Raw genomic sequence first — 57,030 nt, forward strand, 5'->3', positions numbered from 1 at the left:
TAGAGCACCATGACCACCCCGACGACGTTGAACAGCCAGGCCATCCGGCTCTCCCCTCTCCAGCACACGGCCGCCCCAGCTTCCCCCACAAGAACACCCGCCCGCAGGCACCCGGCCGCTGACCTCCACTGCGGACGTCAGTCCGGTGGTTCGCGTCCGCCGATGGTGAAGGAGACCAGGGCCCCCGCCAGCACGGCCCACGGCAAGGCCGGCAGTCCTCCCGATCGCCAGCCGGCCAGGGCAAGGACGAGCGTCACGCAAGCACCGGCTGCGAGTGCGCGTGGGTCTCGCAGGAAGCGCCACTGCCGGCGCCCGGCGCCGGGGTCGCGCAGTTCCGCGACCGCCGTCCTGATCACCAGGGCTGCGATGACGACGGCCATCGCCAGGAGCGTCGCGCCCACCCTCGCTCCTCTCCCGCTGTGTCAGTGGCCGGCGCCGGGCTGGGCGGTGCGCTGGTAGATGTCGGGGATGCCGTCGGCGTCGGCGTCGAGTGTCTCCTCCTCGTACAGGCGCCGGTAGATCCCGTTGCGGCGCCGGAGCAGGACGGCGGCGAGCACGGCGGCGAGGACGGAGCCGACCAGGACGGCGGCCTTGGCGTGTTCACCGGCTTCGGTGCCGGGGAAGGCAAGTTCGCCGATGAGGAGGGCGACGGTGAAGCCGATCCCGGCGAGGACGGACAGTCCGAAGACGTCGGCCCAGGCCAGATCGGGGTTGAGGCGGGCACGGGTGTAACGGGCGGCGAGGTAGGTCCCGCCGAACACGCCGAGGATCTTTCCGGCAACCAGTCCGACGACCACGCCGAGGGGTTCGGGCCTGGTGAAGACCTCGGCCAGAGCACCGCCGGAGACGGAGACCCCGGCGGCGAAGAGGGCGAAGAGGGGGACGGCCACGCCGGCGGAGAAGGGGTGGAGGAGGTGGGAGGTGCGGGCACCGGGCGACGCGTCCTCGCCCTTGTCGGTGGTGGTGCGCAGGATCAGGCCCATGGCGACTCCGGCGGCGGTGGCGTGGACACCGCTGTTGTACATCAGCGCCCAGATGGCGATGCCGAGGGGGACGTACCACCACCAGCCGCGCACCCGGAAGCGCTGGAGGGCGTAGAAGACGACCAGGCCGGCGACGGCGCCGCCCAGGGCCCAGAAGTTCAGGTCGCTGGTGAAGAAGATGGCGATGATCAGGATGGCACCGAGGTCGTCGACGACGGCGAGGGTGAGGAGGAAGGCCCGCAGGGCGGCCGGCAGGTGGGTGGAGATCACCGCCAGCACCGCGAGGGCGAAGGCGATGTCGGTGGCCATGGGCACGGCCCAGCCGTCGAGGCTGCCGCCGCCGAGTCCGGCGGTGAGGGCATACAGGGCGGCGGGTACGGCCATGCCGCACAGCGCGGCCACGACCGGAAGCGCGGCCGTGGCAGGGGTGCGGAGCTCGCCGACGACGAGTTCCCGTTTGAGCTCGATGCCCGCGACGAGGAAGAACACGGCGAGGAGGCCGTCGGCGGTCCAGTGGCCGACGGAGAGGTCCAGGCCGAGGTCTGGTATGCCGAAATGGAAGTCGCGTATCTGCTGGTACACGTCCCCGAGCGGGCTGTTCGCCCAGATGAGCGCGATGACCGCGGCCGCCAGGAGGACGAGTCCGCCGATGGTCTCCGTGCGCAGGGCGTCGGCGATGGCGCGGCGCTCGGGCCAGGGGAGCAGGCCGAGGAAGGGGGAGCGCGGTGGGGGCGGGGCAGCGGTCATGGCGGGGTACCTCCGGGGGCGTCGGCAGCATTCGGGCACACGGCCCCAAGGACGCCGACCAGACTTCCCGGCACACCCCGCGTCCGCTCTCGTTCGATGCGATGAGCGTTTTGACGCGTTCTTTACACCCTATCGGCAGGGGCGGGATGTGGCCAGGGGGGCTTTGACGTGCGATGACGAGGTTCGGACGGGAGAGAGGGCCCGTATCCACCCAAGGCGCGAGGGTGGATACGGGCCCTCTCGAAGGAGCCGGGCCGCGGGGATGCGGTCAGACGGTGGTCTTCACCGGCTCCTGGTCGGTCGACCAGCGGGTCGCCGTCATCGGGCTGGGCCGGTTCGGCAGTTCCCTGGCGAACGAGCTGACCCGACGCGGCTGGGACGTCCTGGGTATCGATACCGACTCCACGCTCGTCCAGAAGCACAGCGACATCCTGACCCACTCGGCCGTCGCCGACTGCACCGACCCCGTCGTCATGCGCCAGCTCGGCGTCGGGGACTTCCCCAGCGTCGTCGTCGGCATCGGCACGGACATCGAGGCCAGCATCCTGATCGCCTCCAACCTGCTGGACGAGCACGTGCCCAACATCTGGGCCAAGGCCATCAGCCGACAGCACGGCCAGATCCTCGAACGGCTCGGGGTCCACCACGTCGTCCTGCCCGAGCACGAGATGGGCGAACGGGTCGCCCACCTCGTCACCGGACGGATGCTCGACTTCATCGAGTTCGACGACGACTACGCGCTCGTCAAAACAATCACCCCGACGACGATCACCGGCGTGCCGCTCGCCGAAAGCGCCGTGCGCACCCGCTACGGCATCACGGTCGTCGGCATCAAGCGGCCGGGACAGGACTTCACCCACGCCACCGCCGACACCGTCGTCGAGAAGGGCGACGTCATCATCGTCACCGGCAAGACGCGGGCCGTCGAAACCTTCGCCGAGCTCAGCTGACCCGCCGCCCGGGCCGCAACGTCGCCACGCCGAGCACCAGGGCGCCCGCCACCGCCAGTACACCGCCCGCCGCCGTGCACACCAGTGTCGTGTCCGGCGATGCGCCCGCCAGCCGGGGCACGGCGTTGACCGGCGCGGTCGCGTATATCAGCAGAAACGACACTCCCCGGGCCCGGACCGGTGCCAGTCGGGCCCGCAGACGGGACGGAACCCGGTCGGTGACCATCGCCAGACCGACGGGAAGCAGGGTGAGGGAGAACAGGATCAGGGCAGTCCAGTGCCATTTCATGGAGGTCGGTCCTTCTGCGGGTACGCGAGGTGCGGGTGGGTGGTCAGCCGCGGCGAGAGCCCGTGGCGACCATGACGAGACCTGTGGCCAGGAGCGACAGCCCGATCACCAGGAGAGGGAAGCCGGGTCCGGGGAGCACGTAGAAGGCGGCACCGACCAGGCTGATCGGCACGCCGAGGACGGTCAGGAACGTCCCGATCCGCCTTTCGGACGGCATGTTCGGGCGTCGTCGCATCGCAGCGTTCCTCCGGGTATCGGGCTGTTCGAGGGCACAAGGGTCCCCAAGACGCCGACCAGACTTCCCGGCACACCACGCGCCGGATTCCGGCGCGCCGGCTGCACGTTACAGGTGCCTGCAGGTCGGGGCCAGGGACCCCGTCGGCAGCGGGCGGTACGAAATTCTGCCGACAAGACCTCGTCAACACACCGTAAGGAACGTGTAAAGTCCGCGGTGGCGTGCCGGGAAGTCTGGTCGGCGATCAGGGGACAACTCTCTTCGCAGATCGGGGCCTTTCGCCATGGTGCTCGTCGCCGTCTTCGGTGTCGCACTGCTCATCGCGGTGCTGCTGTCCGGGCTCGCCGCCCGGACCGTGCTCTCCACGTCCCTGCTGTTCCTGCTCGGCGGAGCACTGGTCAGCGACGGCTTCCTCGGTCTGATCCACATCACGGCCGACAGCGAGATCGTCGCCGTGACCGCCGATCTCGCCCTGTTCGCGGTGCTGTTCACCGACGGCATGCACGTCTCGTTCCCCAAGCTCCGGGAGAACTGGAAGAACCCGGCCCGCGCGCTGGGGCTGGGGATGCCGCTCGCCATGGTCGGCATGGCGCTGGTCACCCACTACCTGGTGGGCCTGGACTGGACGACGTCCTTCCTCGTCGGTGCCGTCCTGGCTCCCACCGACCCCGTCTTCGCCTCCGCCATCGTCGGACGCAAGGAGGTCCCGGCGAAGCTGCGGCAGTTGCTGAACGTCGAGAGCGGCATCAACGACGGCCTCGCCCTGCCCGTGGTACTGCTCCTCATCGCCGCCGCCGGACCCTCGTCGGCCCAGGCGGAGGCCTCGCTCGGCACGATCAGCCTGGAACTGGCCCTGGGCCTGGTCTTCGGGATCGCGCTGCCGCTGGCGGTCACCGCCCTGGTCCGGTTCCGGCTGCTGGGCGCCGAGCCGAAACTCCAGCCGCTGCTGCCGCTGGCCACCGGGATCATCCTGTACGGGCTGTGCCACCTCACCCACGCCAACCCCTACCTCGCCGCCTTCTCCGCCGGAGCGGTCTTCACCGCGGTCTCCCCGCAGGCCAAGACCGCCTTCGAGCCCCTGGGAGAGGCCCTGGCGGAACTGGCCAAGTTCGCCGCGCTGCTGGTGTTCGGCGCGCTCCTCACCCCGCAGCTGTTCGGCGACCTCTCCCCCGGTGGGTACGTGGCGGTGGTACTGGCGATCGTGCTCATCCGCCCCGCATCGCTGCTCCTGTCGCTGATCGGCACCGGGTTCGAGCGGCGGCAGAAGCTGGTGGCCGCCTGGTTCGGCCCCAAGGGCGTCGCCTCGGTGGTCTACGGACTGCTGGTCCTCCAGGCCGGAATCCCCCAGGGCCGGCAGGCATACACGCTGATCGCGGTGTGCATCGCTTTCTCGATCATCGCCCACAGCAGCACCGACGTGCCCATCGCCCGCCTCTTCCACGTCGACGAGGACCCCGTACCCGCGGCGAAGCGGCCGGCACCGCTGGGGCAGGCGCTGTGAGGGGAATCGGTCGCAGGCGCGAGATGAACGCCGGGGTACCGCGCAGGGCGTGCGGCCGCGAGATGCCACCCGCCCGGCAGGAACGGGTGCAACTCCTCGCCGCCGCCATGGAACGGCCGGTGGAACCACTGGTCTGGCGGTCGGGGAGCACCGCACGAGTGGCCGCGGCCCTGTGGTGTGTGGTGTTCGTCGTGTCGACGGTCCCGCCGGCCGGGGGAAGCCTGGCGGGCCCGAGCGCGGGCGGGCTCGTCGTGGCGGCATGGACCTCGCTGGTGGCGGGCTGGGCCGCCTGCCGACTGGCCCTGTGGCGGATCACGGCGGACGGGGACGGCGTCCGGTTCCACCGGATGTGGTCCACGACCTTCATGCCCTGGTCGGCCATCAGCCACGCCGAGGCCCGCCGGGACGGCCTGCTGGAGTTCGTCGGGCCCGCGAGCGAACCCATGGGCGGGCTGTTCCGGCCGCCATGGCTGAGCAGGCTGCTCGGTCGCCCGGACGGTGCCGGCGAGGCCGCCGACACCTTGACCGCCCTGGTCCTCCACCCCCGGCTGCGCCCCCCGGCCCGAGCCGGACGCGTGCTGACGGACACGCCGTACGCCAGGTGGGCGGTCCCTCTGGGGACCCTGCTCTGCGTCGCCCGCGATCTCGTCCACCGCTGACCCGGGACACGGTGTCCGACGCACCCGTACGCCCGTCAGTCCATGACCGCGGTCGCTTCGATCTCGACCAGGTGCTCGGGTACGTCCAGTGCCGCGACGCCCAGCAGCGTGGCCGGCGGGACGGGCGTGACCCCCGGCTTGGCGGCTGCCCGGGTGATGCCCTCCAACAGCACGGGCATCTTGTCCGGGGTCCAGTCGACGACGTGAACGGTCAGTTCCACCACGCCGTCGAACGAACCTCCGACCTCAGCCAGGGCGGCGGCGGCATTGAGGTAGCGCTCCTCGACCTGGGCGGCCACGTCGCAGCGAACTCCGGAACGACGTCGAGGGCATGAGCCACAAGATACTGACCCAGAACCTGCGCATGCTGGAGCGCAACGGCCTGATCGACAGGACCGTCCACCCCGTCGTGCCGCCACGGGTCGACTACGCCCTCACCGAGCCGGGCCGGGCGCTGCGGGTGACGATCGACGGACTGTGCGACTGGACTCCCCGGCACCTCGGGCACATCGAGACCTCGCGACACCGCTCCGACACCTGACCAAGGGAGCCGGCGCCTGCGCCGCCCCGGGGTCACGGGCCGCCCCGTCGGATGTTCTCCGCAGACCGGTCCTGTCAGTCCCCCCGTTCTCCGGGCACCGCCGGCGCCCGGCCGGCCGGCCGCTGCGGACGGCCGAGGAGTTCCGCCAGGCCGCGGCGGGTGGCGGCCAGTACGACGCGGTCCTCGGGCCGCAGGACGTAGCCGGGGTGCAGCTTCCACACCAGCCCGGGGTGTTGGCCCGGTGTTGCGGTGTCGGGGGCCGAGGCCAGGTCGGGGCGGCGTTCTTCCGGGGCGGCCGTGTCGAGGGCGATCACGCGCCAGGCGCCGGGCCGGAAGGAGGCGGCGATGGTTTTGCCCTCCAGCTGCGGATGGCCGGCGACCTCGATGGCGGCGAAGAGCAGGACCCGCCGTTCCACCGGAATCGCACCGAGGATCTGGCGGCCCATCATCGCTCCGGCGAAGGCGGGAGCGGCGAGGTGGGTGACGCTGCGGCTGCGGGTGAGGGCCTCCGGGTGGGCAGCCCGCAGAGTGCGGTACACGGCGGTGGCGAAGTCGTCGTCGTACAGGCGCAGCACGGCCCGCAGGTCCGCCTTCAACGACCGTGCGTACAGGGCTGCTTCGAGGTTCGTGGTGTCCGAGCTGGTCAGCGCGAGAAGGGTGTCCGCGCGGTGGATCCGGGCCGTCTCCAGAACGCCTTCCTCGGTGACGTCGCCCAGCACCACCGGGACCCGCAGGCTGCGGGCGAGGGTCAGCCCCCGGGCCTCGGGGTCGGACTCCACGCACACCACCGGGATCTCCAGCTCCCGCAGCCTGGCCAGGACCCGCGTACCGATCTTGCCCAGCCCGAGCAGGACGACGTGACCGGAGAGGGTGCGGGGCGGGCGGCGCAGCACCGTGGCCGTCCGGAGCGCGCCCAGCCCCTCCAGGGCCGCGGTCACCAGTACGGGCAGGATGAGCAGGCCGACCACGCCGGCGAGGATCTGGAGCAGCTGGCGGCCGGCCGGCTCCCCGACGGCCGGATCATTGATCGCGAAGATGTCGAGGAGGGTCATGTAGGCCGCATGCAGCGGGTGCTCCCCCGTCGTGACCCAGCCGGCCAACGCCAGCGCCCCCACCGCGGCCACCAGGCCGAACAGCGCCCAGCGCAGGCGCCGGGAGAACAGCGAGCCCATGGGCAGCGCCGCCGCCGCGAGCCTGCTGCCGGACTGCTGCGGGCCGGCGTGGGACACCGCTTCCAGGGCGACGACGCCCCGGCCCGTCGCGGCCGCGACCGCCCGGTCGTCCGGCAGTAGCTGCGGCCCCCGCTCCCCGCTGTGCTCGGCTCCCTCGGTGCCGGCCGGGTCGGCCGTCGTCGCGGACAGCAGTGCCAGGGTGCACAGCCCGGGATCCGCTACTTCCCCCCGTCCGGGCGGGGTGCGCTCCACGGCCCGCAGCAGCAGCCCGTCCGCCTGGACGACCTTGCCCGTGCCCGCGACCGCGGTGGCCGCCAGCGCGGGCGCCGCCGTGTCGGCGTCCGAGAGCACGGTGGTCGAGGAATCCAGATCGCGCAGGTCGATGCCGGGGTCGGCGACGACGGCCGCCTGGTCCAGCAGCTCCTCCAGGTGCAGGCCCAGCTTGCGGTTGTAGAGCCGGATCACCAGCCGCAGTCTCGGGTTCAGCCGCCGGGCCACCAGCGCGGCCCGCAGGTTGGTCTCGTCGTCCTCGTAGACCAGGGCCAGCGCCGAAGCGCCGGCCACCCCGGCGGCGGCCAGCACCTCCTCGGTGGGCTCGACCGCCGCCACCCACCACCCCTCCCGTACCGTCTGCCGCTCGGCGGAACCCGGCCGACGAGACCTCGCGGAAGGCACCCGGGCCCACAGGCCGACACCGAGCCCGGCGCCGCCTCCGGGGCGACGATCCGTCCCGGTCAGGCCGTCCGGGGGTGCGGGCACCACGAGGGTCACCCGCTCCCGGTAGACATCCCGCAGCTCGGCTGCCAGACGATGCGCCAGTCCATCGTCCCCGCAGACGACCATCCGGCCACCTGCGTCGGCGTGTTGGCGTGGTGAAGACGTCGACGACACGATCCCGGGACGCACCGAACCCCCCGCTGTCCCGAGGGCCATGTCCCGAACGGGCCCGGACGCGCTCACGCGTTGCGCTCGCACGCACCCGGCAGGCGGGGGGCGGCAGGGCTGTCCGCCCCGCCGCCCTCGCCCCTCCCCCGCCGCCGGGGCCCCCGACTCCCCCGGCAAGCGCGTGCCCCACTCCTGCTGCCGCACGCGAGCGCGGAGGACAGGAGCGGTTCACGCCGTCATCCTGCACGAGACCGCCCGGTCTCCGCACTGCCGGTGGCCGGCAGTCTTCAAACCGCTCCGATGCCGGTGCCGGCAGTGTCCTTGCCGCATGTCACCCTGGTCCGGCGTCAAGAACATGTCAGGGGCGCGTCGGGATCGGGGAGAAATCATGGCGGAACACACCGTGGCGGAGGAGTATCTGGCGGGGTACGCCCAGATGTTGCTGGATGCCTGCAGCACCGGCCGACGCCTCACCCGGGCCGAGCTGGATGCCCGCCGGACCGAGGGCGAACGGGCGGCCGAGGCAAACCTGGGCCTGCGCACGCTCGTACGCGCACACCTGGCCGACGCGCGCAGGGTCCAGGAATCCCTGACCGCGCCTCAGGCCGCCGGCCTGCTCACCGTCGTCGAGCACGCCGTGGACGCCTTCGCCGAGGGCTTCGAACGTGCCCCACAGCTGGCTGTCCGTCAGGAGGAGGCGGCGCGAAGGGAGTTCATTGACGACCTCCTTTACGGGGGCAGCGATCTCGGCCGCCTCGCCGAGCGCGCCGAGCGTTTCGGGATGCGTCTGTCCGGGGCCCACGCGGTGGCCGTCGCCATCGGGCCCGAGCCGTACGGGGACGGCTATCCGGTCGCCCGAGGCGTCGAAGCGGCCGTTCACGCCCGCTTCGGGAACCGGCACACCCTGCTGGCCACGAAGGACGGCCGCCTGATCTGCGTCGCACCGGGGGATCAGCCCGAGGTCCTGGTGTTCTTCGCCAAGCAGGCGTACGCGGCGACCAACGGCGGCAGGGTGGCCGTGGGCCGCGCCCATCCCGGGCCGGGCGGTGTCGTCCACTCCTACGAAGAGGCCCTCAACGCCCTGGAACTCGCCGACCGGATGGACCTGGAAGGACCCGTGCTGCACGCCGCCGACCTGCTCGTCTACCCGGTCCTCGCCCGGGACCGCCAGGCAATGGCCGACCTCGTGGAAACCACCCTCGGCCCGCTCCGAGAAGCCCGCGGCGGCGCGCAGCCGCTCATCGACACGCTGTCCGCCTACTTCGACAGCGGCTGTGTCGCAGTCGAGGCCGCTCGCCGCCTCTCGCTCAGCGTGCGCGCGCTGACCTACCGGCTGGAACGCATACGCTCGCTCACCCAGACCGACCCGGGTGACCCCCGGCACCGCTACACCCTCCAGACGGCAGTCATCGGGGCGCGCCTGCTGGGCTGGCCGGACGCCTCGTCCTGACCCGGCGGCATCACCTCTGAGGTCGCCCGGGAGCCGACGTCAGAGGTGAGCCGGCCCCGAAGGGCTCCCGCCGGCAACCTCGCGGCACAGGAAGTGGGGCTGCCGGCATACAGCCCCACCTCGGCTGCGGCAACACGGCCAAGGGGTGGGACCGCGCCTGCTGCAACCCCTCAAGAAAGTCCTGAGAACCGGCGTCTGCCCGATATCCACCGGAAACACTCCCTCTCGTCCCGCTCCCTACGGCCGGGGACGGCGGCCGGCACCGCCACGAAAAGACCAGTGCTTGAGGATCCGGGGTCCGTGTCGGGCGGGCGACAGCCCACCACCCGCCCACCCCTCGTCTGCCACCGGTCCGCAGGTCAGGTGCCACCGTCGGCCACCGCCCGAGCCAGTACATCGTTCGGCTCCGTCTGGCGTTGTCCGCCGCAGACGGCCCAGCGCTGAATCAGGAGGTGTGAAACACGCCCGCCCCGGCCGCCGCGTTCCTACTCGGGGTGGTGCGGTTTCACACGGTGGGCGGGCCGAAGCACCCCATCCACGAGGTCCTGCGGCGGGCCGCGGCGTATCTGTCGCAGGACCTCGTTCTCCTGCTCCAGCAGCTTGATCCGCCGACGAGCCTCCCGCAGCTCCGCGTTCTCCTGACTGCTCACTCCGGGCTTGGCCCCGTCGTCGATGTCCGCCCGGCGCATCCACTTCCACAGCGTCATGGGATGGACCCCGAAGTCGGTGGCGACCTGCTCGACCGTCACGCCCGGGCCGCAGTTCCCCGCGACGCGCACGACGTCCTGGCGGAACTCTTCCGGACAAGGCTTGGGCACAGCAACATTCTTCCCACCTGCCTACAGCGCAAGCCAGTTCAGATGTCACCCGATCGTGCGGCAGACCCACCAGACCCACCAGACCCACCCTACGAATGGCTGGGGTCTCCCATGAAGAACATAGAGCGGACCGGCCCCGTCATCGGCGCCCTGGCCGCCGCCGAAGGAACGCGCGGCGGCCTTGACCGGGCGGTCATGCACGCCGGCCACGGGGGCCCAGTACACCAGCCGGGCATGCGCCGACGCCTGCCGCAGGGCCGGCGTCCGCCAGTCCATGAGCGCGATCGGCTTCAGCGCGGACAGCGCGCTCGCCGAGTCCTTCAAGGCGACGGTCGTGACCGCGCCTGAGTCGCGGCCGTTCGCCCGGCTGGCGGCCTGGGCGGCAGCCGTGCCCGTGGGGGGCGCGGTCCACACCTGCGAGCTGGTCGACGTCGCCCCGCTCGCCGGGCGGCGGGTGCTCGTCGTCGGCGGTCGGCAGAGCGCGTTCGAGTCCGCCGCGCACCTGGCCGACCACGGGGCGGCTCGCGTCCACGTCGTCTACCGGCACAACCCTCCGCAGTTCGCGGCGGTCAGTTGGTCGTTCTTCGAGCGACCGCCGACACTGACGGAACGGTCAGTTGACTTTGCTGCCGACGACATTGGTGGAACCGGGGCTCAACACGTTGTTGTTGATGGGGATGTTGTTGAACATCGTGAGCACACCACTGAGGTTGATGGGCAGGATGGATCCGCCCCCACCACCACCCGCATTGTTGATGGTGACGCTGAAGGCCTTGCTCACGGTCTGCGCCGGGTTGGCGCTGTCCGTCGCGGTCACCGTGAAGGCGTACGTCCCGGCCGTGGTGGGGGTACCGGAGAGCAGTCCGTCGGAGGAGAGGGTCAGACCCGGCGGCAGCGTCCCGCTGACCGAGTACGTGACGGGCGGAGTACCCCCCGTCGCGGGGCCCGTCACGACGGGGACGCTGTACGCGTTCCCTGCCGTGCCAGAGGGCAGCGGGGTGTCGGCCCAGGGCACGGTGAGCGGCGCAGCGGGGATCGTGTAGCGGAGCCGGATGGTGGGGGCGTCGGTCGTACTGATGGCGGTGGCTCCCGCCGGATTCCGGATGTAGGAGGAGCCGGCACCGCCGCCGCTGGCCGATACCCCTGGCATCGGGTTGGTGGACGCGCCGGATCCGCCTCCGAAGTAGCCCCCGCCACCGGCTCCGCCCGCACCGGCTGCGGCACCCTGACCTGCCTGACCATCTGAGCCATTGGGTTCGCCCCCACCGCCGGAGGAGCTGCCTCCCCCACCGCCACCACCGTTTCCAGGGGGAGGCACAGGAAGGTCCTCTCCACTGCCACCGCCACCGCCTGCCGTAAAGGGACTCGCAGTTCCTCCGATACCGCCGGGATTCGTGGCAGGAGACGGGCTCGTTCCCCGGCCGCCGTTGCCTCCGGGCGCACCGAATCCGCCGCCGGCACCACCCACGTTCAGCGGGAACGGGCCAGCGCCGCCCGGGCCGTTCCCACTGCCGCCGCCAAAGGGACCGACCCCTGCTCCCCCACCACCCGAGGCAGCGAGGAGATAGGTGTTCAGTCCCTGGCTGCAAACGCCGTCGCAGATCGTCGTGGCGCCACCGCCTGCACCCCCGAAGCTTGCGTTCCCACCGCCGTTGAACCCGCCCTGGGCCGGAGCCCCTTGATAGGACTCACCCGGCGCCCCGACCCTGAGCGTGTAAGTGTTCCCCGGTGTGACGCTCAGCGTGCCGGTAACCCTGCCGGCAGCCCCACCGGCTGCGACCGGTGCCCCAGCACCGTCTCCGCCTCGTCCGCCGATGGCCTCCTCGATGACGAGGGACATGACGCGGTCAGGGATCGTGAGCGTGAACTCGCCGCCGCCGTTCGGCCCCGGCGAGGCGACGCCGGTGTAGGTGCACAGGACAGTGGTGGACCCGTCAGGCGAGGGGGCGACTTGCATCGATGCCTGACCCCTGCTCGTGCTGGTGGCGCACACAGGCGTGTCGTCAGCCTGTGCCGGAGCGGAGACGAAGACGGGACTCGCGACCGCAGTGAGAACTGCCAGGTAGGTCACCAGGGGCCGGCGGGAACGAGCACCGGGCAGGGCGGTGGACCGACGGGCCATCACAACCTCCATGGAAGGGCTTTACTTGGGCACACCGACGAAACGGGACGGACGGCCCCGCGGATGGCCGACGCAACGCAGGCCAGTCTCGTGGCATGCGCACCCCGCCTCTGCTGACGCGCGGCGGTCGGGCGCTGTGCCAGCCGATCGGAGCAGCGGGCGCGTCGGGAGCCGGCGAGAACCTCAGGCGTCATCCACTACGCGTGCGACTCGTCGCGCCGGGCGGACGAGGGTGGTCAACCCCAGCGACGGCACCACCACCGGCTTCGCCGCCCTGTCGAAGAGAGGGCTGGTGGAGCGAGCGTTCGCATGGCTGATGCGCTCACGTCGTCCGGCGCGCAACAACGAAGCCCTCGCCGTCACCCTGCGACGCTGCGACGCTGCGACGCGAAGGAGTCGGTCACCGCCATCGCCAGACACCTCGGCATCGGCCGGTCCACCCTGTACCGCACCGTCGCCTCGTACGATGAAAGGTCACGTCCGCTGGAGTGGTGTATCGACGGCCACTCGGTGATCTCGTCTTTGAGGTTGTGCGGTGAGTTCGGTCGCGGCCCGTGCCACCCGCACCGTATCCGCCGGGATCTCCCCAGACGCCTTCGGCTGCATCGACATCCGCACCCGCCCCAAACGGCAACGTCGGCCTTCAAGACCACAACCGGGTCTTGAAGGCCGACGTCACACACGGGCCCGAATCGACAAACAGCATCCCGTTGTACGGCGGCCGGGCCTCTGGAACTGCGGTTTGAGGGGTGTCAGGTCCGCCACGGCCAGTAGCTGGCCGTGGTGTATCGGTCGAGGATGTCCTGCAGGGGCCGGCGGTAGGTGTCCCTGGTGTGGTAGGTGAAGTACGGCTGGCCGCCGCTGTCCTTGTACGTCACCATCATGGTGTGGTCCTTGTCGGTGCCGCCCTCGAAGTCCATCTGCATCACGTCGCCGACACCCTGGTACCAGACGTTGGACAGGCCGTAGACCCGGCCGGAGTACGTGGCGAAGTCGGCCCACCGGTTGACGTTGATCCACGAGGGGGTCTGCCCGGACTGGACGTACCACCATGTGCCGGTGTGTGCGTAGGGCCAGCCGGCGTCCTTCCAGCCGCCTGCCCTGAGTGCCTGGCTCACGAAGTTGGTGCAGTCGCCCCCGCGGTCGCTGAACGTGCGGTAGTAGGAGTTGTAGTTGAACACGTAGCGGTCGGCGTACGCGGCCATGGCACCGTAGTTGTAGCCTGCGGCCAGCCCGGCAGCCTTGCCCACGGGACGGCTCGGCCGTCCCGTCGCGGCACCGCGGAGCGCCGACCCGGCGGGGCCCGAAGCCTCCGGCTGTACAGGCGCGGGCTCGTTCATGGGCTCCAGGCCGGGCGCGGGAGCCAGGTGCTGGCCTGCCAGCTTCCACGCGGTGCCCTCGCGTTTGAAGGTGAACACACGGTCGGCCTGGTAGGAGGTGTGGTCGGGTTCGTCACCGTGGACCTTCTTGATGGCGAAGCTCGTCGCTTCGACCACCCTGAGCGTGGCGGTGTCGCCGTCGACCTGCAGAGCCTTCGTCCGTACGACCGTGGACGACCGGGTGTACGAAAGACCCTTGCCGATGAGCCGGTCCCGCTTGGCGCGCAATGCGAGCTGCGCAGTGCTCGCCTGCCGGGCGGCCGCACTGTCCATGCCAAGCGTGGCCCTGCCGGAGACGGATGGCTGTGGGAGGGGAGCACCTGCCACCAGTGCCGTGTTCCTCGCAGAGAGGTAGCTCTGGGCGGCGGAGGCGAAGGCAACCGGATCCGCCGCGACGGAAGTGGGCAGAGCCGAGGCCGGGACCGACAGCGAAACCCCTGCCAGCGCCACGGCCAACGCCGCGGCCACAACGCCGCCCCGAGCCGAGCGCGGCAGGAACTTCCCCCTCCTGGCGGCAGGCCCCGGATGCACAGGTAATTCGTTCACAAGTCCTCCCTGGCTGAGTGGATGGGCTCCAACCTTCAGCCACCCGAGAGTTGTTGCGCTGCCCCCGGCGAACCGTGAAACAACCCGCACCGCACCCGGAAACCGGCGCCCACCGCCGCTGCCGCCCCATCGCGGAGCACCGCGCACCGAGCACCGAGCACCGAGCACCGAGCACCGAGCTGAACCTCGCCGTCCCTCCGCCTCACGACCAGGACGCCTTGTTCAGGGCGCGTTCGGAGGCTGCGAGGTGGACGGCCGAGGCGAGCCAGGCACCGGCGCAGCCGTCGCAGGCGGTGTCCGTCGGGCACCCGAAGGCGTTGCGGGCACGACGGTCCGCCTCGACCGCCGAGGTGTCCGCCAACTCGGCGGCCGTACCGAACCCGGCGCGGCGCACGGCTCAGCGGGGCCGGACATGAAGAAGGCGGCCTCGGATGCCCGCCGGTCTGAGGCGTCGAAACTCGCCAAGGCGAATGGCTCCTCGTCCTCGACGCCCCACGCCGGCACCCCCTTACCGGTGGCGACCTAGGAGCGCGTGGCCGCTCCGCACGCGTCGACGGCGGGGTCGCCACCGACGATCGGTGTGCTGCGGTCGTACGGGTCCGTCTCCGGGCCGGCGTGCTCCGTTCGGCGATCCGCGCCGAAGGGCGGGGTCAGGTACCCGGTCGGGGCGCCGCAGCCGCCGTTGGTCATGTTGTACTTGTACGAGAGGACCGAGAACGTGCCGGGCTCGGTGCGCACCTTGTCAGGGTTGTCCCAGCTCAGGACGAGCTCGCGCCGGACGATCGTACGCACGATGTCGTCGCCGTCGCCGCCGCCCGCTCCGTCCGCGCGGGTGACCGGGTAGACGAAGGTGACGTCGGCGGTCACCTGGACCGCCCCGAGTTCGCCCTCCTGGTAGCTGAGCCGGCCCCGTGCCTTCACCACGTCGCCCACCGGCTGAGCCTGGGAGGGCCGGAACCGGCTGAAGAGGAGGAGCGGGTCGTCCTTCTCGCCCGGGGTGCGGAGGGCGGTCTCCAGGAGCTGCTGGACGTCCTTCTGGTGGGGGTTGATCAGCGCGATCGCCTTCTCGGGGCGCTCGCCCCGCAGAACCCCGCGGTCCAGGTTGGCAGCGACGAGGAAGTCCCGGGTCCGGGCAAGGGCCTGCGCGACCTCCGTGGCACTCATCCACCCGACCGCCTTGGCCTCCGGCACGGTGATCCCGGCCGCTCCGCTCGCCCAGTCCGCTGCCGGCGAGCCGCGGAACGGCTCCTCCCGAGTGGGGCGCTGGGCCGCCTGTGCCGGAGGGGCCTGCGTCGGACGGGCCGACTCTCCCGCCAGCGGCGCCGGGCCGCTCCCCCCACCGGTGAACGGATCCACCACCCGCTCCGGTGCGAGGGCGACCACCGTCAGCAGCCCCATCGAGGCCAGGAAGCCGACCACGTACCAGCCCCTGCGCCGCTTGGGGCGCACGGGCGTGTAGCCGCGCCAGGCCGTCGGGCCGGTGGCGGGTTCCTCGCGCAGCCTTTTCGCCACTTGGCGGGCCCGCGCCGACGGTTCTTTGGGAGCGTCGGCGGCCCCTGCCACCGACTCGCGCAGAAACCGCTCCCACTCCTCATCGGACCTGGAGGAGCCTTCCGGCTCCGTGCCCGCACCCATCCCCGTACCCCCGTACTCAGCAGACCGCGGTCCATTCCCTGAACCGGGTTCGATCATGACACGAGGGGGCTGACCTCGATTCTTTGACCTCGGGTGAGTGTTCGGGGGACCCCGGAGTCCCGGCCGAGCCGTAGAGCGGTCGTGCCGGCCGGCCCGCCGCCGGTCCTCCGGTCAGCGGCGGCCGGTCGACAGGACGACGAGGAACTGGCCGCCGCCGGCCTGGACGTCCGCGGTCACCGGGAGTCCCGGCACCAGTCGGGAGAAGCGGTCCACCAGCCAGTCCGCCGTTTCCCGGGCGTCCTGCTCGGTCGGGCACCGGCCCACCGTCTCGCGACCGCCCTTGCGCTCCAGCCTTTCGGCCACGGTGATCAGCGGTGCGGGCTCGACCACGTACAGCCGCTCCGGCCAGGCGATGACCACCTTGACCGCGCCCTTGCGGGTATTGCACCCGCGGTGTGCGAGCCGCTCGGCAACCTTGGCCTTCCGGTCGGCAGTCCTGCTGTCGACACTGGGGCCCCGCGGGTCGTTCACCGACTCGTGGGGATCGACCGGCTCGTCGCACACCCAACACCGCCAGCCGTCGCGCTCGGCCACATCATCAAGAAGACTCATCCGAGCAAACTACCTCCCCGGGCGCCACCCTCCGCACCGGGGCCCAGGTCCGGCAAGAGCCGAAAGAGACGGCCCAAGCGCACGCCGCCCGGGCCCGAATGGTCCGGGCCCGTGCCGCAGGACCGTAGGCGGCGACGGCGGAGAGCTGCACGAAGGCCCGTTCGTACACCTCGATCTCCCCGGGAGGGGTGACGGTCCCCCGGACAGACAGCAGCTCGATACCGACTGGGCGCCGTCGTGCCGGTACTGGGCGAGAACGCCGCCGTCCTCGCCAGCTCCGGGGTGCAGGTCACCGCCGTGGACTTCTCCCCGATCCAGGTCGAACGCGCCCGCCTCTTCTGGGCCGACCTGCCGGGCCCGGACTTCGTCCACGCCGAGGCCTGCACCTTCGTCGACCAGGACCTGCGGCTGCGGGACGCCGTCTACTCCACGTGGGGCGCGGTCTGATTCACCGAACCCGACGAACTAGTGCTTCTCGTCGACCTGTCCGAGTCGTCGCCTGCCCTTGGGCACGATCACCGGCGCGAAGCCGCTGTTGCGGTCCCTCGGTACATCCACCGTGACCGGCCCCGCCGCCGTCACCGCCTTCGGATACACGCCGTTGCGATGATTACCCGACCCCCGACCCCCGGCCCCCGGCCCGCCCGGTCGCCCGCCTCGTAGCCCAGATGATCGGCCATCTCGACCTTGCAGGGCCCGCTCCACCACTGCATTCATGATCTGCCCCAGCAGCCAGCCGGCCCCGTCCAGTCCCATCCCGGACTCCATGGCGTCCGAGGTCAGCCCGTCGATCGCCTCCGGCGACAACACCCGGGCCAACCGCCCGGCCGCCGCCTGCCCGCCGTCCACATCCCGCTCGTCGCCCTGCTCATCTGCCCGCATGATCGTCACAGCCTGTTACTCCCCGATGAGGAAGGAACCCGACCATCCAGACCTGACCACCACCAACTCACACAATCATGCGCGCATCCCCGTCGTGGACGGGTCGGACGCCGTACCGGCCGAGCCCGCAGAGGAGGCGAAGGGCGAGACGGGCGGCTACAGCTGCCAACGCATAGCCGCGCTCGCCAAGAGCGGGGGCGTCACCACGGCATCCCCCGGCACCACGGGAGCGTGCGGAAAGACCGTGTACGCGGGCTTCGCCCTCCGGTGAACGTGCCCCATGGGCTGGCCCGCGGGCCAGGTGCGCGACGGGCGGCCTCCCTAGCCTGGTTGAACCGAAGCGTCCAGAGAGGTGGGAAGATGGAGCGCCAGACACCGCTCGCGCCTCAGCAGCAGAACACGCACCCGCTGTGGCAGCAGTTCCAGCAGGAACTCCACAACCAGCAGCAGACCGTGCAGAGCCTGTGGCAGCAGTTCACCAGCCGGCAGAACCAGCCGGTCCTCTCCCAGCAGTTCCAGCAGGAACTGCAAAACCAGCAGCAGGCCGTCGAGAACCTGTGGCGAAACTTCGTGGCCGGGCACGGCGTGCAGGGTCCGCAGGACAAACAGAGCATGCAGCAGCAGTTCCTCGATCTGCGCTGGCAGGAGTTCGTGAGCAGCAGGGAGACAGGGCTGAGGCAGGAGTTCCTCGACCTGCGCTGGCAGGAGTTCCTGAGCCGGTTCAACGCCCCCGTGCAGCAGGCCAAGCCGGTGACGGTCTGGAACCCCTCCGGCTCGACGAACAACTGCGTCCACACCTGCTGCGCGTACCTCCTCGGCGGTGGGCACACCGCCGATTCCGTTGCTCGGCTGACCGGGATCCCGGTGGCCGCTCCGGGGTCCTACGGGCTCAGCATCCAGCAGGTGGACCTGGTCGTCCAAGGATGCGGTCTGTTGCGGAAGGTGCGCACCTTCGAGTACGTCGATTCGCTGTTCGAATACCTTCTCGCGCTCAAGGGCGGCGAGGACGACACCAAGCTCGGAACGTACCTGGTCCGCTTCGACCGCTCGGGCGGCACCGGCCACGCGGTGATCCTCAACGTGGACGGCACTGGGTGGCGGTGGCTGGACCCGCAGGTTCCGAACGCCAACGTGGACGACATCGAGGGTCTCACCGGAGCCGGTGCGGAACGGTGGCAGCTCATGGGGCCGTACTGAGAAACGCGTGCGCCCGAATCGGCGCGGCCGGTCACGCCTGTGCGGCGGTCCCGCCGCGCCCCGTTCTCAGCGACCGCGAACCCGGGCGACAGCCCGTTCCCCAGACCGGTGACCAGGCGCATCACCCGCCGACCCTCCCGCCGGGCCAGCCAGCCTGCCTCTCGCGAACACATGCGGGACTGACCGCGGCCACCGCCGCGCTAACCGCACTTTTCGACTCACACCATGGCATCGAGCCGCACGGCCCGTCAGCCGCTCACTCGCACACGGCCACCCAGGCATGCTTCTGGACGGATCTCAAGAGGACGTTAAGTCCGTTTCTGGTAGCGGCCGCGGCCTCGTCCGGGCTGGGCGAGGAAGCCTTGGCGGATGAGGCGCCCGAGGCGGCTGCGGGTGATGTTGACGGATGCCTCGTCAGTGGGGATGCCGAGGAATTCGTGCAGCTCACACGCTCGGAAGACCTGGCCGGGGTGCTGGTTGAAAGCGTTCACGATGGCCTGGTAGGCGGTGTCCGTCTCGGGCAGATCGGGCTCGCCGCCAGCGGGTGCGAGTTCGGCGATGACCTTGGCGGTGGCGGCCAGTTCGACGAGTCGCCCTTCGGTCTCGGCCAGGGCTGCGCTGCGCTGCGCTGCGGTCAAGTGCTGGATCTAGTCACGTAGTTCACCGGCCCGGACGGCGGCCTCGTCGTGCTGGGCATGGAGACCGGCCAAGAGCTCGGTGACGTTCACGCGGCCAGCCCGAGAGTGTCGCGCCAGGCCGGCGGCGGCGTAGTGAGGCGGCGGGCCATGTTCGCGACCGAGGCCCAGTAGACGCGTGAGGCAGGGGCGTCGGGCCGGTGGTCGTACTCACGGGCGAGGCGACGGTGCAGCATCAACGTGCCGTTGACCTGCTCCACGATCCACCTCTTCGGTTGCGGAACGAAGCCTTTGCCCTGGTCAACCAGAGCCTTCTCCAGGCGGTTGCCGCACCGATCGGCGGCCTGGTCGAGCAGGGCGGTGCCGGCAGTGTTGTCGTGTGCAGAGACGACCAGCACGACAACGCCGATGAACAGCCCCATCACATCGACGGCCAGGCCGCCCTTGCGGCCCGACACCTTCTTGTGCGCGTCCAGTCCCGTCGTGGTCTTGAGGACACCAGCCGCGGCGCGGACGGACTGGGTGTCGATGATCACGAGGGACGGGTCCTCTAATCGCCGGGCCCTCTCCCTCACCAGGCAGCGCATGAGTTCCTGGATGCGCTGGTCGAGACCGTCCTGGCGCCACAGCGTGAAGTAGTAGAACACCGCCGACCAGGCCGGCAGATCATGCGGCAGATAGCGCCACTGACAGCCCGTCCGGTTCTGATAGAAGATCGCGTTCACGACTTCCCGCAGATCACAGGCTCCGGGATCCCCGGTCGCCGAACGCGCCACCCGCTCCTCCTTCCAGGCCGTGATCATCGGCTGAATCAACGCCCACTGCTCGTCCTACAAGTCGCTGGGGTACGGCATTCTCACCATGTACCGAATCTCGGTATGAACATGCCCAGCAGGTGTCCGGCGTGGCGATCAATACCACGAGCGAGCGATCACGAACCGATGAAGATCGGACTTAACGTCCACTCAGTCCGGTGCGGGGGAGCTCGAAGAGGCGCTCGACCGCGTCGGCTGGCACCATGCCGACCCTCCGCATCCACCATCCGCAGGTAAGAGAAATGAAAAACGCCTAAAATGCCGCAGGTGGCGAAGGGTCCTCCCCGCCGACGCGGGGGTGTTCCGGCACTCCTTGACGGGATCTGGGACAGGGTCCGGTCCTCCCGTCAACGCGGGGGTGTTCCGGAGTTGCTCCAGCCGCGTGAGGCGGCTGGTCTGTCCTCCCCGGACTTCCAAAAACAAGCCACATGGTGTTTTTGTGGATGTGCTGGCGGAGGATCCGCGTCGCGCGGAAGACGATCCGCAAGATCTCGGAGGGCAGGGACCACCTACCCGGGCTCCTTGGCAACGCCAACACGGTGCGCGCTTCCCACGCCCATGTGCAGCCCTCCAGCGCTCAGGCCTGCCTCGTCCTCGGCAAGGTCGACAAGCACTCCGCCGAGACCGCCTCCTCGTGGATCGCCGTGGACACCGGCCCGTGGATCTTCGGCCAGGAGGTCCTGCTGCCCGCCGGCACGATCGTCCGCGTCGACACCACGGACGAGAGAGCTTACCTCGACCGGACCAGGGGCCAGGGGCCCGGTCAAGGCGGCACCGGAATTCGTCTGCGACCGGCACCTCGGCAACCCCGACTACCACCGGGAGGTCGGCGGTTACTGGGGCGACACCCCGATGGCCGCCCCTACTTCCGAGCCCTGGACACACCTGCGCTCCCGGTCCGTTCACCCTGCGCGGGTGGACGTGTACCGGGCGACCTGGACGAGCGGTGCCGGGCACGAGACGTAGTCCGCTCCGCAGTCGGCGAAGAAGCGGAGTGCTTCGCCGACTGCCGCGTGCCCGCCGCAGACGCCTACGGCGAGACCGGGCCGGACCGCCCTGGCGTCGCCGATCGCCCGGCGCACGAGCGCTCCCACCGCGTCCCTGTCGAACCGGTCGAAGGGCGACGCGTCAAGCAGGCCCAGGGACTCGTAGGAGGGCAGCAGTTCGAGTTCTGCGTCGTCCCGGGACAGCCCCCACACCAGTGCGGTGAGGTCGTTCGTCCCGATGGACAGGAAGTCGGAGTGCCGTGCGATCTCCCCTGCCAGCAGGGCCGCCCGGGGCGTCTCGATCATCGCCCCGCACGGCAGTGCGGGGCCGCCCGCTCCCTGCGACCGGTCGCGTACCTCCGCCACGAGGGTGCGTACGAACTCCATCTCGGCCGGTGTACTGACCATCGGGACCAGTAGCTCCGGCCGCGGGTCCGCACCGGCACGGCGCAGAGCAGCAGCGGCATCGCTCAGCGCCCGGATCTGTGCCGCCGCCAGTTCCGGCATCAGCGCGCCGAGCCGGACCCCTCGCACACCCAGCAGGGGGTTGTGCTCCCTCAGCCGGTCGACGGTCTGCGGGAGGAACTCGTGCCGCGGCGGGTCGAGCAGTCGCACGACCGCGGGCAGGCCGTCCATGGCCCGCAGGATCTCGGTGAACTCGGCGCGCAGGAACGTCTCGATCCGGTGCAGACCCTCGTGGAGGTCCGGCCCCCGGCCCGCGAGCAGCACCCGTTCCAGGAGGGATTTGCGTTCGCCGAGGAACATGTGCTCGGTGCGGCAGAGGCCGATACCGGTCGCGCCAGCCGCGCGCCCGGCTGCTGCGTCACGGGCCGAGTCCGCGTTCACCCGCACGTCGACGGCGTGCGGGCCGGACGCATGCCGGTCCAGCCATGCGGACAGGCCGGGCTCCGTCTGCGGGGCGCCGGCGGCGGTGGGGGTGCCGCGCACGGCACCCCGGTGGAGGAGACCTGCCGAGCCGTCGACGGTGACCTCGGTGCCCGCTGCGACCAGGGTGCCGTCCCCCAGCCGGATGGCACCGGCGCCCGGGTCCACGACGGCGTCGGCCAATGCGGTGACGGAGGGCCGCCGCAGGCTCCGCGCGACGACTCCGGCGTGGGACGACCGACCGCCGCGCTGAGTGATGACGGCATCCGCCGCGAGCAGGCCGCCGAGATCCTCCGGCCGGGACTCGGTCACGGCCAGGACCACGCGGTGACCCCGCCCGGCAGCGGCCTCTGCCTCTTCGGACCGGAACACGAGACGGCCGCTCGCGACACCGGGAGCCAGCCCGATGCCTCGCGCCAGGAGGGTCAGTCCGGTCGTGTCGGCCTGCGGAGCGAGCGCCCGTACCAGGTCGTTCTCCGAAGGCATGGAATCCGGATCCTGTCCGTGTCCTGCCGACCGGGTCCCGCGGACCGCTTGCCGTACCCGGACCGCCCCTGCCAGTTCGGCCCGGGCCACAGAGAGGACGTAGAGGCGGTTGTCGTCCACCACGAAGCCGAGGCTTACGGGGTGGCCTGCACGGCGGAACTCGTCGGCCGTGAGGGACGCGAGCCCGGCGGCCCAGGGCCTGCCTGCGGCGGCCGTGGCCAGGCCCACGCCGCCCTGTGCCAGCAACTGCGATCCAGTGGAGTTCGCACGGAAGGTACCGGCCAGGCAAGCGGGACCGCCCGCCACTGCGTCGTGGGAGTGTGCGGTGCCGGTTCCGCTGTCCGGTCCGAACCCCAGCGGCATCACCCCGAGTGTGGCGCCGGCGGGAAGCGGGCCGTGGGCGGCGAGGCGCTCGAGGGCACGGACCACCTGTCCGACCGTGTCCTCGGGAAGGTCTCCCCCGGCGGGGTCGGCGAGCAGGCGGGCGAGCTCGGCGGAGCGCGCTCCGGTGAAGCCCGGTCCCGCGGCCTCGGACAGCCAGTCCTCGCTGGCGGGAGTCAGGCCGAGGTACGAGATCCTCCGCGAGGTGCCGTCACCGGCGCTGAGGGAGAACAAGACGGGGCGCTGCGGGTCTCTGGGCGGTGCCCCTCGGTGATGCTCGCGGGTCAGCCGGGACAGCGCTTCCCGGATGACCGTCGGCGCAGCGTGGACGTGGAGCGTCGTCCGGGCCGGTCGGTAGGCGGACAACCGGGCAAGAGTCACCGTGCAGCCCCTCTACGAGAAGTCGTCGGTGCCGAGGCGACGCGCCCGGGCGGCCTGCCGCCGGTAGAGCGCCACGGCCAGCAGGGCCCATATCAGCCCGATCAGGGCTTCGTATGCCACCTCGGCGGCCCAGGGCCGGCCGTCCAGCAGTCTGCGGACCGCAAGTACGCCGTGCCGCAACGGCAGGAGACCCCCGACGGTGTCGATGACCGGCGAGCTGCCGGCCGGGATGAACAGACCGGATCCGGTGATCACCAGGTACATCATGCCGTTCGTCAGCAGGGGCTCCGCCCGTCGGCCCATCGCCGGAGAGGCGGCTACCAGACCGGCTGCTGCACTGGTCAGCGCCATCAGCGCGAAGAGTGGAAGCGCGGGGATCAGCGACAGCGCGAGGCGCGTATGGCCCGTGAGCGGTGCCACGAGGAGCAGGCAGAGCGACCAAGTGAAGAGTGCGTTGGCCAGCCAGGGAAGGGAGCGCAGCGCGAACATGCCGGCGGGCGAGATGCCCGACAGCTGCAGCCGGTAGAGGGTTCCCGCCGTCTTCTCGGCGCCCGGCACGCCACCCACACCGCCGATGGTGCTGAGGGCGAGGACGAGGGCGAGCGAGCCGACGAACGCGAATGCGCCTCCGCTCTGTCCGGCGGCGACCCGGCCGAGCAGCGTGAAGAACAGGCACTGGGCGAGGGCCAGGGGCCAGACCGAGGTCACCTGGATGCGCCAGGGGTTGTCGGCCAGGTACTCGAGGAACCCCAGCCGCACCGTCGCCCGCACCCGCTCAGACGACATCAAGGGTGGCCTCCTTCCGGGCTCGCGTGACCACGCGCTGGAAGAGGAGGGCGCCGCAGAGCGCGTAGATGGCGGTCAGTCCGGCAGCGGCCGCCAGCGGCCATGGCTGCACGCGTCCGGCCGCCGCGGCGCCGAGGAATTCCTGGAGCCAGTGGAGGCTGATCCCGTAGGAGAGCCAGCGGAGCGCCGCGGGCAGCAGCTCGGGCGGGATGAGGATGCCTCCGAGCACGTACACCCCGTAGATCAGCATGGTGGAGATCTGCATGGCGTGGCGGGTGAGGACGAACAGGCACGCGATCAGCATCCCCACGGCCGCGCCCGACAACAGGGCCGTCAGCAGGCCTGCAGCCAGCCATCCCGGATGGTGCGCCGACACGGGCCGGCGCAGCAGCAGGAGCACCGCCAGCAGGGCGAGGGAGATCTGACCGATGGACAGCAGGCCCGCTCCCAGCCCCTTGCCCAGCACCACCAGGCGTGCGTCCTTCGTCCCGGTCACGGCGCGGGCCAGCACTCCCTGTGCCCGGTCCCGGGCGAGGACGGCGCCGGTGCCTCGCACGGTTGCGCCCCAGAACGCGGTCAGCAGCACGCCGGACACGGCGTGGGCGGTGCGCTGCGGGCTCTGGTCGGGCAGCGACAGGAGCAGGATCAGCAGGAGTGCCGTCGGCTGGATGACGGTCAGGACCAGGGTCGCCGGTGTGGCGAGCAGTTCGGACACGCGCATCCGGGCACTGACGGCGAGGACGTCCAGGGTGGTCCGGAGGTGTTCGACGGTACGCGCCGCACGGCTCACGGAGTGCTCCCCTTGGCCGCGGCGCCCTGGAACGAGGCGAAAGCCTCCTCCATCCTGGCCGGCCGGACCTGGACGTCCACCACGTCGCAGCGTTCGAGGAGGGCACCGAGGCGGGCGAAGACGGAGCCGCCCCAGGTCTGGAGCCGCACGGTGATCGTGGCACCCCCGGCCGGGCCGGGACCCGGTTCGACGGTGGCCCCCTCGGGAAGCACGTCGTCCAGTGCGGGGAGTCTGCCGCGTGTTCGGACCACGACCACGGCTGCGTACCCGGCCCGCCGTGCGAACTCGTCCAGCGGGAGGTCCGCGCTCAGCCGGCCGGACTCCAGCATGACCACACGGTCCGCGAGCCGTTCCACGTCGAGAAGGTAGTGGCTGGTCAGCAGGACGCTCACGCCGTCCTCGCGTAGTGCGGAGACCACAGCGCGCAGCCGTTCGGCTTCCGCCGGGTCAAGGCCGATGGTGGGCTCGTCCAGGAGCAGGACTCGGGGGCGGGGCAGCAGTCCGATCGCGATGTGCAGCCGCTGCCGCATGCCCCGGGAGTAGGTTTCGACCCGTCGGTCGGCGGCGTCGGACAGTCCGGACCTCTCGAGCATGTCCGCGGCCCGTTCCTTGAGCTCGGCGCGCGTGAGGCCGGCCAGCATGCCGAAGAAGTGCAGGTTCTCCCGTCCGGACAGGCGAGTGTAGAGGCCGCGGTCCCCGCCGAAGACGACGCTCAGGTTCCGTCGTACGTCCTTGACCCTGCCGACGACGTCCAGACCCAGCACGCTGACGTCGCCCGTGGTCGGCAGCAGGAGGGTCGACAGGATCTTCACGAGTGTGGTCTTCCCGGCGCCGTTCGCACCGAGCAGGGCCACGATCTCGCCCGCAGCCACGTCGAAGGAGACATCCGTGAGGGCTTGGACCGTCTTGCCTCCGGATCCGTAGCTCCGCCCGACGCCGCGCACCCGTATCGCCGGCCCGGCCACAGGCATTCCTCCTCGCCCCCACGTGGGGATCATGCCGTGATGTGCGCGCAATCCTGCACCATCGCCGGGTTCCCGGCAAGACCACCCCGGGGCCTGCGCGGGTTCCTCAACTCACCTTCCACAGGGGCCATTTCGGCCTGGAGGAGGCCGGGGGAGACCCGTTGCCGGACCGACCGGCCCGTTGGTAGCGTCACGCTGCCAGGCACATCGGTGAACCGGGGGGATCCGTGACGCTCTGCGAACTCGACATCGACTACGCCTTCTCGGATGCGGAACGGGCCGCATTCCAGCAGTCGCTGCAGGACGTGACCCTCAGTCCGTTCAGGTTCTACGAGGCTTTCCGACGCCAGGTACGCTCGGTCGTCGACAAGGGCGGCGTGCCGGAGCGCTTCGTGGAGTTCTGCCGCTCCCTCGCCGCGCTGGACCGTGCCGAGCATCCCGTCGTCATGGTGCGCAACACGCCGTTCGACGAGGGCGTCCCGGTTTTCGATGCCGATGATCCGGTGGCCTCCAAGTACCTACTGAAGACCTCCTTCACAGCCGAGTCGTTCATGGAGTCCTTCGCCTATCTGTGCAGGCTCACCGGGATAGGCAATCTCGACATCGCCCAGGGCGACGTCTACAACGACATCTACCCCAGGCGTTCGAGCTGGCAGACACAGTCCTCCAAGGGGCTGCTCGCCCAGCCGTTCCACAAGGACCTGGGGAACCAGCCCGTGGTGCCGGACCGCATCCACATGCTCGCGATGCGCAGTGACGAACGGAACCAGGTCTACACGGCCTTCGCGCGCAACGTGGACATCCTGCGGCAACTGTCCGCCTCGGAAAAGGCATTGCTCCGGGAGCCTTTGTTCCACACCCCGTCGGACCCGGCGACCACCCATGCGGACTTCCTGCCGGAGACGGCTCACGCGGTGCTGACAGGATCCTGCGAACTGCGTTTCATCGAGGGGCGGACCCGCGGGAACTCGGCCGGGGCGGAGGAGTTGGCAAGGAAGATGGACGCCCTCCCGCACACACACAAGAGGCGCGTCTTCCTGCGCCCCGGCGACTTCATCGCGCTGAGCAACAACCTCGCCCTGCACGCCCGGGAGGTGCACGCACTGGGTGACGAGGTGGCGCTGCGCTCTCGCTGGATCATCAAGTCCGCCGTGGTGGAAGACACAGGGAGTCTCGGGGAGCACAGGGTGGCTCAGACCGACTACCTCGTGGCCGGCTGATGCGGGTGGACGAGACGGCCAAGCCGCTCAGGGTGGCCCTGGTGAACATGCCCTGGGCCCGCATCGACGCCCCCTCCATCCAGTGCGGCCTGCTCAAGGCCCTCGCCGTCCGGGAGGGGCACCACTGCGAGGTCCACTACCTCAACATCGAGCTGGCCGTGCTGCTGGGACCCGAGCTGTACGAGGGCATTTCCGACATGCGCTCGGAGCGGTTGCACATGCTCGGGGAGTGGCTGTTCGCGTACGCCGCCTTCGGCGAAGTGGTTCCGGAACAGGAGTACTTCGAGGAGCACCCGGAGCTGGAAGCGCTGTGGCGCGAGCTCACCGGGCGCGGGCTGGATCACCTCGTGGAGCTGCGCCGAGCGGTGCTTCCCGCATGGCTGGACAAGGCTCTGGGCGAGGTCGACTGGGGCGGCTACGACCTCGTCGGGTTCACGTCGACCTTCCTGCAGAACACTGCGTCGCTGGCGGCCGGCCGGCTCCTGAAGGAACGATTCCCCAACGTTTCACTGGTATACGGCGGGGCGAACTTCGACAGCGAGATGGGGCCCGAGTACGCCCGCGGCCTGCCCTGGCTGGACCACGTCGTGTCGGGTGAGGCTGATGAAGCCTTCCCGGCGCTGCTGCGGCAGATGGCCGGCGGGCCCGCCGGCGCCGCCCCCGGCGCGGAGGTCGCCGGTGCCAGGATGCTGCTGGACCAGGTGGGGCCGGCGCGGCCGCTGCGTGCGCTCGACGGTCTGCCCGTCCCGGACTACCGCGAGTACTTCAACGCCCTGGAACGGCACGGCAGACGGGCCCTGCTGGGCGACCGTCCGGTGCGGCTCCCCGTCGAGTTCTCGCGCGGCTGCTGGTGGGGGGCCAAGCACCACTGCACCTTCTGCGGCCTGAACTCCGCGGGTATGGCGTTCCGTTCGAAGAGCGGCGAGCGCGCCATGGACGAATTGACCGAGCTGCTCACCGCATATCCGACCGTGCACGTGGACGCGGTCGACAACATTCTGGACATGACCTACCTGACGTCCCTGTGTGAGGAACTCGGAAACCGCCACTGGGATGTGAACCTGTTCTTCGAGGTGAAGGCCAATCTGACCCGGGGGCAGCTCAAATCGATGCGGAATGCGGGCATCCTCCGCATTCAGCCGGGCATCGAGAGCCTGAACACCCGTATTCTCGGGCTCATGCGCAAGGGCGCGACCAAGTCCATCAACGTGCGCCTGCTCAAGTGGGCCCGCTATTTCGGCCAGACCGTCCAGTGGAACGTGCTGACGGGAATACCGGGCGAGAGTGATGCGGACTACGAGGAGCAGGTGGCGCTCATCCCGCTGCTGCACCATCTGGAGCCTCCTTCCGGCTCGGCCCGCATCTGGTTGGAGCGGTTCAGTCCGTACTTCACCGACCCGTCGTTCCGGCTCTCCCACATCCGCCCGGGAAGCAGTTACCGGCACATCTATCCAAGCCATCTGGACCATGCGAAGATCGCCTACTTCTTCGACTACGGCGTGACCGACGTGGCCTCCGAGCGGGCGGTCGACGCCTTGTCCGCGGCCGTCCTCGAGTGGCAGCGCCGCTGGGCGGAGCCCACCCGGCCGACCCTGCTCTACCAACGCCTCCCCCACCACCTGACCCTGATCGACCGGCGCACCGAGCGCGCACGGAAGGCCGTGCTGGAGGGGTGGCAGGCACACGCGTACGAGGCATGCGGCGACGCGGCGAGAAGCGTGCAGGGGGTGCGCACCGACCTCGAGCGGCTGGGTCACCGCCTCGCCACGGCCGAGGTCGCGGCATTTCTCGAACGCTGCTGCCGCTCCCGCGTGATGATCGAGGACGAGGGCAGGTATCTGGCCTTGGCCCTTCCGGAGAATCCGGATTGGTAATAGCCTGCCTGGAAGCAGTTGGTATGCACATGCCATAACGACGGGAGAAGACGCAATGTGGTGCAGCACTCTCCAGCCGAAGGTCGAAAAGCCGGCTGTCGCCAAGCAGGAGACCGCTGAGACGGAGAAGACCGGCGCCTCGTCGCGCTGACCGCTCCGCCGTCCGCCATACCGGAGCCTGCTCCGGTATGGCGGACCTCGACATTCCGCCGCCGGACAGCGGCGGCACCGCAGAGCGGGGGGCTCCCATGACCACGGCACGGCTCATCGACCAACTGACCCTCCCGCTGCTGCGCGGACTCCTCGGCCTCGACGACGATGCCCCCCCGTACGTGCTCACCGAAGCGGCGGCAGCCGTCCGGAGCACCGTTCCCCAGCTGGTGTTGTCCGCGGCCCAGCGGTGCGGTGAGGAGCTGGGCTCCGGCAGCCGCGACACCCTGGCGAGAGCGAGACAGCGTGCCGCAGCGTACGAAGAGATCCTGCGCCGCGTCGTCAAGGCGGTTCCGGGAGCTCGCGTCGTCAAGGGCGCTTCGCTGGCCCGGCACTACCCGGACTCGCTGCTCCGCCCCGTCGGCGACATGGACCTCATGGTGGCGACGGAGCAGCAGGTCTGGGAGGCTGCCGCAGCCGTCCTCGACTCCTGCCCGGTGCAGGACACCGCCGTCGTCCTGCACGGCAGCCGGCGACCGCTGCCCTTCGTCACCCTGACCTGGCCCGGCACCGACCGGTGGCTGGACAAGCCGATGAAGGCCGAGATCGTCTGCACTCCCCTGACGGGCAACGCGGGAGCCGTCGGTGTGCGGCCGCTGGCGGCGCCGCGCGACAGCTGCCTGCCGGACCTCCTCTCCGTCTGCGAGGAGCGGTTCCAGCGCCGGTTCAACGCCAAGGACATCGCAGACGTGCTGGTCCTCGCCGACACGGGGCTGCCTCCTGCCGCCCGAATCGTCGACACGGCCGCCGCCCACCAGCTCGCGCCCGAACTCCACGAGCTCCTGTCGTACGCCGCCGCGCATTGCGACATCGGCCCGTTCGCCGCCGTCGTGGACCTGCTCGGGGAGCGCGCAGCGGCCGAGCGGAGCCGCCGTGAGGCCTGGCGCAGGCCGCGGACCCTGCAGAGCCTGGACCACCCGGTGTGGCGCGCGCTGGCCTACGGTGTTCCCGTTCCCAGCATCCCGCTCAGACGGGCGGCCCGCCCGGACGCTCGGATCCCCGTACGGTACGAGCCGCTGGGCGCGCACCTGCTCCACCACACCCCGATCGGCGACTTCCTGCTCACCGTCGAGCAGACGGTCAGCCGCGATGACTACGATCGAGCCGTCAGGCGCTCGGAGGCACAGGGGGAGGCGGAGCCCACCGGATGACCTCCGTCCGTGTCATGACCTGGAACCTGTGGTGGCGCTTCGGCGACTGGCAGGAGCGGCGCAAGGCCATCCTCGGCATTCTGGAGGAGACCGACCCGGACGTGTGCGGACTGCAGGAGGTCTGGCAGGACCGCGATGAGAACCTCGCCGGATGGCTGGCCGCCGAGCTGGGCCTGCACTGGGCCTGGGGCCCGGCACGCAACCAGCATCACTGGCAGGCCCGCATCGGCGACCCGGACGTACAGCAGGGCACGGCCATCCTCAGCCGGTGGCCGCTGACCGGGGTGCGCACGACCATCCTGTCCGAGGTGCACGGCCGCACGGCGCTCGGCGCCGTCGTGCAGACGCCCACGGGCGGGCTGCCGTTCCTGACCGGACACCTGTCATCGCGCGGCCCCGACACCTTCCGGCGCGACCAGGCCCTGCGTCTGAGCCGGATGGCGGTGGGAATGCCGGACGCCGTGCACCCACCCGTCGTGACCGGGGACTTCAATGCCGCCCCCGGTTCCCCCGTGCTGGAGCCGCTCACGGACACCTTCTGCGATGCGTGGGCCGAGGCGAACCCCGGCGATCCCGGCGGGACCTGGCTCGGCGGCACTGCGGACACCGCCCTCCGGCCGGACGCCGGGGCGGCGGGACCGGCGCGCATCGACCACATCCTCGTGTGCCGGGAACGCGGCACGGCCAAGCGCGTGGTGTCGGCCCGCCTGGCGGCGCTCCGTCCCGTCGCAGGGATCCGGGCCTCCGACCATGCGGCGGTCGTCGCCGACCTCGTCGACCGTCGGCTGCCGGCCGGCCACAGGGCTGTGGTCAGCGGGCCCGGACCGTCACGGACGTGACCACCGGGTCGGTCCCTGCGTGGGCGATGCGCAGGATCACGGCGCGGGAAACCTCGTCGGCCACCTCGCCGAACTGGGTGAAGCGGCCGTCCAGGTGCCGTGCCGGGGCGAGGGTCACGAAGAACTGGGATCCGGCGCTCCCCGTCCCGAGGTTAGCCATTGCCAGCAGGTAGGGCCGGTCGAAGGCGAGCCTGCCGGGGGCCTCGTCGGGAACCCGGTACCCCGGTCCGCCGTGTCCGGTGCCCGTCCGGTCCCCGCCCTGGACCAGGAACCCCGGAATCCGGCGGAAGAAGGCCGTGCCGTCGAAGAACCCGCCTGTGCCCTCCTGCTGGGTACGGGGGTCCTTCCAGGTCCGGGTGCCCCGGGCGAGCCTGACGAAGTTGTCCACCGAATAGGGTGCGATCTGCGGCCACAGCTCCAGCGTCACGTCCCCCTCGGACGTGTGCAGGACGGCCGTGGCCGTCTCGTAGCGGTCCAGCGACAGCGTGATCGGTTTACGCAGGGTGCGGTCACGCACCCGAAGCGCCCGCTGCGCGGGCCCGTCAGGCAGCGTACCGGCCGGCGAAAGGGCCTCTGCGGGTGCGGAGTTCCCGCACCCGAGGGTGCCGGGGGCAGCAGTCTGGAGCGTGGCTTCCGTCCAGGACAAGTGGTCCGATTCCGCCACCGGCACCTGCCGTTCGGCGCCCACGCCGGTCCAGTCCGGGTCGTGCCCCCGGCACCGCTCGGCACGGTGGGCGTACCACAGGGTGCGGACCTCCTCGGAGGCATGACCGATGAGTGTCTCCTCGTCGCCGGAGGCCTGGGCGTCCAGTACCCGCGGCATGTCCTCGGTCTCGAGGTACTTGTCGAACAGCGACCCGTTGTTGTGCTGCATCGTGAAGCACTGGTCGACGAAGACGGTCTCCGACACCTCGTGCTCCACGTACCGCCGCAGCAGTTCCGCCACCGGCGCCCACAGCGCTCCGCCGTACTCCGTCCCGGGCCCGGCGAACGCTTCGGCAGCCAGCGCAAGCGCAGGTGCCTGGCCCATCCGGCCACGGGTCCGGGCCCACGCGACCTGGCTCGACTGCTCGGTCACCTCGTGGAGGAACCCTGCCAGCGGTTCGGGAAGGGCGTCGCTCACCGCGCGCTCATAGTGGCCGAGCTCCACGCCGATGATCATGTCCAGCTGGCGCGCGAAGTACAGGGCGAGCCGGGGCACCCAGCGCGCGAACCTGGTCCGTGCACCCCGGTGGCCGTCGGCAGCAATCGCTTCGAGGGCATAGAAGTCCGCCGCGAGCGAAGCGGCGTCGACGTGGTCGACGTACCACTGCGGATCCCGGGCCGACATCTCCTCCGCCATGGCCGCGAGCGCCTGCTGCCGTCCGACGACCCCCGACAGGTAGGCTCCCCAGCGCCGTTCGACCACGGAGTACATCCGGGGGTAGCGCCACGCAGACCCCAGCACATCCACGCACGGCCGGTGGTCGGGATCGCTCCGGCCGACAAGACGGCCCGCCGTGAACTCGACCATGACCTTGGCGAGCAGGGCACGCATGCGCCGGTGGTACGGCGTGCTGCCCGGCAGCGTCCGGGCCAGCTCTGCCGGTATCCTCCGCGGGCCCGGCAGCACCGCCAGCATGAACCAGCTCACCAGAGTGAGCGTGCAGTCCGCCAGGGTGGACCCGTTGAACCTGCGGCAGTCCACGTAGGCGGAAACGGGCCTGCCGTCTGCCATGAGGAAGCCGGCGCCGGGTGAGTACGGGGCGAAGGGGACGAGTCGCACCGGCAGGGAGAGCGGCACGTCGGGCACTCCCAGAGCCTCACGCAGGGGAGCTTCCGTGCGGTCGAGGTCGAGCAGTTCCTCCAGTTCCACGGCGGCCGCCTCCCGCCTGCCCTGCCACTGCGCGAGGGCGGGCTGGAGTTCGGGCGCCGCGGCATGCAGGGCCTCGCCGATCAGCCGTGCGCCCGGGCGCAGTTCCTCGCTCGGAGCCAGGGCCGGCAGCTCCAGCGGGTCGGCGGCCTGCGCCAGCCAGGCGGGGAGCTCGTCGAGTCCATGGGCCTGCCAGGAGCGGACGCCTTCCAGGAATCCTGCGATTTCGGGGACGGGTGGGCTCGCGACGAGGCTCGTCTCCCAGGGGAACCGGCCGCGGAGTTCGCGGTTGAGTGCCAGGAACAGGTCCAGCGCACCACCGGTCTCGAAGCCGAGTTTGATGTGGGCCACGGTACTATCCTCGGGTCCGGAGCAGCAGTCCTGCGTCGAGCAGTCGGGCCACGAGGGCGCGGCACCGGTCAGGGTCCAGTCGTTGGTAGGCGACGGCGCGGTGGCGCAGTCTGCCGGCGCGTTCCACCAGCTCCTCCTCGGTCACCCCGTTGCACAGCCCCCATACGAGGGCGACATCGGGCCGCATCCGCACCCGGCGGCGACCGATGACGGCGGCCGTCACGGCCTCCGTGTGAACCCTCGGAAAGCAGTCGGCGACGCGGTTCAGGGGGCCTGACGAGCTCTGCCGCCAGGGCCATTCGTCCAGGGGAACGCCCTGCCAGCCCAAGGTGGCGGCTGCGATCGAGCAGGTCTGCACGAGGCGCTCCAAGTCGTCCGGTGAGGGAACGCCGCCGCACAGCAGGTCTCCGCGCAGCAGCGTCCGGAACCACGTCAGGGGGAAGCCTTCCGGAGCGGACCGCTCCAGCTGCCTCCAGACCCACTTGGATCCCAGGTGGAACTCTCCGCACGCCGCCGCAACCGCCTTTCCGGCACCCAGGAGGGCCGTGCGACCGGCCAGCAGACAGGCATCACCGTCGCCGTCCGCGCGGAAGCCCGAGACGTCCTCCATCGCCAGGTGGACGGCGGTCAGCCAATGACGGATCATCTGGCGCCGGAACTGCGTGGCACCGGACCTCAGCCGGTCCCGGAGGGCACCCACCGTTCCGGTATCGGCCAGGAACTCCGCGCTCCACAGTCGTGCGGCGAGCTCCAGGTCCGCGCCGGCGGTGGGGACTTCCCCGGCGCTCGCGGAGAGGTCTGCTGCCAGGACCCGGTCCACGGCGGAGCAGAGCCGTTCGTACGGCACCAGGTGTGCGTCCACGCGCATGCGGCCGGCACCCAGCGTCCTGCGCTCCGCAGAGAGGCGGGGACCGATCAGATAGACGTCGATGTCACTGGCTGCATTGCCCATGCCCTCCACGAGGCTGCCGCTGAGGAACACCGCATCGGCTCCCGGTGTCTCCACGAGGCTGCGGCCGATCAGCCGCCCCGCGGCGAGCCGGGCGGCCCGGTTGTCAGGGGCTTGCATCCACCGGCCCCTCGGCACGCGACCGCACGGGCGCGGTCGGCACGGAAGGTGGCGTGTGGAGTGCGGTTGTCGGCACGCCCACACGCCACCCGGTGGCGCCGTTCACGAGCCTCCTGCACGGCGGCTGCGGAATGGTGAGTACGGGGTCACACTCCGCGCGGGCCGTCTGCGTGGACGCCGAGCAGGTACACGCGGTTCTCCAGTGCAGCAGCCTCAGCGGGCTCAAGGTCGGAGAACTCGATCTCTTGCAGATCCTCTTCGCTGTTCGCAGGAACGGATGGGTCGAATTCCGGTGCTCCGTCAGCTGTCATGGCCATACCATAACGAGAACCGCCGGACGTCGGAAGGTGCCCGGCCGAAGTCCCGGTGGATCACGGCCGGTTTCTGCTGTCCAGTCCGAAGGGGAGGATTTCGCGGTGATGTCAGGGCCGAGTTACTTTGCCCAGTTGCCGAAGTACGGGCTTGGAATCGGAATCAATCCATCCGACTTCCATGTGCGATATCTGGAACACGGTGCCGACGCCCCCGACTTCTTCGAGGTAACCGCCCCGAGCTCACGCCACCGCGGGCCGGCCTCCTACGCAGAGCTGCGCCGCAGGGGCCGGGCCGCACCGGACGGCTTCGAGCGCCGTACGATCCACGACCTCGTCGGTACGGCGCGGGTACTGGTACACAGCACCAACGTCAATCCGGCCTATGCCGATCCGCCCTCGACATCCGAACTCGACGAACTCAAGCAGCTGTTGGAGCTCAGCGGCGCGCCGTGGGTCACCGAGGACCTGGGCGTCTGGCTGATGAGCGAGCGGCACGTGTACCCGCACTTCATGCCGCTCCCGCTCACCGCCGAGTCGCTCACGGTCTGCATCGACAACGTCATGCGGATCCAGGGCATCCTGGAGCGGCCCTTCAACGCCGAGTTCCCTCCCATGACGTACGTCGTGGGCGATATGAACGCATTCGAATTCTTCTCCCGCCTGTGCGAGGCGACCGGATGCGGAATGTGTGTGGACGTCGGCCACGTCCTCAGCTATCAGCTGGCCCGAGGGTGTTCTCCGACCGCGGACTTCCACAAGCTTCCCTGGGAGCACGTCACGGAGATCCACTTCGCCGGCGGGGCCATTGATCTCACTGGCGAGGGCTTCTTCTACCAGGACGACCACGGGGACCGCGAGGTGGTGTCGGTCTGCTTCGACCTGATCGACCAGGTCGTCGAGAGTGCCCCGAACCTCAAGGCCATGGCGCTGGAGCTGTTCGGCGCCAGGCAACCGGCCGCTGCGTTGCGAAGGCTCCGGTTCACGCGCGAGCGGAAGACCGTCGCCGCCTGGCTCGCCGGCTCTGAACCCGCCGGCGAAGTGCTGTCGGTCGAACACAGCCGCCGCCACGTGAAGGCCCTGTCGGTGGCCATGTACGACCTCCTCCACTCCGACGAACCGCTGTCGGGACAGCGCCTGACCGAGCACGGTCCGGAGTTCCTGGACGCCTTCGCCACCGCCGAGCGCAGGCGCTGGGACTACGACCGTCGGTCCCGCCTCATGATCCTGGGCGGCAGCGTCACCTCGTACTTCCCCGTTTCGACCGGGTGGCTGCTGCGAGAGTCGGGCCTGTCCCAGGAGGCCCTGTTCGGCCTGCTCATCCCCTCCCTGGACACCGGCCGCCCCCTGGATCCGGACTCCGTGGGCGATGCACTGCACACCGTCCTCGCCGGACTGCCCCGGGAGCGGCTCCTCCACGAGCTGCTCCGGTGTGAGATCTGGATGAACCGCTGCCCGGAGGACGGGCCCGCGGACCGCGAGGCCACGTTCTCCATGGACCTCGAGCGCGCCGCCCGGGGGTTGGACGACCCCGATGCAGTCCTCGCCTCCTTCGAACAGGACGTCCGGCTGGTCGGCCTCGGCGACGGCAGGTTCGCGCGGCGCGGCACCGCCCCGGAACGCCCAGCCTCCCCCGCACCCGGCACACTGCCGGACCCGGAACTCCCCGTGTGCGGGACGGCCCGCTGCTGCTCGGGGGACTGACCTCTGCCGCAACGGACGGCCGGTGGGGCTGCGTCGGGGAGCCCCACCGGGCCGGCGTGGGCTTGGCAGACGGGGCAGCGCGCCGACGCACGGGTACGCGCGTTGGCCGGGAGGCTACGGCAGCGGGGTGCGGAGCTGACCTGCGACAGGGAGACTCACCTTCAGCCGAATGCCCGCATGGGTCTGGTGCAGGTTCGGGTGACAGGTGCAGTCACGCGGCCTGGAGGGCCGGTGTGGTCATGACGGTCTCGTATTCGACGGGGGTCAGGCGGCCGAGTGCGGCTTGTCTGCGGCGTCGGTGGTAGGTCCGTTCGATCCAGGTCACGTGGCGATCCGCAGTTCCTCGCGGGTGGTCCAGCGTCGGCGGTCGAGGACGTCCTTCTGCAGCAGGCTGAAGAAGGACTCCATGGCCGCGTTGTCGCCGGCCGCTCCGACTCTCCCTATGGATCCGGCCATCCGGTGGCGTTCGAGCGCGCGGACGAATTTCCTTGATCGAAATTGCGATCCGCGAGTTCCCGACAATCACCGACCAGCCGGAGGGAAGTCACCGGTGACTGCCCGGACGTCACCGGTGACTCTCCGGCCCACGGGTGACGGGCCAGCCGACCGGTGACATTCCGGGACGGCAGGGCGCTGACCTCCGCCGGGGAGTTCCGCGCTCGCCGGGTGTTCCGGGGATTCGCCTCCACCACCACAACAAAGCACAGGCCGGTGCCACCGGATCTGGCCGGCAGCGGTGACGGGCCAACGGGCCGTGAGGTTCGCGCAACTCACCGGTGAGTGCTCGAAGAAGTCACCGCGCGCAGGGAACCGGGGCCCGCGTCCGGGCATCCGCGTGCCGGGCGGCCGCCACACGCTGAGCCGCCGTTCCCGCCTCTGGCACTGCCTTGCCGTTCGCTGCACAGCCGAAGTCCTCGGCAGGCAAGCCCGGACGACATCGTCTCGCACGACGCGGTGTGGGCTCCGAGCCCTCTGGACGCGGGCCTCTTCGTTGCGGTCCCGCCCCATGGCGGCCGGCGCACCCCGGGCGGCGGCTCACGCCGGGAGAGGCCGCGGCCCGTCCCGGCTGATGCCCGCACGGGGCGGTGACCTTCTGACGGGGGGCGGGTCAGCTCTTGGTCAGGGTGCAGCCGTAGGCAGCGGTTCCGGAGCCGCTGTAGGCCTCCGTCTCCAGGTAGTACGTGCCGCTGCCCGCTGCTGTGCGGGTGAAGGTGAGGCTCTCGCCGGTGCCCGCGCCGTCGTTGACGGAGCGTTCCAGGGTGCTGCCCGCCGAGTCGAGCCAGTAGAGGTCGGCGTCGTAGGCGGCGGGAACGGTGCACGTGACGGCGGCGGTCTGTCCGGAGGCCAGGGCTACCTTGAAGTAGTCGCGGTCGCTGGTGGACTTCATGCTGCCGGTCACGGTGGCGGGCGAGGCGAGCCCGGTGGCGTCGTCGGCGGTGCCGCGGGTGTCGTTCGGCTCGCTCTCGGCGAGCGTGCGGGCGCCGCCCTGGCTGCCGCAGTCCGTGAGCGGCGTTCCGTTGTAGAGGTTGGCGTCGGGCACGCCGTTGGTGACGCTGCGCAGGTAGTAGCCGCAGGTGGGGCGGTTTCTGAAGTCGTAGGTCGATCCGGGGGTCAGGCGCCAGATCTTGAATCCGGTGTAGGTGAGGGGCGTGCGTTCGACGGCCTGTTCGGGCTGGTGGTCGGCGAGGACGACGTAGGCGTCCTCGCCGTACTGGGTGGCCTGCCCGTTGCGGTCGAGGAAGAGTGATCCGCCGCCTTCCTCGACCCCGACGCCCCAGGCGGCGCCGTCGGGGGTGAGGCCGTCCTTCACGGCGCGGGCGAGGAAGGACATGGTGCGGCCCATGCGGTCGCGGTCCACGAAGTGGGAGTCGTTGAGGACGGCGCCGTAGTCGGCCCATTCGAACATGCCGGTGGTGAAGCTGACGGAGCGGTGGTACGGGTTGGCGAGTGCTTCCGTGCTGGTGACGCTGCCGTTGCAGGCGTCGTAGACCAGGGGGCTGCTGATGTGGTGGCCGGCGCTCCCGCCGCCGGAGCCGCCGCCCTTGGCGACGACGGATTCGACGGACGCCTCCAGGGCGGTGCCCTTCCAGGCGGCGTAGCGGCACTGGTCGCCGCCGGCGAAGTAGACGAACTCGGCGTTGCGCACGTCGGTGTTGACCTGGCTGTTGTTGCCGTCGTTCGCCGCGGTGAGCGTCCAGGTCGTACAGGAATTGACCCCGGCCAGCGCCATGACGGTGTCGCACTCAGGTGTGGGACTTCCCGAGGTGGGGGCGGAGCCTGCGAGGACGACGACGTCGAGGCTGCCGGTGCCGCCGCGGATCTCGTCGACGGCGCGGGCCATCGACGCCGTCACGACGCCGCCCGCCCCGTTCATGGTGAAGGCGGGGCCGTTCCACGAGGCGCGGCTGACGTCTGCGGCGCTGCCAAGGCGGATCCGGCCGGCGGCCGCGTGGGCGGGCTGCTGGAGCGTCAGGGCTACGGCCGCCGCGCTCAGGGCTGCGGCGAGGAACGCGGTGGCGCGGGAGGTTGGTCGTTTCACATGCGCTCCAGAGATGTGGCTGAGGGGGGAGCCGCCCGGGGCGGCCGGCGGAGCCTCGATCCGCGGGACAGGAGACTCCAGGAGATTGGTATCGGAACATACAAGTCGGCAGGATCACCTGGAAGATGTACAACGAGATTCAGATGCGACGGCGTCCCTTGACCCCCTATTCGGGAGCCTGAATCACCACAAAAGGCTCCCCTCTCTAGCTCGCTGACACGCGTTATGAAAACGTAACGCACGTTACATCTGGCCACTTCAATGATTGATCTGTAACTTCTGCGGTTGTGATCGGCGGCTGAAATCCGCCGACGAGGCACCCCCGAGAGGCTGCATCCCATGAACACTCGTCCCTCCTGCCGTGCGGCGGTGGCCGCAGCGACGGCCGCCGCGCTGGTGTCCCTGAGCGGCTGCGGTGACGGCGGCGACGCCGCCCCGGTCCCGGCGGGCCCTGTCACCGTCGCCGGCGTGCAGATCAAGAAGGACCAGGCGCTGCACGACCTGCTGCCCGAGAAGATCAGGAAGGCGGGCAGGGTCCGGGTGGCCACCGACGTCCCTTACGCTCCCTTCGAGATGTTCGTGAAGGAGGGCGGGAGCGAGCTCACCGGCCTGGACTACGACCTGGGCCAGGCGCTGGGCGCCAAGCTGGGGGTGTCCTTCGCGTTCACCCCGCAGAAGTTCGACGGCATCATCCCCGGCCTCCAGGCGGGTAAGTTCGAGGTCGCGATGTCCGCCATCACCGACAACAAGGAGCGGCAGAAGGTCGTCGATTTCGTCGACTACTCCCGCTCGGGGTCGGGTGTCCTGGTCGCCGAGGGCAATCCGTCGAAGGTCACCACGCTGGACGACCTGTGCGGGCGCAAGGTGGCCGTCCAGGCCGCGACGAACCAGCTCGACCTGCTCACCGGCCACCAGACGGCCTGCGCGAAGGCGGGCAAGGCGAAGATCAGCATCCAGACCTTCCCCAAGGACTCCGACGCCCAGCTGGCGCTGCGCGCCGGGAAGGTCGTCGCCCAGGTTCTCACCAAGCCCGCCGCCGGCTGGGTCGCGAAGACCGCTGACAGTGGCGGGACGTTCGACCTCGTCGAGGACCCGGCCGCCCCCGGCGGGTACGGGGCCTCGCCCAACGGGATCGCCGTCAGCAAGCAGCTGCCCGAGCTGACCGACGCCATCCAGAAGGCCCTCCAGGCCCTGATCGACGAGGGCACGCTCGCGCTCGTCTACAACCAGTACGGCGTCGGCTCCATCGCCGTCGAGACGGCCACCAAGAACGCGGCGGTGGACTAGAGATGCCCGTCACCAAGACCCCTGCCGCACTCCGGTCCGACGAGGAGCGGCACGTGCAGGAGCAGCCGGAGATCGTCCCGGTCCGCAACCACGGCCGCTGGCTGGGCGCCACGGCCTCCGTACTCGCGCTCGCCGGACTGGTCGGCTCCCTCGCCAAGAACGACAACCTGCGCTGGGACGTCGTCGGCGACCACCTCTTCGCCGACCTCGTCTTCGACGGCCTTGCCACCACCCTGTGGCTCACCGCGGCCGCCATGCTCCTGGGCCTGGGCCTGGGAACGCTCGTGGCCGTCATGCGCCTGTCCCCCAGCCCCGTGCTCTGCGGCCTCGCCAACCTGTTCGTCTGGGTGTTCCGGGGCACCCCGCTGCTCGTTCAGATCATCTTCTGGGGATACGCGGCCGCTCTCTACTCCCAGGTGAAGATCGGCATTCCGTTCACCGATGTCACCTTCTTCCAGGCCGACACCAACTCCCTGCTCACCCCCGCGGTCGCCGCCCTCCTGGCCCTCGGCCTCAACGAGGCCGCCTACGCCTCGGAGATCGTCCGCGCCGGCATCCAGTCCGTGGACCCGGGGCAGGCGGAGGCGGCCCACTCCCTGGGCATGCGCCCCGCCCTGACGATGCGCCGGATCGTCCTGCCGCAGGCCATGCGGGTCATCATCCCCCCGATGGGCAACGAGACCATCAACATGCTCAAGATGACCGCACTGGTATCGGTCATCTCGGCGCACGACCTGATGTCCAACATCCAGGCCGTGTACGCACAGAACTACCAGGTCATCCCCATGCTCGTGGTGGCCAGCCTCTGGTATCTCGCCCTGGTGACCCTCCTGGGCATCCCCCAGGCCTGGCTGGAGCGCCGCTACGGCCGCGGCACCACCGGCGCGGGACACACCTCCCCGCTGCGCCGCCTGCTCGGCGGAGCCGCAGGCCCCAGGAGCGCCCCGGGCGCGAAGAACGACAAGGAGCGGAGCCGATGAGCACGGCCATGGTGCGTGCCGAAGGCGTGCGCAAGCAGTTCGGCGGGCTGGAGGTCCTCAAGGGCATCGACCTGTCCGTCGAGCGGGGGCAGGTCTGCTGCCTGCTGGGCCCGTCCGGGTCGGGCAAGTCCACCTTCCTGCGGTGCATCAACCACCTGGAGAAGGTCGACGGGGGCAGACTCACCGTCGACGGGGACCTCGTCGGCTACCGGCAGCAGGGCAGCAGGCTGTACGAACTGCGCGAACGGGAGGTCGCCGCGCGCCGCCGGGACATCGGCATGGTGTTCCAGCGGTTCAACCTCTTCCCCCACATGACGGCCGTCGAGAACGTCACCGAGGCGCCCGTGCGGGTCGGCGGGGTCTCCCGAAGCGAAGCCCTGGAGCAGGCCCACGCACTGCTGGCGCGGGTCGGCCTGGGCGACCGGTCCGGCCACTACCCGGCCCAGCTGTCCGGCGGGCAGCAGCAGCGCGTGGCGATCGCGCGCGCCCTGGCCATGCGGCCGAAGCTGATGCTGTTCGACGAGCCGACCTCCGCGCTCGACCCCGAACTCGTCGGCGAGGTGCTCGATGTGATGCGGCAGCTCGCCGCCGACGGCATGACCATGGTCGTCGTCACGCACGAGATCGGGTTCGCACGCGAGGCCGGCGATACGGCGGTCTTCATGGACGAAGGCGTCGTCGTCGAAGCAGGCGACCCCCGCCGCGTCCTGGCCGACCCGGAGCAGGAGCGCACCCGGGCGTTCCTCTCGAAGGTCCTGTGAGCACCGCCGCCGCCCGGCAGGTGCAGACCTGCGAGCTCCTCGGTCCGGCCCGCGCGCACCATTCCCGCTACCTGCGCGATCTTGAGGCGCTGGTGTCCATCGACTCCGGCTCCTACAGCGCCGACGGCGTCAACAGAGTCGCCAACTGGGTGGAGAACCGCCTGCTCCTGCTGGGCTTCGCCGTCGAACGGATCCGTTTCGCACCCGAGGGGGCGCGCAGGTGCGGGGACGCGCTGATCGGCCGCAAGCGCGGCCGCCTCACCGAGGCCGACGGCGGCCGCCGCATCCTCCTCGCCGGCCACATGGACACCGTGTTCGAGGACGGCACAGCGGCCGCCCGCCCCTTCCGGCTCGACGGCTCCATCGCCACGGGTCCCGGAGTCAGCGACGACAAGGGGGGCCTGCTGGCCGGGCTCGCCGCCCTGGAGGTCCTGCACGGGCACGGCGCGGACACGTACGAGGAGCTGGTCTTCCTGGCCACTCCGGACGAGGAGATCGGTTCCCCCTCCAGCCGCGGACTGACCGAGAGGACCGCCCGCGGGATGCACTACGGCCTCGGCCTCGAATGCGCCCGGGAGAACGGTGACCTCGTCATCGCCCGCAAGGGCGTCGCCGACTTCCTGATCACCGTCACCGGGCGTGCGGCCCACGCCGGCATCGAGCCCGAGCGCGGGGCGAACGCCGCGCTCGCGGCGGCCCACCTGGTCGTGGCCCTCCAGGCCCTCAACGGTCGCTGGGACGAGGCCACGGTCAACGTCGGTGTGGTCCGCGCCGGGACCCGGGCCAACATCGTGTGCCCGCAGGCCGAGCTCCGGGTGGAAGTCCGCGCGGCCACCGCAGCCGGCGTCCGGCGCGTCCGGCAAGCCATCCAGGAAGTCGCCGGACATCCGACCGTGCCAGGGACCACCGTCGGCGTCGAGCAGCTGGACCTCTGCCCGCCCATGGAGGACACCCCCGCCTCGCGCCGCATGCTCGAAGCAGCGAGGCGCGCCGGCCGGGCCGTGGGCGTGGAATTCGGCGCGGCCGCCACCGGCGGCGTGGGGGACGCCAACCTGATCGCGGGAGCCGGAGTACCGACCCTGGACGGTCTGGGCCCCGTCGGCGGCGCCGACCACACCCCACAGGAGTGGCTCGACACCTCCACCGCCCCCGAGCGCATCGCCGTCCTGGCCGCGCTCATCGCCGACCTCGGCGACGCCCGCAACCCGTGACCCGGCGCGCCCCGCCCCGGCCGCCCGGGGCGGGGTCCCGCCCGCACACCTGCACGCCCGCACCCCCACCCACGAACCACGGAGGAACCATGCGCGTCCCACCCCGCCCCGCCCGCCGCGCCGTACTGACGTGCAGCATCGCCCTCGTCCTCCTCGGCGCGGCACCCGCCGCCCAGGCCGGGCCCGGGCACGCCGGCGGGACCGGCTCACTGGTCCTGATCGGCGGCGGCCTGAAGGCCGACAACAAGGCCGTCTACGGCGAGATCGTCAAGCGCGCGGGCGGCTCCGCGGCCCGCATCGGCGTCATCACCGCGGCCTCCGTCCCCGAGAGCCGGGACCCGAACGCCGGCGACCCCGCCACGTGCAGCAACTCGGCCTGCAACGGCGCGTACTACGTCGGCCTGTTCAAGAAGCACGGCGCGTCCGAAGCCCAGTGGATACCCCTGGACACCGATCACGTCGCCAACTCCGACGACCCCGCCGTCGTCGCGCAGGTCAACTCGATGACCGGGTTCTTCTTCGGCGGCGGCGACCAGTACCGCTACATCACCACCCTCCTGCGCGGCGACGCCCACGAGGACTCCGCGGTCCTCGCCGCCATCCGGGCAAAGCTCGCCCGCGGAGCCGTGGTCGCAGGTTCCTCGGCCGGGGCGCAGATCGCCTCCGGGCCCCACATGGTCAGCGGCGGCGAATCCTACGAGGGCCTGCGGGACGGCAGCACCCCCGGCTACTTCGCGGACCCCGCCCGCCTCGGCCACATCCCCCGAGGCGGGTTCGGATTCCTGACCTCCGGCCTCATCGACACCCACACCGGGGCGTACGGCCGCGAGGGACGGGCGTACCGCCTCGCCGCCGACACCGGGCACGACCGCGTGTACGCGCTGGAGGAGAACACGGCCCTCATCGTCGACGCCCCCGGCAGCAGGCACGAGCGGATGACCGTCCTGGGCCCCCAGGGCGTCGCCGTCCTGGACCTGCGCCGGACACTGGTCCGCTCAGGCGACTCCGGCTGGGGACTGCGCGGGGCCCGCTACTCCTACCTCACCGACGACGACCGCTACCACCCCCACTCCTGGACCGCCTACCCCGCCACTGACAAGAGGCGGCTGCGCGCCACCGGCACCAGCGCGGTCCCCGCCAACCACGACGTCTTCCACTCCTCCGCCAACCCGGCGGGCACCCCGTACTCCTTCCGCGACACCGCACGGGCCCTCGGCGCAACGCGCACTCAGAACTCGGCGAAGTCCACCACCTTCGAAACGGACCCGCAGTTCACCGTCACCTTCACCAAGGGCGCGGGCTTCAGCGCCTGGAGCGGAGACGGCACCAGCCCCCAGACACTTCTCGGCCTCCGGATCGACGTCGCACGCAGCTGACGGCCGGGTGGGGCGGCCCGGACCGGCCGCCCCGCCGCACGGCACTCCTTGGAGACGTCCGTGGCACCCGGCCTCCTCGCGGACCTCTCCCCCTCGATGCGGGCGGCGGGGGCATCAGGACTGCTCGACACGGACCGGCAGCAGGATTGCACTGCCCAGGTCGGTGCAGGCGACTCACCTGGGACCGCTCACCGTCGGCGGCGGGCTTCCAGTGCGTTCGCATCGTCCCGTTCACTGCAGCCTCGCTCGTTGCTCGTGGACGCAACGGGAGACGGAACGGGAGACGGAACGGGTCCTTCGCGCTTCGCCCGGCCCGATCCCTGCGGCGCGGCAGGTACTAAGCTCGGCGGACGCGGTACGAACCGACCGGAAGGATCCACCCGACGATGAGCGGCACGCTTGCCGACAGCATCCGCGCCACGCTGGGCGACTTCAGCCCGGCTGAACGCAAGGTCGCCCGCGTACTGCTGGCCGGCTACCCGTCGCCGGTCTTCGAGACCGTCGCCGTGATCGCCGAGCGAGCCGCCGTCTCGACACCCACAGTGCTGCGGTTCGCGGCGCGCATGGGCTACCGCGGTTTCCCCGACCTCCAGGCCGCGGTCCGCGGGGAACTGGACGCCCGCAGCGCCTCCCCCATCACCCTCTACGAAGCCGCCGGCCTTGGCCAGTCAGACGACAGGCAGGGCGGTGCCGGGATCCTGGAGCGCGCCGCCACCGTGTTCGCGCCGGCGCTGACCCAGACGCTCGCAGAGATCCCTCCGCACGACTTCGAGCGCGCGGTGGAGCTGCTGGCCGACCGCAAGCGCCGTGTCACGCTCGCCGGCGGGCGGTTCACCCATCTGTTGGCGCAGTACCTCGGCCTGCACCTGATGCAACTGCGGGAAGAAGTCCGCCTCCTGCCGGACCGGCCAGTCGAACGCACCGCGGCGCTTGCCCAGTTGACCCGTCGCGACGTCGTGGTGCTGTTCGACTACCGCCGCTACGAAGCGGACAAGACCGCTATCGCCCAGCTCGCCGGTGAGGCTGGGGGCAGGTCCGTGTTGTTCACGGATCCCTGGCTCTCCCCCGCGGCAGCCCACGCGGACGTGGTCCTGCCCGCGCAGGTGGGGACCATGGCCCCGTACGACAGCCTCGCGCCCACGATGGCCGTCATCGAGGCGGTCATCGCGGGAGTCATCGAAGCACTCGGCCCCGAAGGGCACCGCCATCTGAGTCGCAACGAGGACACCGCCCGCCGCGTGGGCCTCATCTGAACCGGCGGGGCGGCCGGCTCCCCCTTGCACGGTTGGTCCGACTTCAACCCCCTCCACTGCCCGGTGAAGCCCCCGCAAGTCGATGCCTTGACTTCGGGCCGCGCACAACAGGGAGGACCGACCAGCACGAGTACGGAGCGCACGCTGTCGCCCCCGAGACCGACCTTGCCCGCATCGCAGGCGGCTCGTACCCGGCCCGCGCCCCATGCACTCAGTCGGTGTGCACGTACGCGGACCGGATGGCGTCCACCCCGCGCTGCTTGCCGGGGCGTCATCTACGAGCAGGAACCCGATGTCCTGTACCGACCCGACCCGGAGGGCATGCGGGCGAAGCCCGTGGTCGGCCGGACCGACGAGGGGTCAGGGGGTGAACTCGGAGCGGCGTGCCGCGACTCGCCTGCTGCGGTGAGCGGGGGTCTTCACCCGCCCGCTCAAGCTCCTGGGCATCAACCGACCAGCACCATGGCAAGATCACCAGGACTTTGAATCAGTCCGGTCAGGAGCTCTTGCGGTGGCGAAGCTTCATGGAGCTCTTGACGGTGTCCATCAGCGAACCGACCGGCTTCTCTCCCTGCGACCCGCAACTGCGACCTGCGCCAGTCACTCTCGTACTCACCGTAGTTGGCCATCGTGACTCCCTCGTAGTCGTCCATGGCCTCCTGGGAGCTGCCGGCCTGTAGGCCTGCCGGGGGCACCGAGACCCCCAGGCGGACCCGATCGCCGCCACTGCCGGCTTCGGGCTCGCACAGTGAATCCCACGCAAGGCCGCCGAAGCGTCTTGAGACCAGGCTGCCCTTGACGGTCCACGCCATGCCCAGCTCGAACGTAACCGGCAGCTCACATCCCCTCCCCGCGCCAATGGGGCCGGCGGCACTGACGGCATCCACGCGCTTCGGCCCCTCGTCGACGTCGTCCGTGACATCCGGGCCGGCCAGGCAACCGTGGACCAGACCGCTGACCACATCCTGACGCACCCGCGAGACCGGCTGCGCAATCACAGATCTGACCTCCCACGACGTCTCTCCGCTGCGAATCGCCCTCGTTTCCGGCTGAGCTCTGCTCGCGGAAAATGCCGCTTGCGCGCTTCCGCCGAAGACGCCGCCGGCGGGAGCGACTGGGACGTGCCGGTGGACTCGACCACGGTGCGGGCCCGCCAACACGCCGCCGGCGCAAGTAGGCAGCGGCCGCGGCAGCCCCTCAAGCGAGGGCGGGCCGGGAACCGATCGGTCCGGTCCGGTGTTGCGGAAACTGATCCCCCGGCCCGGGGAGCTGGCCGGCGTCGTAGTACGATGTCATCCAATGGATGACGGTAGGGATGTCGTCCATCTGATGACCAACTGAGGGAGGTGTCCGTGACCGCAGCCGATCGGCCGTCCGCGGGCGGTGCCGACGCCCAACGCCCGGCGTCCTTTTTCGCCGCCGCGGCGGCTCTTGCCGCGATGAACGATGCGCTGCGCCAGGGCCGGCACCAGGCCCCCGATGCCGCCGGACCGGGCCCCGAGCAGGCGCTGGCCTCCTTGATGCTGCTGCGGGAAGTGCGCGAACAGCTCGCAGGCTGGGAGACCGGCCTGATCGAAACCGCCCGCGACGCGGGCGCCAGCTGGGCGGACCTGGCCCGCCCCCTCGGCGTCGCCAGCCGACAGGCCGCCGAACGCCGGTACCTGCGGGGCCGCCCGGGCGCCGTCGGCACCACCGGGGAACAGCGGGTGACGGCCACGCGCCGGGCCCGGGCCACCCAACGGGCCACGGCCACCTGGGCCCGCGCCAACGCCGCCGACCTGCGCCGCCTCGCCGGGCAGCTCACCGCACTCCCCCACCTCGGGCCCGAAGCACACCCGGCGCAGGCCGCCCTGCACGCCGCCCTCGGCTCCACCGACGCAGCCGGGCTCACCGAGCCCCTGACCTCCATGCGCCCCTACCTCGATGCCCGGCACACCGATCTCGTCGAGTGCCTGGACGCCCTCGAAGCCCGGCGCGCGACGGCCGTCGCCGCCGACGACTGACCTCCGCCACAGGGCGCCGCACCCCTGCGGGCGCAGTGCGACCCGCCCCGAACCACGCCGGTGCAGGACAACGATCCGCCTCGGCCCGACTCCCCTCCGTACACGACGTTCCCACAGCAGGAGACTTACATGGCCACCAGTGTCGAGACGCTCGAATTCCAGGCAGAGACCCGCCAGTTGCTTCACCTGGTGATCCACTCGATCTACTCGAACAAGGACATCTTCCTGCGCGAGCTGATCTCGAACGCCTCCGACGCACTGGACAAGCTGCGTCTGGAATCGCTGACCGACTCCGGCCTCTCCGAAACCGACACCGCCGACCTGCACATCTCGTTGGAGGTCGACAAGGAGAACCGCACCCTGACGGTCCGTGACAACGGGATCGGCATGACCCGGGACGACCTCGTGGAGCTGATCGGCACGATCGCCAAGTCCGGCACCGCCGGCCTGCTGGAGAAGATCAAGGAGTCAAAGGACGCCGCCACTGCCGAAAGCCTGATCGGGCAGTTCGGCGTCGGCTTCTACTCCGCCTTCATGGTCGCCGACAAGGTCACCCTGCACACCCGGCGGGCCGGCACGGAATCCGGTACCCGGTGGGAGTCCGACGGAGCAGGCGCCTACACCCTCCAGCCCGCAGAAGGCCTGCCCGTGGGCACCTCCGTCACCTTGCACCTCAAGCCCGCCGACAGCGAGGACGGGCTCGCCGACTACCTTTCCGAGTGGAAGATCCGCCAGATCGTCAAGCGGTACTCCGACTTCATCCGCTGGCCGATCCGGATGGCCACCGAGCGCACGGACGCCGAAGGCGAGACCACCCGCGAGGTCGACACGCTCAACTCGATGAAGGCGCTGTGGGCCCGGCCGCGCGCCGAGGTGACGCAGGACGAGTACGACGAGTTCTACCAGCAGATCAGCCACGACTGGACGGCCCCGGCCGAGACCATCCACATGCGCGCAGAGGGCACCTTCGAGTACGAGGCGCTGCTGTTCATCCCCGCCCAGGCGCCCTTCGACCTGTTCTCCCGCGAGACCAAGCGCGGCGTGCAGCTGTACGTCAAGCGCGTGTTCATCATGGACGACTGCGAAGCGCTCATGCCGGACTACCTGCGCTTCGTCAAGGGCGTCGTGGACGCCCACGACCTGTCGCTGAACGTGTCCCGCGAGATCCTCCAGCACGACCGCCAGATCCAGGGCGTGCGCCGGCGCCTGGTCAAGAAGGTCCTCGGCGCCCTCAAGGACATGCAGTCCAAGGACGCCGAGCGCTACGCGAAGGTGTGGGACCAGTTCGGCCGGGTCCTGAAGGAGGGCCTGGTCGAGGACCCGGACAACACCGAGGCCCTGCTCGGGCTGGTGTCGGTCGCCTCCACTCACGACCCGGAGAAGACGACCACGCTGCGCGAGTACGTCGAGCGCATGAAGGACGGCCAGGACACCGTCTACTACCTGACCGGCGAGACGCGCGCGATGGTGGAGAACTCCCCGCACATGGAGGCCTTCGCCGCCAAGGGGTACGAGGTCCTGATCCTCACCGACCCCATCGACGAGGTGTGGGCGGACCGGGTCCCGGAGTTCGCCGGCCACCGCCTGCAGTCCATCGCCAAGGGCCAGGTCGACCTCGACGAGTCCGCCGACGGCGACCAGGAGGCCGACCCCGAAAAGGCCCGCCGCGAGGAGGACTTCGCCGCCCTGCTGGCATGGCTGAGCACCACCCTGTCGGAGCAGGTCAAGCAGGTCCGCCTGTCCTCGCGCCTGACGACCTCGGCGGCGTGCATCGTCGGCGAGTCCCACGACCTGACGCCGACCCTGGAGAAGATGTACCGGGCGATGGGCCAGCAGGTGCCCCCTGTCAAGCGGACCCTGGAGCTCAACCCCGCACACCCGCTCGTCACCGCCCTCCGCACCGCACACGACGCGGGCGCCGACGATCCCGCGCTGGCGGAGATCGCCGAGCTGGTCTACGGCAGCGCGCTGCTCGCCGAGGGCGGCGACCTGCCCGACCCGGCCCGCTTCACCCGGCTGCTGACCGACCGCCTCACGCGCACTCTGTAACCGGTACCTGCGGTGGGGGTGGGGGTCGGAGCCGACCCCCACCCCTCCGAGGTGCCGCCGGCCTGGCGGCCGCCCGTTCGTTCTGTGCCTGGCTTTACGCCTCGGCATCGAAGCCGGGCGCGCAGGGCCGAGGGCCGTGCATGGCCATCGCTGACGAGCGTACGCCGCCTCGCCGACAGCCGGGGTACCGCTGCCGCCCGCAGGTCACGACGGCGCCGTGGCCGTGACACTGCCGGGTGAGGTCCAGGGGCGAGCCCGACGCCTTCCGTGACCGGATCGGCGGAGTCCTGCCGTCTCGGCCGGGACCGCGGCGGCCGCCGGCAACAGAAGTTGGGGTACGTCCCGGACGTCCCGCTTCGTGATTCGGGGGCACGTACATGTGTCCTGTGGGCCCTTGTCGGGTCGGGCCACGGGCAATATGGTGCGCTCGCGTCCGCACGTCCGCCCACACGGCCAGTTCTTCATCCCCTCTCCCCGTCGAAGGGACGCGTCCGTCATGCGCAAGAAGGTCATCTCGCTGCTCTCCGTGTTCGGTACGGCCGCCGGACTGCTCATGGTGTCGGCCGGCCCGGCGGCAGCCAGCCCGGCATGCACCATGCACGGCTTCATCGGGGCCTACCAGGGGACCATCGTCGACATCCCGATCGCGTCCGGCGGGACGCACTGCCACCTTCAGCAGGGCTACGCCAACGAGGCAGTGCGGGTGCTCCAGAAGTCCATCGTCCGGTGCTACGGCATCAGCATCCAGACCGACGGACAGTTCGGGCCGCGTACGAAGGCCGCCCTGATCGAGGTCCAGCGGCGCGAGCGCATCAACCAGGACGGCGGATACGGGCCGCAGACCCGCGACGCCATGTACCACACGGTGGCGGCGTGGGAGGAGCAGCAGCCGATCGGCTGCAGGCGGCTCAATCGGCCGTAGCCGGTGTCGGCCCGGCGTTCGAGGTGAACCCCACCGGCGCGAGCACGTACAACTTCGGCAACAGGGTCTCCTGGATCTCGGTCGGCTTCGCAGGCCCGAGCTCCCGAGAGGCCCTGCCCGACACCGGAGCTCTCCCGGGATCCGGGCCCGGCAGGGTTTCGGATCCCGGGAGTGGCCGTCATCCGGCGCTCAGGGCGGTCCACTTCTGGTTGGAGCCGCCGTGGCAGTCCCACAGCTGGAGCTGCGTGCCGTCGGCGGTGGAGGAGCCCGGGACGTCGAGGCAGCGGCCGGAGGCGGGGTTGCGGTAGCCGCCGTTGTGGGGCTGCCAGACCTGGTTGGCGCCGCCGTGGCAGGCCCAGAGCTGCACCTTGGTGCCGTTGGCGGTGCCGGCGCCGGCTGCGTCGAGACACTTGCCCATGGAGCGCAGGGTGCCGTCGGTGTAGGCGGACCAGTACTGGTTGGCACCGCCGCCGCAGCTCCACGTCTGGACGGCGGTCCCGTCGGCGGTGCCGGCACGGTTGACGTCCAGGCACTTGCCGGCGATGCCGGACTGCACACGTGCGGGGGCGGGGGCGGGATTCCTCAGCCACCCGGCACGGTCCGCGGCCTGGATGCCGCGGTGGAAGGCGTCGGCCATCTTCCGGTAGCCCGAGTCGTTGGGATGCAGGGCGTCGGCCAGGTCGGCCGTGGCGGTCAGGGCGCTCATGTCGACGTACGCGACGCGTTTGCCCGCGGCCTGCGCCTCGCTCACGATCCGGGGAACGGCCTGGTTGTACGCGGCCCGGTACTGCTCCTCGGAGCCGCTGGTGGACACCACCAGGGAGGCCACGAGGACGGTGGCGTCGGGCGCGGCGGCGGTGATCTGGCCGACCAGGGACTTTAGCCGGGCGGTGGCGGTGGACACCTGGTGGGAGCCGTTGAGGTCGTTGGTGCCGATGTGAAGCGTCACGACGTTGGGCCGGTAACGGGTCAGTGAGGCGTCGGTGAGGGCGGCGACCTGCTCGATGAGGTATCCGGAGTGGCCTTCGTTGTCGGGGTCGGACATCGAACCGGCCCGCCCTGTGCCCACGAAGTCCAGCGGATGGCCGTCCACCGCGAGCCTGTCCCACAAGGGCCCCCGGTAGCCGTTGCCGGTACTGCTTCCCACGCCCCAGGTGATCGAGTCGCCCATCGGCATGACCCGTAAGGGCGTGTCGGAGGCGGCGGAGGCAGGGGCCGGCCCTGCCGCCGTCACCCCGAGCACGGCGGCGGCGAGCGCGATCAGTGGGAGAAGCCGAGACCTTTTCATGGGGTTCCCTTTCCTGGGGTGGGGCGTCACGGGAGGGTGGTCCACTTCTGGTTGCTCTGGCCGTTGCAGGTCCACAGGACGACGGGGGTTCCGTTGGCGGTGCCGGCCCCGTTCGCATGGAGGCACAGACCGGCGTGGACGTTGCGGACGGACCCGTCGGCCTGTCTGGTCCACTTCTGGTTGTTCTGGCCGTTGCAGGGCCAGATGACGACCGGCGTGCCGTTGGCGGTGCCCTGGCCGGAGGCGTCCAGGCACTTGTCGCCGTAGACGCGGATCTCGCCTCCGGCCCACGTGCTCCAGAGCTGGTTGGCGGCGGTGTGGCAGTCCCAGATCAGCGCCTTCGTCCCGGCCTCGGTGGAGGCCCGGTCCACGTCCAGGCAGCGGCCCGATCCGGTACCGCGCAGGCGTGCGGTGGTCGCGGCCTGCGGGCTGCCCCCGGTCATCCTGAACACGGCGACACCGTGTGCAGGCACGCTCGCCGAGATCGGGCCGGAGGTGCCGGACGTGCCGCCGGTCCACAGGTCGGTGAGCGTGAACGGCCCTCCGGTGAGGCCGACTTGCGCGGCCGTGGCGGTGATGGTCGTGGTGCTCCCGCCCCTGTTGAGCAGGCCCACGGCGACCGAGCCGTCGGCCAGGGGCTTGGCGAACACCTCGGTGCCGCCGTCGTCACGCACCCTGCGTCCGCCGGCGCCCAGCGGATCCTGGTTCACCGCCACCAGGCGGGGGTTGCGCAGGATGGCGCTCACGTCGGCGGACATGGTGCGGATGTCGTTGCCGGCCATGAGCGGGGCGCCCAGCAGCGCCCAGAGGGCGAAGTGGCTGCGCGACTCGGTCAGGGACAGGCCGGGGCGGCCGACGACCAGCATGTCAGGGTCGTTCCAGTGACCCGGACCCGACTGCGCGGCCAGCGGTGCGGTGATGTCCAGGACGTTGCCGACACCCATCGGGTAGCTGTTGGTGTTGGTGTTCTGCCAGATGTCGAGCAGGTCCTCGGTCGTCCGCCACAGGTCGGCGACCTGCCCCCAGTCATGGGTGGCGCCGGTGGGGGCGTGGAAGCTGTTGGGGTTGATGCTGTAGACGATCGGGCGGCCGGTGGCGCGCAGGGCATCGCGCATGATCGTGAACCGTTCGACCTGTTCACCGAGGGTGCCGCTGCCGGAGCACCAGTCGTATTTGAGGTAGTCCACGCCCCAGGAGGCGAAGGCTGCGGCGTCCTGGGCCTCGTGGCCCTTGCTGCCGGTGGAGCCGGGGTAGGTGCCCACGCCCTGTGCGCAGGTGCGCTCGCCCGGCGCCTGGTAGATGCCGAACTTCAGGCCCTTGCCGTGGATGTAGTCCCCGAGCGCCTTCATGCCGCTCGGGAACGTGGTCGGATTGGCCCGGAGGTTGCCCGCCCCGTCGCGTTGCGGGTCGAACCAGCAGTCGTCGACGACGACGTACTGGTAGCCCGCGTCCTTCATGCCCGAGGACACCATCGTGTCGGCGGCCTGGCGGACCTGGGCCTCGGTGATCCCGCATCCGAAGCTGTTCCAGCTGTTCCAGCCCATCGGCGGGGTGAGTGCCGGGCTGCCCGGCGCGGCCTCGGCGGTCGTGGGGGCGGAGGCGGTGACGCAGGCCGTGAGCGTCAGTGCGCCGGCCGCGAGGAGGCGCAGTAATCGTCGTGGCAGGGATGCCATGAGGATTCCTTTCTGGTCCGCACAGCGGAAGCCGCTGTGCGGACCGGCTGGGCGGAGGTCAGGAGCGGTTGATCGGATGCGGCGGATCAGCGCTGCAGGGTGAGCACGCCCGGCCGGTACGGCAGTCGCTGGTAGGGGGTCCCCTGCGGTGTGGCGGGGTCGTAGCCCTGGTAGAGGAACTGCAGGTTGCAGGGGTCGACGGTCATGGTCTGGTCGGCGTTGACGCGGACCAGGTCACCGTGGCTGATGTCATTGGTCCAGGTGGCACCGCTGTTGGCCTTGCCCGCGAACGGGCTGCTCTCGCTGCCGGCCTGGAGGGTCCACGGGCCGTTCAGGCCGGCCGCGGTGAACGACCGGAAGTAGCGGTGCTCGTTCACCCCCCGGGCCTCGACGATCATGAGGTACTGGTTCCGGCCCTGGACCTTGTAGACCTCCGGCGCCTCGAAGAGGTTCTTCGCCGTGTCGCTCATGACCGTCGTGTACGACGAACCGAAGCTGCCCGGGAAGCTGCCGATCGGCACGGTCGACTTGTAGATCTTGCCGTTGTCGTCTCCGAAGAACAGGTACATGTTCTGGTCGTCGCCGATCAGAGTCGGGTCGATCGGGCCGCCCTCGGGGAGACTGCCGGTGAACAACGGCTGCGGGGCGGACCAGCCTCGGGGATCGGTGGGGTTGCTGGACGTGCGGTAGGTGAAGGGCCAGGCGGTGCCCCACCCGTTCGAGGCCAGTACCCAGATGTTCTTGGGCGCGAAGTAGAACAGCTTGGGCGCCACCGCCAGTCCCTGGCTCATCCCGGTCTGGGTGGCCGTCGCCATGTCCGACCAGTTCGTGAAGGGACGAAACGCCATCGTGCCCCACGACGAACCGTCGGACGTGGTCGCGTAGACCAGGTTCTGGCCGTTGTACGGCACGGTGGTGAAGTCCTTCAGCGCGACCCACCCGTTCGCCGGCTGAGCCAGCGGGCCCGTCGAGGTCCACCGGTACGTCGACGGAAGGGAACAGGTGTTGCCCGGCTCGGACAGGCCGGTCCACTGCTGGTTGCTGCCGCCGTGGCATGCCCAGAGCTGCACCGCCGTGCCGTTGGCCGTGCCGGCGCCCGCAACGTCCAGACACAGCCCGGACTCCACGGCGACGACCGTGCCGTCGGCGTTGACGCGCCACTGCTGGTTCGTTCCGCCGTTGCATCTCCAGATCACCGGTCGGGTACCGGCCGTGGTGGAGTGGCCCGGAACATCCAGGCACTTGTCGCCGTACAGGGTCAGCCGGCTGTCGTCCGTCAGGGTCCACCTCTGGTTGGTCCCGCCGTGGCAGTCCCAGACGTGCAGGTTCGTGCCGTCGCTCTGGCCTGCGCCCGGCACGTCGAGGCACCGGCCTGAACCGACACCGTGCAAGGCGCCGCTGGTCGCGGCTTGGGCCGGGCCGGCGACGAGCATCGCCGCCAATGAGACCAGGGCCGCGAGCACGGCGGGGAGCGTCAGGGACCGATATCCGCGGCGGAGTCGGCGTCTGCGCATGGTGACCTCTCACATCCTTGAGTAGGCGGTTCGGGCGTCCTGGCCCGGAGCCCGGTCGCCTGAAGGGGTGCGGTGGCATGTGGTTCGCGGTCTCCGGCGCCGCCGGACGAGGCCCTGCCGCGTGCAGGGCGAGGCACGCCGGGCCGCCTTGTCGGTGGCGCGGCGCCGGAGGCGGCACCTCTGCGACGAGGGGCCTGATGGTCCGATTTCACGAACAGCGTGCGGCACTTCGAGCAGAAGATAGATTTCGAGTTGAGGATCCGTCAACGCTTTTCGAAGAGTTGCATCTCCGGCGTTTTACACCCCACCCGGATAACAAAAATTCCGGGCCGTCATGCAAGTTGACCTGAAGAGGGCGTGCCGTTTACGCGGAGGGCCAACGCCTCCGGCAATGCGATCTGTTCGGATATCGATTATTCGACTGCGAGCCAGGTGTTCTTCTTCGAGTTCAGATCGGTCGCCGGGTCGCAGGTCCACTGGTGGCTCTTCGCGCCGGGGTCGGTCGAGATCCCGCTGACGTCCACGCACTTGCCGCTGTGCACCGCGACCAGCCGGGAGTCCCTGCGGTTGCGACCACCTGCACGATCTGCTCGATGGCTCGCCCGGCGCGACGCGCGGTGGCGGTGCGCGCCCCACGCGCCCCTCGGCCCCCTCCGTACGGAGGCCGAGCGGGCGCAGGCGTCGCTCGCTGGTGGGCTGCGGTTGCGGCCGGCGTCGCCGCCTGAGGTGGTGTGGATGGTGCAGCACGCCGTGCGCAGCGCCCTCCGGCGGCGCCACGGTGCGCGGTGGCCGTGCAAGAGCAGCGCTCGTGCAGTCGGGCAGGCCGTTCGCCGTCGCCCCTTGCCATCAGAGGCCTCACCGGTGCATCGAAGGGCACACGCAGTGCATATGGGCATGACGTAGCGCACCAGGAACGACGTTGAGGAACGCCCAACCGGTTTCGGCAGCACCCCCGCGAGCGGGCAATGGGTGCCGAGGCGCAGAGCGGCGTCAGCGGCCGTTCGGCCGTACAGCCCCACCGAGGGTCGGTTCGCGGGGGCCCGGGAAATCGGAGGGGCAACGGAGTGGTAAGGGCGTGTCGGTCGAGTGACCTCGCCTTCCGGGCGGGCATGTTTCCGGCCTACGCGGTGGCACCTGTGGCTTCGTGTGCGACATGACGACGACTCCCCGCCGCCCCCGCCGCTCCCGCCGAGCCCGTCTGCTCGCACTCTGCGTGGCCGCCATGGCCACTCTGCCCCTGGCGAGCGCCTCCGCCACCGGTGTCTCTGCCGCCCCAGCCGTCACCCGGGCCCCGTCGCCTCCGGCCGGCGACGGGGCGGAGGTGCTTCGCGACCGCACCATCCCGCTCCCTCTCGACGCCTTCCGGATGCTGTGCACCACGGCCCCGTTCGGCGCCCCGCGCGAATGGACCTTCGACTTCTTCGACAACGTCCGCCTCACCGCCGTCGAGGACGGCATCGACGACAACGGCGGCACCCGCACCTGGTCCGGCCACGTCAAGGGCAGGCCGGACACCAGCGTCATCGTCTCCCTGCGCGGAGTCTGCTCCACCGACCGCATCCCGGCCGGCACCACCCTCGTCGAGGTCGTCGCCGACCTCGGGGAGCGCGTCTACCACCTGGAGACCCTGCCGGGGCGCCCCCTGCGCGCCCGCATCACCGAGGAGGACCCGGCCAAGCAGCCGCACCACGCTCCCGACGAGCTGGCGGTGGCCCCGGCGGCACGCACCGCTCCCCGCAGCTCCCTCGCCGGGCGGGCCGCGGCCACCGCGCAGAACCCGGCCGTCATCGACGTCATCGCCGGGTACACCCCCCTCGCCGTCCAGCGGGCAGGCAGCGAGCAGCAGGTCGTCAACACCATCTACTGGGCCGAGCGCAAGA

At 70.7% G+C, this 57,030-nt stretch carries 49 protein-coding genes and 5 pseudogenes (1 of these 54 only partly in view); 24 read left to right on the top strand and 30 right to left on the bottom strand.

The window, feature by feature from the left end; genetic code table 11:
- Nucleotides 1-137 precede the first annotated feature (137 nt).
- Both LG634_RS19205 and nhaA read right to left on the bottom strand, forming a co-directional pair.
- A complete protein-coding gene (locus tag LG634_RS19205; protein WP_226735107.1) occupies nt 138-401 on the bottom strand; it encodes a hypothetical protein in 264 nt (87 codons plus the stop codon).
- A gap of 21 nt (nt 402-422) precedes the next feature.
- Nucleotides 423-1,730 (bottom strand): Na+/H+ antiporter NhaA, encoded by a 1,308-nt coding sequence (gene nhaA, locus LG634_RS19210; RefSeq protein WP_226735108.1) that lies wholly within the window; start codon nt 1,728-1,730, stop codon nt 423-425.
- 224 nt (nt 1,731-1,954) lie between these two features.
- Between nhaA and LG634_RS19215 the strand changes: the two genes are divergently transcribed.
- Nucleotides 1,955-2,680, top strand: a complete 726-nt coding sequence (locus LG634_RS19215) for a potassium channel family protein (RefSeq protein ID WP_226735109.1) — start codon at nt 1,955-1,957, stop codon at nt 2,678-2,680.
- Here LG634_RS19215 and LG634_RS19220 read toward each other — a convergent pair.
- Both LG634_RS19220 and LG634_RS19225 read right to left on the bottom strand, forming a co-directional pair.
- Nucleotides 2,673-2,969 carry a hypothetical protein gene (locus LG634_RS19220; RefSeq protein WP_226735110.1) on the bottom strand — a complete coding sequence of 99 codons (297 nt, stop codon included), beginning with the start codon at nt 2,967-2,969 and terminating at the stop codon, nt 2,673-2,675. The two genes, LG634_RS19215 and LG634_RS19220, sit on opposite strands and share 8 nt — an antisense overlap.
- Before the next feature lie 43 nt (nt 2,970-3,012).
- Nucleotides 3,013-3,204 carry a hypothetical protein gene (locus LG634_RS19225; RefSeq protein ID WP_226735111.1) on the bottom strand — a complete coding sequence of 64 codons (192 nt, stop codon included), beginning with the start codon at nt 3,202-3,204 and terminating at the stop codon, nt 3,013-3,015.
- Between the two features lie 283 nt (nt 3,205-3,487).
- Here LG634_RS19225 and LG634_RS19230 point away from each other — a divergent pair, with 283 nt between their 5' ends.
- Together LG634_RS19230 and LG634_RS19235 are read left to right on the top strand one after the other, a co-directional pair.
- Nucleotides 3,488-4,705, top strand: a complete 1,218-nt coding sequence (locus LG634_RS19230; RefSeq protein WP_226735112.1) for a cation:proton antiporter — start codon at nt 3,488-3,490, stop codon at nt 4,703-4,705.
- 119 nt (nt 4,706-4,824) lie between these two features.
- Entirely contained in the window at nt 4,825-5,364 is a 540-nt protein-coding gene (locus LG634_RS19235; protein ID WP_226735113.1) for a hypothetical protein, read from the top strand.
- Nucleotides 5,365-5,399: 35 nt separating this feature from the next.
- Here LG634_RS19235 and LG634_RS19240 read toward each other — a convergent pair.
- A pseudogene (locus LG634_RS19240) lies at nt 5,400-5,666 on the bottom strand (RidA family protein); the annotation flags it as partial.
- Between LG634_RS19240 and LG634_RS19245 the strand changes: the two are divergent.
- A pseudogene (locus LG634_RS19245) lies at nt 5,663-5,905 on the top strand (winged helix-turn-helix transcriptional regulator); the annotation flags it as partial. The pseudogenes LG634_RS19240 and LG634_RS19245 overlap by 4 nt on opposite strands.
- A gap of 74 nt (nt 5,906-5,979) precedes the next feature.
- Here LG634_RS19245 and LG634_RS19250 read toward each other — a convergent pair.
- Nucleotides 5,980-7,920 (bottom strand): potassium channel family protein, encoded by a 1,941-nt coding sequence (locus tag LG634_RS19250; RefSeq protein ID WP_226735114.1) that lies wholly within the window; start codon nt 7,918-7,920, stop codon nt 5,980-5,982.
- Between the two features lie 430 nt (nt 7,921-8,350).
- Between LG634_RS19250 and LG634_RS19255 the strand changes: the two genes are divergently transcribed.
- Nucleotides 8,351-9,412 carry a PucR family transcriptional regulator gene (locus tag LG634_RS19255; protein WP_226735115.1) on the top strand — a complete coding sequence of 354 codons (1,062 nt, stop codon included), beginning with the start codon at nt 8,351-8,353 and terminating at the stop codon, nt 9,410-9,412.
- Nucleotides 9,413-9,897: 485 nt separating this feature from the next.
- Here the strand turns inward: LG634_RS19255 and LG634_RS19260 are convergent, their stop codons facing one another.
- From LG634_RS19260 to LG634_RS19270, 3 genes are all read right to left on the bottom strand, one after another.
- Nucleotides 9,898-10,230: a transposase gene (locus tag LG634_RS19260; protein WP_226735116.1), complete on the bottom strand. Its 333-nt coding sequence runs from the start codon at nt 10,228-10,230 to the stop codon at nt 9,898-9,900.
- A gap of 45 nt (nt 10,231-10,275) precedes the next feature.
- On the bottom strand, nt 10,276-10,554 hold the full coding sequence (locus LG634_RS19265) for a hypothetical protein (protein ID WP_226735117.1): 279 nt from the start codon (nt 10,552-10,554) through the stop codon (nt 10,276-10,278).
- A 289-nt stretch (nt 10,555-10,843) separates the two neighbouring features.
- Nucleotides 10,844-11,380, bottom strand: coding sequence for a putative Ig domain-containing protein (locus LG634_RS19270; protein ID WP_226735188.1), 537 nt, complete (start codon nt 11,378-11,380; stop codon nt 10,844-10,846).
- A gap of 1,281 nt (nt 11,381-12,661) precedes the next feature.
- Here LG634_RS19270 and LG634_RS38480 point away from each other — a divergent pair.
- Nucleotides 12,662-13,018, top strand: a complete 357-nt coding sequence (locus tag LG634_RS38480) for a helix-turn-helix domain-containing protein (protein WP_226735118.1) — start codon at nt 12,662-12,664, stop codon at nt 13,016-13,018.
- 86 nt (nt 13,019-13,104) lie between these two features.
- Here LG634_RS38480 and LG634_RS19280 read toward each other — a convergent pair whose 3' ends face one another.
- The 4 genes from LG634_RS19280 to LG634_RS19295 all read right to left on the bottom strand — a co-directional run bounded on the left by LG634_RS19280 (nt 13,105) and on the right by LG634_RS19295 (nt 16,524).
- Entirely contained in the window at nt 13,105-14,004 is a 900-nt protein-coding gene (locus tag LG634_RS19280; RefSeq protein WP_226735119.1) for an amidase domain-containing protein, read from the bottom strand.
- Between the two features lie 475 nt (nt 14,005-14,479).
- Nucleotides 14,480-14,638: a hypothetical protein gene (locus LG634_RS19285; RefSeq protein WP_226735120.1), complete on the bottom strand. Its 159-nt coding sequence runs from the start codon at nt 14,636-14,638 to the stop codon at nt 14,480-14,482.
- Between the two features lie 161 nt (nt 14,639-14,799).
- Entirely contained in the window at nt 14,800-15,912 is a 1,113-nt protein-coding gene (locus LG634_RS19290; RefSeq protein WP_226735121.1) for a hypothetical protein, read from the bottom strand.
- Nucleotides 15,913-16,083: 171 nt separating this feature from the next.
- On the bottom strand, nt 16,084-16,524 hold the full coding sequence (locus LG634_RS19295; RefSeq protein ID WP_226735122.1) for a hypothetical protein: 441 nt from the start codon (nt 16,522-16,524) through the stop codon (nt 16,084-16,086).
- 237 nt (nt 16,525-16,761) lie between these two features.
- On the opposite strand from LG634_RS19295, the gene LG634_RS19300 reads away from it, so the two are divergent.
- The gene (locus tag LG634_RS19300) at nt 16,762-16,971 is read left to right on the top strand and encodes a class I SAM-dependent methyltransferase (RefSeq protein WP_226735123.1); all 210 of its coding nucleotides are present in this window, start codon (nt 16,762-16,764) and stop codon (nt 16,969-16,971) included.
- Nucleotides 16,972-16,998: 27 nt separating this feature from the next.
- Here the strand turns inward: LG634_RS19300 and LG634_RS19305 are convergent.
- Nucleotides 16,999-17,343: pseudogene (locus tag LG634_RS19305) on the bottom strand (transposase); the annotation flags it as partial.
- A gap of 88 nt (nt 17,344-17,431) precedes the next feature.
- Between LG634_RS19305 and LG634_RS19310 the strand changes: the two are divergent.
- Together LG634_RS19310 and LG634_RS19315 are read left to right on the top strand one after the other, a co-directional pair.
- Entirely contained in the window at nt 17,432-17,677 is a 246-nt protein-coding gene (locus LG634_RS19310) for a hypothetical protein (protein WP_226735124.1), read from the top strand.
- 89 nt (nt 17,678-17,766) lie between these two features.
- The gene (locus LG634_RS19315) at nt 17,767-18,603 is read left to right on the top strand and encodes a hypothetical protein (protein WP_226735125.1); all 837 of its coding nucleotides are present in this window, start codon (nt 17,767-17,769) and stop codon (nt 18,601-18,603) included.
- Between the two features lie 308 nt (nt 18,604-18,911).
- Here the strand turns inward: LG634_RS19315 and LG634_RS19320 are convergent, their stop codons facing one another.
- From LG634_RS19320 to LG634_RS19345, 6 genes and pseudogenes are all read right to left on the bottom strand, one after another.
- Nucleotides 18,912-19,241, bottom strand: coding sequence for a hypothetical protein (locus LG634_RS19320; protein WP_226735126.1), 330 nt, complete (start codon nt 19,239-19,241; stop codon nt 18,912-18,914).
- A gap of 86 nt (nt 19,242-19,327) precedes the next feature.
- Nucleotides 19,328-20,101: pseudogene (locus tag LG634_RS19325) on the bottom strand (IS5 family transposase).
- 854 nt (nt 20,102-20,955) lie between these two features.
- Entirely contained in the window at nt 20,956-23,025 is a 2,070-nt protein-coding gene (locus LG634_RS19330; protein WP_226735128.1) for a putative PEP-binding protein, read from the bottom strand.
- 159 nt (nt 23,026-23,184) lie between these two features.
- Nucleotides 23,185-23,958: an ABC transporter permease gene (locus LG634_RS19335; protein ID WP_226735129.1), complete on the bottom strand. Its 774-nt coding sequence runs from the start codon at nt 23,956-23,958 to the stop codon at nt 23,185-23,187.
- Nucleotides 23,948-24,748: an ABC transporter permease gene (locus tag LG634_RS19340; protein WP_226735130.1), complete on the bottom strand. Its 801-nt coding sequence runs from the start codon at nt 24,746-24,748 to the stop codon at nt 23,948-23,950. Before LG634_RS19340 ends, LG634_RS19335 begins: the two co-directional genes overlap by 11 nt.
- Nucleotides 24,745-25,719, bottom strand: coding sequence for an ABC transporter ATP-binding protein (locus LG634_RS19345; RefSeq protein ID WP_226735131.1), 975 nt, complete (start codon nt 25,717-25,719; stop codon nt 24,745-24,747). Before LG634_RS19345 ends, LG634_RS19340 begins: the two co-directional genes overlap by 4 nt.
- Before the next feature lie 221 nt (nt 25,720-25,940).
- Here LG634_RS19345 and LG634_RS19350 point away from each other — a divergent pair, with 221 nt between their 5' ends.
- The 4 genes from LG634_RS19350 (at nt 25,941) to LG634_RS19365 (ending at nt 31,007) form a co-directional block, all read left to right on the top strand.
- Complete coding sequence (locus tag LG634_RS19350; protein WP_226735132.1) at nt 25,941-26,933, top strand: hypothetical protein; 993 nt, start codon at nt 25,941-25,943, stop codon at nt 26,931-26,933.
- A 5-nt stretch (nt 26,934-26,938) separates the two neighbouring features.
- On the top strand, nt 26,939-28,807 hold the full coding sequence (locus LG634_RS19355) for a RiPP maturation radical SAM C-methyltransferase (RefSeq protein ID WP_226735133.1): 1,869 nt from the start codon (nt 26,939-26,941) through the stop codon (nt 28,805-28,807).
- A 248-nt stretch (nt 28,808-29,055) separates the two neighbouring features.
- A complete protein-coding gene (locus LG634_RS19360) occupies nt 29,056-30,168 on the top strand; it encodes a nucleotidyltransferase family protein (protein ID WP_226735134.1) in 1,113 nt (370 codons plus the stop codon).
- On the top strand, nt 30,165-31,007 hold the full coding sequence (locus LG634_RS19365) for an endonuclease/exonuclease/phosphatase family protein (protein WP_226735135.1): 843 nt from the start codon (nt 30,165-30,167) through the stop codon (nt 31,005-31,007). The genes LG634_RS19360 and LG634_RS19365 overlap by 4 nt, the downstream gene beginning before the upstream one ends.
- Here the strand turns inward: LG634_RS19365 and LG634_RS38555 are convergent.
- The 3 genes from LG634_RS38555 to LG634_RS19380 all read right to left on the bottom strand — a co-directional run bounded on the left by LG634_RS38555 (nt 30,979) and on the right by LG634_RS19380 (nt 34,590).
- Nucleotides 30,979-33,210 (bottom strand): peptidylprolyl isomerase, encoded by a 2,232-nt coding sequence (locus tag LG634_RS38555; RefSeq protein WP_226735136.1) that lies wholly within the window; start codon nt 33,208-33,210, stop codon nt 30,979-30,981. The two genes, LG634_RS19365 and LG634_RS38555, sit on opposite strands and share 29 nt — an antisense overlap.
- A gap of 4 nt (nt 33,211-33,214) precedes the next feature.
- Nucleotides 33,215-34,279, bottom strand: coding sequence for a hypothetical protein (locus LG634_RS19375; protein ID WP_226735137.1), 1,065 nt, complete (start codon nt 34,277-34,279; stop codon nt 33,215-33,217).
- A 146-nt stretch (nt 34,280-34,425) separates the two neighbouring features.
- Nucleotides 34,426-34,590, bottom strand: a complete 165-nt coding sequence (locus tag LG634_RS19380) for a hypothetical protein (RefSeq protein WP_226735138.1) — start codon at nt 34,588-34,590, stop codon at nt 34,426-34,428.
- Between the two features lie 183 nt (nt 34,591-34,773).
- Here LG634_RS19380 and LG634_RS19385 point away from each other — a divergent pair, with 183 nt between their 5' ends.
- Complete coding sequence (locus LG634_RS19385) at nt 34,774-36,294, top strand: multinuclear nonheme iron-dependent oxidase (protein ID WP_308072581.1); 1,521 nt, start codon at nt 34,774-34,776, stop codon at nt 36,292-36,294.
- A gap of 211 nt (nt 36,295-36,505) precedes the next feature.
- Here LG634_RS19385 and LG634_RS19390 read toward each other — a convergent pair.
- Both LG634_RS19390 and LG634_RS19395 read right to left on the bottom strand, forming a co-directional pair.
- Nucleotides 36,506-36,804, bottom strand: a pseudogene (locus tag LG634_RS19390) (integrase core domain-containing protein); the annotation flags it as partial.
- Between the two features lie 598 nt (nt 36,805-37,402).
- Nucleotides 37,403-38,833 carry a pre-peptidase C-terminal domain-containing protein gene (locus LG634_RS19395; protein WP_226735140.1) on the bottom strand — a complete coding sequence of 477 codons (1,431 nt, stop codon included), beginning with the start codon at nt 38,831-38,833 and terminating at the stop codon, nt 37,403-37,405.
- A gap of 339 nt (nt 38,834-39,172) precedes the next feature.
- Here LG634_RS19395 and LG634_RS19400 point away from each other — a divergent pair, with 339 nt between their 5' ends.
- The 6 genes from LG634_RS19400 to LG634_RS19425 all read left to right on the top strand — a co-directional run bounded on the left by LG634_RS19400 (nt 39,173) and on the right by LG634_RS19425 (nt 45,701).
- Nucleotides 39,173-40,120: an ABC transporter substrate-binding protein gene (locus LG634_RS19400; protein WP_226735141.1), complete on the top strand. Its 948-nt coding sequence runs from the start codon at nt 39,173-39,175 to the stop codon at nt 40,118-40,120.
- A 2-nt stretch (nt 40,121-40,122) separates the two neighbouring features.
- Entirely contained in the window at nt 40,123-41,100 is a 978-nt protein-coding gene (locus LG634_RS19405) for an amino acid ABC transporter permease (RefSeq protein WP_226735142.1), read from the top strand.
- Nucleotides 41,097-41,861 carry an amino acid ABC transporter ATP-binding protein gene (locus LG634_RS19410; protein WP_308072584.1) on the top strand — a complete coding sequence of 255 codons (765 nt, stop codon included), beginning with the start codon at nt 41,097-41,099 and terminating at the stop codon, nt 41,859-41,861. Before LG634_RS19405 ends, LG634_RS19410 begins: the two co-directional genes overlap by 4 nt.
- Nucleotides 41,858-43,072, top strand: a complete 1,215-nt coding sequence (locus LG634_RS19415; RefSeq protein WP_226735143.1) for a M20/M25/M40 family metallo-hydrolase — start codon at nt 41,858-41,860, stop codon at nt 43,070-43,072. The genes LG634_RS19410 and LG634_RS19415 overlap by 4 nt, the downstream gene beginning before the upstream one ends.
- Nucleotides 43,073-43,161: 89 nt before the next feature.
- Nucleotides 43,162-44,448 (top strand): cyanophycinase, encoded by a 1,287-nt coding sequence (locus LG634_RS19420; protein WP_226735144.1) that lies wholly within the window; start codon nt 43,162-43,164, stop codon nt 44,446-44,448.
- 386 nt (nt 44,449-44,834) lie between these two features.
- Nucleotides 44,835-45,701: a MurR/RpiR family transcriptional regulator gene (locus LG634_RS19425; RefSeq protein WP_226735145.1), complete on the top strand. Its 867-nt coding sequence runs from the start codon at nt 44,835-44,837 to the stop codon at nt 45,699-45,701.
- Between the two features lie 446 nt (nt 45,702-46,147).
- On the opposite strand, the gene LG634_RS19430 is transcribed toward LG634_RS19425, so the two are convergent.
- Complete coding sequence (locus tag LG634_RS19430; protein ID WP_226735146.1) at nt 46,148-46,699, bottom strand: hypothetical protein; 552 nt, start codon at nt 46,697-46,699, stop codon at nt 46,148-46,150.
- A 354-nt stretch (nt 46,700-47,053) separates the two neighbouring features.
- Here LG634_RS19430 and LG634_RS19440 point away from each other — a divergent pair, with 354 nt between their 5' ends.
- From LG634_RS19440 to LG634_RS19450, 3 genes are all read left to right on the top strand, one after another.
- A complete protein-coding gene (locus LG634_RS19440) occupies nt 47,054-47,704 on the top strand; it encodes a type III effector protein (RefSeq protein ID WP_226735147.1) in 651 nt (216 codons plus the stop codon).
- 129 nt (nt 47,705-47,833) lie between these two features.
- A complete protein-coding gene (gene htpG, locus LG634_RS19445) occupies nt 47,834-49,753 on the top strand; it encodes a molecular chaperone HtpG (protein WP_226735148.1) in 1,920 nt (639 codons plus the stop codon).
- A 496-nt stretch (nt 49,754-50,249) separates the two neighbouring features.
- Nucleotides 50,250-50,675: a peptidoglycan-binding domain-containing protein gene (locus tag LG634_RS19450; protein WP_226735149.1), complete on the top strand. Its 426-nt coding sequence runs from the start codon at nt 50,250-50,252 to the stop codon at nt 50,673-50,675.
- Nucleotides 50,676-50,853: 178 nt separating this feature from the next.
- Here LG634_RS19450 and LG634_RS19455 read toward each other — a convergent pair whose 3' ends face one another.
- The 4 genes from LG634_RS19455 to LG634_RS19470 all read right to left on the bottom strand — a co-directional run bounded on the left by LG634_RS19455 (nt 50,854) and on the right by LG634_RS19470 (nt 55,692).
- Entirely contained in the window at nt 50,854-51,963 is a 1,110-nt protein-coding gene (locus LG634_RS19455; protein ID WP_226735150.1) for a ricin-type beta-trefoil lectin domain protein, read from the bottom strand.
- Nucleotides 51,964-51,989: 26 nt separating this feature from the next.
- Nucleotides 51,990-53,636 (bottom strand): glycoside hydrolase family 27 protein, encoded by a 1,647-nt coding sequence (locus LG634_RS19460; RefSeq protein ID WP_226735151.1) that lies wholly within the window; start codon nt 53,634-53,636, stop codon nt 51,990-51,992.
- 86 nt (nt 53,637-53,722) lie between these two features.
- Nucleotides 53,723-55,150 carry a non-reducing end alpha-L-arabinofuranosidase family hydrolase gene (locus tag LG634_RS19465; protein ID WP_226735152.1) on the bottom strand — a complete coding sequence of 476 codons (1,428 nt, stop codon included), beginning with the start codon at nt 55,148-55,150 and terminating at the stop codon, nt 53,723-53,725.
- Nucleotides 55,151-55,563: 413 nt separating this feature from the next.
- Nucleotides 55,564-55,692, bottom strand: a complete 129-nt coding sequence (locus tag LG634_RS19470) for a ricin-type beta-trefoil lectin domain protein (RefSeq protein WP_226735153.1) — start codon at nt 55,690-55,692, stop codon at nt 55,564-55,566.
- A gap of 611 nt (nt 55,693-56,303) precedes the next feature.
- On the opposite strand from LG634_RS19470, the gene LG634_RS19475 reads away from it, so the two are divergent.
- On the top strand, nt 56,304-57,030 hold the start of the coding sequence (locus tag LG634_RS19475) for an InlB B-repeat-containing protein (RefSeq protein WP_226735154.1). Its footprint extends 848 nt past the window's final position; 727 of the gene's 1,575 nt are visible here — the first part of the coding sequence; its start codon is at nt 56,304-56,306; its stop codon lies beyond the right edge, outside the window.

This window comes from Streptomyces bambusae (assembly GCF_020532645.1).
Classification (GTDB): domain Bacteria; phylum Actinomycetota; class Actinomycetes; order Streptomycetales; family Streptomycetaceae; genus Streptomyces; species Streptomyces bambusae.

Excerpts from the sequence above, each read along its gene's own strand:
- nhaA (WP_226735108.1), bottom strand. The coding sequence starts at position 1,730 with ATGACCGCTGCCCCGCCCCCACCGCGCTCCCCCTTCCTCGGCCTGCTC.
- LG634_RS19405 (WP_226735142.1), top strand. The coding sequence starts at position 40,123 with ATGCCCGTCACCAAGACCCCTGCCGCACTCCGGTCCGACGAGGAGCGG.
- LG634_RS19270 (WP_226735188.1), bottom strand. The coding sequence starts at position 11,380 with ATGCCAGGGGTATCGGCCAGCGGCGGCGGTGCCGGCTCCTCCTACATC.
- LG634_RS19380 (WP_226735138.1), bottom strand. The coding sequence starts at position 34,590 with ATGACAGCTGACGGAGCACCGGAATTCGACCCATCCGTTCCTGCGAAC.
- LG634_RS19230 (WP_226735112.1), top strand. The coding sequence starts at position 3,488 with ATGGTGCTCGTCGCCGTCTTCGGTGTCGCACTGCTCATCGCGGTGCTG.
- LG634_RS19375 (WP_226735137.1), bottom strand. The coding sequence starts at position 34,279 with ATGCAAGCCCCTGACAACCGGGCCGCCCGGCTCGCCGCGGGGCGGCTG.
- LG634_RS38480 (WP_226735118.1), top strand. The coding sequence starts at position 12,662 with ATGGCTGATGCGCTCACGTCGTCCGGCGCGCAACAACGAAGCCCTCGC.
- LG634_RS19455 (WP_226735150.1), bottom strand. The coding sequence starts at position 51,963 with ATGAAAAGGTCTCGGCTTCTCCCACTGATCGCGCTCGCCGCCGCCGTG.
- LG634_RS19450 (WP_226735149.1), top strand. The coding sequence starts at position 50,250 with ATGCGCAAGAAGGTCATCTCGCTGCTCTCCGTGTTCGGTACGGCCGCC.
- LG634_RS19315 (WP_226735125.1), top strand. The coding sequence starts at position 17,767 with ATGGAGCGCCAGACACCGCTCGCGCCTCAGCAGCAGAACACGCACCCG.
- LG634_RS19460 (WP_226735151.1), bottom strand. The coding sequence starts at position 53,636 with ATGGCATCCCTGCCACGACGATTACTGCGCCTCCTCGCGGCCGGCGCA.
- LG634_RS19410 (WP_308072584.1), top strand. The coding sequence starts at position 41,097 with ATGAGCACGGCCATGGTGCGTGCCGAAGGCGTGCGCAAGCAGTTCGGC.
- LG634_RS19425 (WP_226735145.1), top strand. The coding sequence starts at position 44,835 with ATGAGCGGCACGCTTGCCGACAGCATCCGCGCCACGCTGGGCGACTTC.
- LG634_RS19365 (WP_226735135.1), top strand. The coding sequence starts at position 30,165 with ATGACCTCCGTCCGTGTCATGACCTGGAACCTGTGGTGGCGCTTCGGC.
- LG634_RS19420 (WP_226735144.1), top strand. The coding sequence starts at position 43,162 with ATGCGCGTCCCACCCCGCCCCGCCCGCCGCGCCGTACTGACGTGCAGC.
- LG634_RS19465 (WP_226735152.1), bottom strand. The coding sequence starts at position 55,150 with ATGCGCAGACGCCGACTCCGCCGCGGATATCGGTCCCTGACGCTCCCC.
- LG634_RS19290 (WP_226735121.1), bottom strand. The coding sequence starts at position 15,912 with ATGGGTGCGGGCACGGAGCCGGAAGGCTCCTCCAGGTCCGATGAGGAG.
- LG634_RS19310 (WP_226735124.1), top strand. The coding sequence starts at position 17,432 with ATGAGGAAGGAACCCGACCATCCAGACCTGACCACCACCAACTCACAC.
- LG634_RS19220 (WP_226735110.1), bottom strand. The coding sequence starts at position 2,969 with ATGAAATGGCACTGGACTGCCCTGATCCTGTTCTCCCTCACCCTGCTT.
- LG634_RS19295 (WP_226735122.1), bottom strand. The coding sequence starts at position 16,524 with ATGAGTCTTCTTGATGATGTGGCCGAGCGCGACGGCTGGCGGTGTTGG.
- htpG (WP_226735148.1), top strand. The coding sequence starts at position 47,834 with ATGGCCACCAGTGTCGAGACGCTCGAATTCCAGGCAGAGACCCGCCAG.
- LG634_RS19400 (WP_226735141.1), top strand. The coding sequence starts at position 39,173 with ATGAACACTCGTCCCTCCTGCCGTGCGGCGGTGGCCGCAGCGACGGCC.
- LG634_RS19250 (WP_226735114.1), bottom strand. The coding sequence starts at position 7,920 with ATGGTCGTCTGCGGGGACGATGGACTGGCGCATCGTCTGGCAGCCGAG.
- LG634_RS19225 (WP_226735111.1), bottom strand. The coding sequence starts at position 3,204 with ATGCGACGACGCCCGAACATGCCGTCCGAAAGGCGGATCGGGACGTTC.
- LG634_RS19335 (WP_226735129.1), bottom strand. The coding sequence starts at position 23,958 with ATGTCGTCTGAGCGGGTGCGGGCGACGGTGCGGCTGGGGTTCCTCGAG.
- LG634_RS19280 (WP_226735119.1), bottom strand. The coding sequence starts at position 14,004 with ATGGACAGTGCGGCCGCCCGGCAGGCGAGCACTGCGCAGCTCGCATTG.
- LG634_RS19255 (WP_226735115.1), top strand. The coding sequence starts at position 8,351 with ATGGCGGAACACACCGTGGCGGAGGAGTATCTGGCGGGGTACGCCCAG.
- LG634_RS19345 (WP_226735131.1), bottom strand. The coding sequence starts at position 25,719 with ATGCCTGTGGCCGGGCCGGCGATACGGGTGCGCGGCGTCGGGCGGAGC.
- LG634_RS19360 (WP_226735134.1), top strand. The coding sequence starts at position 29,056 with ATGACCACGGCACGGCTCATCGACCAACTGACCCTCCCGCTGCTGCGC.